Source organism: Pseudomonas sp. HMWF032 (assembly GCF_003060885.1).
Taxonomy (GTDB): domain Bacteria; phylum Pseudomonadota; class Gammaproteobacteria; order Pseudomonadales; family Pseudomonadaceae; genus Aquipseudomonas.
The window spans coordinates 1,352,079-1,408,094 of record NZ_QAIG01000005.1 but is presented as its reverse complement, the minus strand read 5'-3'; the positions used below and the strand labels follow the sequence as shown (position 1 = coordinate 1,408,094).

Annotated in this window: 53 protein-coding genes (2 of these 53 running past the window's edge); 25 read left to right on the top strand and 28 right to left on the bottom strand. The window is 61.8% G+C overall.

Translation table 11 applies throughout. The features are described from left to right. On the bottom strand, window positions 1–413 hold the 5' portion of the coding sequence (gene ppa, locus DBR00_RS09265) for an inorganic diphosphatase (RefSeq protein WP_108487967.1). Its footprint begins 115 nt before the window's first position; 413 of the gene's 528 nt are visible here — the first part of the coding sequence; it begins with the start codon at window positions 411–413; its stop codon lies beyond the left edge, outside the window. 78 nt (window positions 414–491) lie between these two features. Beyond that, the gene (locus DBR00_RS09260; RefSeq protein ID WP_108487966.1) at window positions 492–1,331 is read right to left on the bottom strand and encodes a zinc-dependent peptidase; all 840 of its coding nucleotides are present in this window, start codon (window positions 1,329–1,331) and stop codon (window positions 492–494) included. A gap of 111 nt (window positions 1,332–1,442) precedes the next feature. On the opposite strand from DBR00_RS09260, the gene DBR00_RS09255 reads away from it, so the two are divergent. Then, the gene (locus DBR00_RS09255; protein WP_108538043.1) at window positions 1,443–3,041 is read left to right on the top strand and encodes a protein kinase; all 1,599 of its coding nucleotides are present in this window, start codon (window positions 1,443–1,445) and stop codon (window positions 3,039–3,041) included. A 36-nt stretch (window positions 3,042–3,077) separates the two neighbouring features. Here the strand turns inward: DBR00_RS09255 and DBR00_RS09250 are convergent, their stop codons facing one another. The 5 genes from DBR00_RS09250 to DBR00_RS09230 form a co-directional block, all read right to left on the bottom strand. After that, entirely contained in the window at window positions 3,078–3,545 is a 468-nt protein-coding gene (locus tag DBR00_RS09250; protein WP_108489431.1) for a GNAT family N-acetyltransferase, read from the bottom strand. Between the two features lie 137 nt (window positions 3,546–3,682). Beyond that, window positions 3,683–4,495, bottom strand: a complete 813-nt coding sequence (gene eutC, locus DBR00_RS09245; RefSeq protein WP_108489432.1) for an ethanolamine ammonia-lyase subunit EutC — start codon at window positions 4,493–4,495, stop codon at window positions 3,683–3,685. Window positions 4,496–4,509: 14 nt separating this feature from the next. After that, window positions 4,510–5,904, bottom strand: coding sequence for an ethanolamine ammonia-lyase subunit EutB (locus tag DBR00_RS09240; RefSeq protein WP_108489433.1), 1,395 nt, complete (start codon window positions 5,902–5,904; stop codon window positions 4,510–4,512). 108 nt (window positions 5,905–6,012) lie between these two features. Beyond that, the gene (eat, locus tag DBR00_RS09235; RefSeq protein ID WP_108489434.1) at window positions 6,013–7,383 is read right to left on the bottom strand and encodes an ethanolamine permease; all 1,371 of its coding nucleotides are present in this window, start codon (window positions 7,381–7,383) and stop codon (window positions 6,013–6,015) included. A 148-nt stretch (window positions 7,384–7,531) separates the two neighbouring features. Then, window positions 7,532–9,052, bottom strand: a complete 1,521-nt coding sequence (locus DBR00_RS09230) for an aldehyde dehydrogenase family protein (protein WP_108489435.1) — start codon at window positions 9,050–9,052, stop codon at window positions 7,532–7,534. Between the two features lie 303 nt (window positions 9,053–9,355). Here DBR00_RS09230 and DBR00_RS09225 point away from each other — a divergent pair, with 303 nt between their 5' ends. The 4 genes from DBR00_RS09225 to DBR00_RS09210 all read left to right on the top strand — a co-directional run bounded on the left by DBR00_RS09225 (window position 9,356) and on the right by DBR00_RS09210 (window position 13,720). Continuing rightward, a complete protein-coding gene (locus tag DBR00_RS09225; protein WP_108489436.1) occupies window positions 9,356–11,254 on the top strand; it encodes a sigma-54-dependent Fis family transcriptional regulator in 1,899 nt (632 codons plus the stop codon). A gap of 188 nt (window positions 11,255–11,442) precedes the next feature. Further along, entirely contained in the window at window positions 11,443–12,795 is a 1,353-nt protein-coding gene (mpl, locus tag DBR00_RS09220; protein WP_108489437.1) for a UDP-N-acetylmuramate:L-alanyl-gamma-D-glutamyl-meso-diaminopimelate ligase, read from the top strand. Beyond that, a complete protein-coding gene (gene ubiX, locus DBR00_RS09215) occupies window positions 12,796–13,428 on the top strand; it encodes a flavin prenyltransferase UbiX (RefSeq protein ID WP_108489438.1) in 633 nt (210 codons plus the stop codon). Beyond that, window positions 13,421–13,720 (top strand): YceK/YidQ family lipoprotein, encoded by a 300-nt coding sequence (locus tag DBR00_RS09210; protein ID WP_108489439.1) that lies wholly within the window; start codon window positions 13,421–13,423, stop codon window positions 13,718–13,720. Before ubiX ends, DBR00_RS09210 begins: the two co-directional genes overlap by 8 nt. 3 nt (window positions 13,721–13,723) lie before the next feature. Here the strand turns inward: DBR00_RS09210 and DBR00_RS09205 are convergent, their stop codons facing one another. The 5 genes from DBR00_RS09205 to DBR00_RS09185 form a co-directional block, all read right to left on the bottom strand. Further along, complete coding sequence (locus DBR00_RS09205; RefSeq protein ID WP_108489440.1) at window positions 13,724–14,590, bottom strand: MBL fold metallo-hydrolase; 867 nt, start codon at window positions 14,588–14,590, stop codon at window positions 13,724–13,726. A 93-nt stretch (window positions 14,591–14,683) separates the two neighbouring features. Next, window positions 14,684–15,145, bottom strand: a complete 462-nt coding sequence (locus tag DBR00_RS09200; RefSeq protein ID WP_108489441.1) for a hypothetical protein — start codon at window positions 15,143–15,145, stop codon at window positions 14,684–14,686. A gap of 93 nt (window positions 15,146–15,238) precedes the next feature. Next, complete coding sequence (locus DBR00_RS09195; protein ID WP_108489442.1) at window positions 15,239–16,603, bottom strand: NAD(P)/FAD-dependent oxidoreductase; 1,365 nt, start codon at window positions 16,601–16,603, stop codon at window positions 15,239–15,241. Between the two features lie 34 nt (window positions 16,604–16,637). Next, window positions 16,638–18,146 carry an aldehyde dehydrogenase gene (locus DBR00_RS09190; protein ID WP_108489443.1) on the bottom strand — a complete coding sequence of 503 codons (1,509 nt, stop codon included), beginning with the start codon at window positions 18,144–18,146 and terminating at the stop codon, window positions 16,638–16,640. 23 nt (window positions 18,147–18,169) lie between these two features. Further along, entirely contained in the window at window positions 18,170–19,516 is a 1,347-nt protein-coding gene (locus DBR00_RS09185; protein WP_158271557.1) for an FAD-binding oxidoreductase, read from the bottom strand. A 117-nt stretch (window positions 19,517–19,633) separates the two neighbouring features. On the opposite strand from DBR00_RS09185, the gene DBR00_RS09180 reads away from it, so the two are divergent. The 3 genes from DBR00_RS09180 to DBR00_RS09170 all read left to right on the top strand — a co-directional run bounded on the left by DBR00_RS09180 (window position 19,634) and on the right by DBR00_RS09170 (window position 23,593). Continuing rightward, window positions 19,634–20,521, top strand: coding sequence for a LysR substrate-binding domain-containing protein (locus tag DBR00_RS09180; protein ID WP_108538042.1), 888 nt, complete (start codon window positions 19,634–19,636; stop codon window positions 20,519–20,521). 109 nt (window positions 20,522–20,630) lie between these two features. Beyond that, the gene (locus tag DBR00_RS09175; RefSeq protein ID WP_108489347.1) at window positions 20,631–21,725 is read left to right on the top strand and encodes an extracellular solute-binding protein; all 1,095 of its coding nucleotides are present in this window, start codon (window positions 20,631–20,633) and stop codon (window positions 21,723–21,725) included. A 68-nt stretch (window positions 21,726–21,793) separates the two neighbouring features. Next, window positions 21,794–23,593, top strand: a complete 1,800-nt coding sequence (locus tag DBR00_RS09170; RefSeq protein ID WP_108489348.1) for an NAD(P)/FAD-dependent oxidoreductase — start codon at window positions 21,794–21,796, stop codon at window positions 23,591–23,593. Window positions 23,594–23,648: 55 nt separating this feature from the next. Here DBR00_RS09170 and DBR00_RS09165 read toward each other — a convergent pair whose 3' ends face one another. From DBR00_RS09165 to DBR00_RS09140, 6 genes are all read right to left on the bottom strand, one after another. Continuing rightward, window positions 23,649–26,204 (bottom strand): EAL domain-containing protein, encoded by a 2,556-nt coding sequence (locus DBR00_RS09165; RefSeq protein ID WP_108489349.1) that lies wholly within the window; start codon window positions 26,202–26,204, stop codon window positions 23,649–23,651. A gap of 76 nt (window positions 26,205–26,280) precedes the next feature. Beyond that, window positions 26,281–26,892, bottom strand: a complete 612-nt coding sequence (locus DBR00_RS09160; RefSeq protein WP_108489350.1) for a class I SAM-dependent methyltransferase — start codon at window positions 26,890–26,892, stop codon at window positions 26,281–26,283. 18 nt (window positions 26,893–26,910) lie between these two features. Continuing rightward, complete coding sequence (locus DBR00_RS09155; RefSeq protein WP_108489351.1) at window positions 26,911–27,249, bottom strand: DUF5629 family protein; 339 nt, start codon at window positions 27,247–27,249, stop codon at window positions 26,911–26,913. Window positions 27,250–27,281: 32 nt separating this feature from the next. Beyond that, entirely contained in the window at window positions 27,282–27,923 is a 642-nt protein-coding gene (locus DBR00_RS09150) for an oxidoreductase (protein ID WP_108489399.1), read from the bottom strand. A gap of 61 nt (window positions 27,924–27,984) precedes the next feature. Then, entirely contained in the window at window positions 27,985–29,712 is a 1,728-nt protein-coding gene (locus DBR00_RS09145; RefSeq protein WP_371920629.1) for a C13 family peptidase, read from the bottom strand. Between the two features lie 134 nt (window positions 29,713–29,846). Further along, window positions 29,847–30,302 (bottom strand): MaoC family dehydratase, encoded by a 456-nt coding sequence (locus DBR00_RS09140; RefSeq protein ID WP_108489352.1) that lies wholly within the window; start codon window positions 30,300–30,302, stop codon window positions 29,847–29,849. Between the two features lie 217 nt (window positions 30,303–30,519). On the opposite strand from DBR00_RS09140, the gene DBR00_RS09135 reads away from it, so the two are divergent. From DBR00_RS09135 to DBR00_RS09125, 3 genes are read left to right on the top strand one after another with little or no spacing between them, the layout of a single operon-like run. Beyond that, window positions 30,520–30,879 carry a CidA/LrgA family protein gene (locus tag DBR00_RS09135; RefSeq protein WP_108489353.1) on the top strand — a complete coding sequence of 120 codons (360 nt, stop codon included), beginning with the start codon at window positions 30,520–30,522 and terminating at the stop codon, window positions 30,877–30,879. A 2-nt stretch (window positions 30,880–30,881) separates the two neighbouring features. Continuing rightward, window positions 30,882–31,592, top strand: coding sequence for an LrgB family protein (locus tag DBR00_RS09130; RefSeq protein ID WP_108489401.1), 711 nt, complete (start codon window positions 30,882–30,884; stop codon window positions 31,590–31,592). Window positions 31,593–31,602: 10 nt separating this feature from the next. Then, window positions 31,603–32,190 carry an LON peptidase substrate-binding domain-containing protein gene (locus tag DBR00_RS09125; RefSeq protein WP_108489354.1) on the top strand — a complete coding sequence of 196 codons (588 nt, stop codon included), beginning with the start codon at window positions 31,603–31,605 and terminating at the stop codon, window positions 32,188–32,190. Here the strand turns inward: DBR00_RS09125 and DBR00_RS09120 are convergent. Both DBR00_RS09120 and DBR00_RS09115 read right to left on the bottom strand, forming a co-directional pair. After that, window positions 32,184–33,500, bottom strand: coding sequence for a bifunctional DedA family/phosphatase PAP2 family protein (locus tag DBR00_RS09120; RefSeq protein ID WP_108489355.1), 1,317 nt, complete (start codon window positions 33,498–33,500; stop codon window positions 32,184–32,186). The genes DBR00_RS09125 and DBR00_RS09120 overlap by 7 nt on opposite strands. After that, a complete protein-coding gene (locus tag DBR00_RS09115; protein WP_108489356.1) occupies window positions 33,497–34,213 on the bottom strand; it encodes a DNA-3-methyladenine glycosylase in 717 nt (238 codons plus the stop codon). The genes DBR00_RS09120 and DBR00_RS09115 overlap by 4 nt, the downstream gene beginning before the upstream one ends. 107 nt (window positions 34,214–34,320) lie before the next feature. On the opposite strand from DBR00_RS09115, the gene DBR00_RS09110 reads away from it, so the two are divergent. Beyond that, the gene (locus tag DBR00_RS09110; RefSeq protein WP_108489357.1) at window positions 34,321–35,175 is read left to right on the top strand and encodes a class I SAM-dependent methyltransferase; all 855 of its coding nucleotides are present in this window, start codon (window positions 34,321–34,323) and stop codon (window positions 35,173–35,175) included. A gap of 77 nt (window positions 35,176–35,252) precedes the next feature. On the opposite strand, the gene DBR00_RS09105 is transcribed toward DBR00_RS09110, so the two are convergent. After that, complete coding sequence (locus tag DBR00_RS09105; RefSeq protein ID WP_108489358.1) at window positions 35,253–36,485, bottom strand: alpha/beta fold hydrolase; 1,233 nt, start codon at window positions 36,483–36,485, stop codon at window positions 35,253–35,255. Between the two features lie 264 nt (window positions 36,486–36,749). Between DBR00_RS09105 and DBR00_RS09100 the strand changes: the two genes are divergently transcribed. The 11 genes from DBR00_RS09100 to lipB all read left to right on the top strand — a co-directional run bounded on the left by DBR00_RS09100 (window position 36,750) and on the right by lipB (window position 46,950). Continuing rightward, entirely contained in the window at window positions 36,750–38,015 is a 1,266-nt protein-coding gene (locus tag DBR00_RS09100) for a glutamate-5-semialdehyde dehydrogenase (protein ID WP_108489402.1), read from the top strand. Next, the gene (gene nadD, locus DBR00_RS09095; RefSeq protein WP_108489359.1) at window positions 38,015–38,689 is read left to right on the top strand and encodes a nicotinate-nucleotide adenylyltransferase; all 675 of its coding nucleotides are present in this window, start codon (window positions 38,015–38,017) and stop codon (window positions 38,687–38,689) included. Before DBR00_RS09100 ends, nadD begins: the two co-directional genes overlap by 1 nt. A gap of 37 nt (window positions 38,690–38,726) precedes the next feature. Next, window positions 38,727–39,098, top strand: a complete 372-nt coding sequence (gene rsfS / locus DBR00_RS09090; protein ID WP_108489360.1) for a ribosome silencing factor — start codon at window positions 38,727–38,729, stop codon at window positions 39,096–39,098. Between the two features lie 12 nt (window positions 39,099–39,110). Further along, window positions 39,111–39,578 (top strand): 23S rRNA (pseudouridine(1915)-N(3))-methyltransferase RlmH, encoded by a 468-nt coding sequence (gene rlmH, locus DBR00_RS09085; protein WP_108489361.1) that lies wholly within the window; start codon window positions 39,111–39,113, stop codon window positions 39,576–39,578. 13 nt (window positions 39,579–39,591) lie between these two features. After that, window positions 39,592–41,481: a penicillin-binding protein 2 gene (gene mrdA, locus DBR00_RS09080; RefSeq protein WP_108489362.1), complete on the top strand. Its 1,890-nt coding sequence runs from the start codon at window positions 39,592–39,594 to the stop codon at window positions 41,479–41,481. Window positions 41,482–41,519: 38 nt separating this feature from the next. Next, entirely contained in the window at window positions 41,520–42,623 is a 1,104-nt protein-coding gene (rodA, locus tag DBR00_RS09075; RefSeq protein WP_177479964.1) for a rod shape-determining protein RodA, read from the top strand. Window positions 42,624–42,640: 17 nt separating this feature from the next. Next, window positions 42,641–43,651, top strand: coding sequence for a lytic murein transglycosylase B (gene mltB / locus DBR00_RS09070; protein WP_108489364.1), 1,011 nt, complete (start codon window positions 42,641–42,643; stop codon window positions 43,649–43,651). After that, a complete protein-coding gene (locus tag DBR00_RS09065; RefSeq protein WP_108489365.1) occupies window positions 43,651–44,655 on the top strand; it encodes a septal ring lytic transglycosylase RlpA family protein in 1,005 nt (334 codons plus the stop codon). The genes mltB and DBR00_RS09065 overlap by 1 nt, the downstream gene beginning before the upstream one ends. 118 nt (window positions 44,656–44,773) lie before the next feature. Next, window positions 44,774–45,949, top strand: a complete 1,176-nt coding sequence (locus tag DBR00_RS09060; protein ID WP_108489366.1) for a D-alanyl-D-alanine carboxypeptidase family protein — start codon at window positions 44,774–44,776, stop codon at window positions 45,947–45,949. Window positions 45,950–46,021: 72 nt separating this feature from the next. Further along, on the top strand, window positions 46,022–46,297 hold the full coding sequence (locus DBR00_RS09055) for a DUF493 domain-containing protein (RefSeq protein WP_108489367.1): 276 nt from the start codon (window positions 46,022–46,024) through the stop codon (window positions 46,295–46,297). Then, window positions 46,297–46,950 carry a lipoyl(octanoyl) transferase LipB gene (gene lipB, locus DBR00_RS09050; protein WP_108489368.1) on the top strand — a complete coding sequence of 218 codons (654 nt, stop codon included), beginning with the start codon at window positions 46,297–46,299 and terminating at the stop codon, window positions 46,948–46,950. The genes DBR00_RS09055 and lipB overlap by 1 nt, the downstream gene beginning before the upstream one ends. A gap of 70 nt (window positions 46,951–47,020) precedes the next feature. Here the strand turns inward: lipB and lipA are convergent, their stop codons facing one another. The 6 genes from lipA to leuS form a co-directional block, all read right to left on the bottom strand. Beyond that, complete coding sequence (gene lipA, locus DBR00_RS09045; protein WP_108489369.1) at window positions 47,021–48,073, bottom strand: lipoyl synthase; 1,053 nt, start codon at window positions 48,071–48,073, stop codon at window positions 47,021–47,023. 142 nt (window positions 48,074–48,215) lie between these two features. Further along, the gene (locus tag DBR00_RS09040; RefSeq protein WP_108489370.1) at window positions 48,216–49,499 is read right to left on the bottom strand and encodes a lytic murein transglycosylase; all 1,284 of its coding nucleotides are present in this window, start codon (window positions 49,497–49,499) and stop codon (window positions 48,216–48,218) included. A gap of 71 nt (window positions 49,500–49,570) precedes the next feature. Then, on the bottom strand, window positions 49,571–49,729 hold the full coding sequence (arfA, locus tag DBR00_RS09035) for an alternative ribosome rescue factor ArfA (protein ID WP_108489371.1): 159 nt from the start codon (window positions 49,727–49,729) through the stop codon (window positions 49,571–49,573). Window positions 49,730–49,811: 82 nt separating this feature from the next. Next, a complete protein-coding gene (gene holA, locus DBR00_RS09030; RefSeq protein WP_108489372.1) occupies window positions 49,812–50,846 on the bottom strand; it encodes a DNA polymerase III subunit delta in 1,035 nt (344 codons plus the stop codon). Window positions 50,847–50,885: 39 nt separating this feature from the next. Continuing rightward, window positions 50,886–51,497, bottom strand: a complete 612-nt coding sequence (gene lptE, locus DBR00_RS09025; protein WP_108489373.1) for an LPS assembly lipoprotein LptE — start codon at window positions 51,495–51,497, stop codon at window positions 50,886–50,888. Between the two features lie 72 nt (window positions 51,498–51,569). Beyond that, window positions 51,570–54,182, bottom strand: a complete 2,613-nt coding sequence (leuS, locus tag DBR00_RS09020) for a leucine--tRNA ligase (protein ID WP_108489374.1) — start codon at window positions 54,180–54,182, stop codon at window positions 51,570–51,572. 227 nt (window positions 54,183–54,409) lie between these two features. Here leuS and DBR00_RS09015 point away from each other — a divergent pair, with 227 nt between their 5' ends. Both DBR00_RS09015 and DBR00_RS09010 read left to right on the top strand, forming a co-directional pair. Beyond that, a complete protein-coding gene (locus DBR00_RS09015; RefSeq protein WP_108489375.1) occupies window positions 54,410–54,853 on the top strand; it encodes a hypothetical protein in 444 nt (147 codons plus the stop codon). Between the two features lie 26 nt (window positions 54,854–54,879). Then, the gene (locus DBR00_RS09010) at window positions 54,880–55,653 is read left to right on the top strand and encodes a YdcF family protein (protein WP_108489376.1); all 774 of its coding nucleotides are present in this window, start codon (window positions 54,880–54,882) and stop codon (window positions 55,651–55,653) included. Window positions 55,654–55,680: 27 nt separating this feature from the next. Here DBR00_RS09010 and DBR00_RS09005 read toward each other — a convergent pair whose 3' ends face one another. Then, window positions 55,681–56,016 carry the 3' portion of a peptide ABC transporter ATP-binding protein gene (locus DBR00_RS09005; protein WP_108489377.1) on the bottom strand. It continues 636 nt past the right edge of the window, so the window shows 336 of its 972 coding nt (coding positions 637–972); its start codon lies beyond the right edge, outside the window; the stop codon is at window positions 55,681–55,683.

The following is a 56,016-nucleotide window of genomic DNA, read 5'->3' as shown; positions in this document are numbered from 1 at the left end:
AAGTGCTTGATCTGCTCGATCAGCAGAGCGGGCAGGTCGGTGTATTCCTGTACATCTTTGTACAGCACGGTGAGTTTGTCATGCGGTACGGCAACCAGCTTGGCATCGCCGCCGGCTTCGTCGCTCATCAGCAGTACGCCAACTGGACGGGCGCGGATGACTGAGCCAGGAGCCACTGGGTACGGCGTCACGACCAGCACGTCGAGGGGGTCACCGTCGTCCGCCAGGGTGTGCGGGATAAAACCGTAGTTGGCCGGGTAGAACATCGGGGTGGCCATGAAACGGTCGACCATCAGGCAATCGCTGTCGTGGTCGATTTCGTATTTGATCGGCGCGTGATTGGCTGGGATCTCGATGGCGACGTAGATGTCGTTCGGCAGGTCTTTACCAGCCGGGATCTTGCTGTAGCTCATGGGGCGACTCCCGAGGGGTGGGCCAAAAAAGTGGCGCGATTATAGGCATATTCCCCAAGCGTTGCTACGCCGGGATGCCTAGCCATTGGTCGCGAACTCATGGTCTTCGGTTCTGACCTGATAGTCCGGGTTGCTGGCCTGCAACTGTTCCAGGCGCGCCAGTGGGTCCTGTCGATAGAACAGCGCCAGCTGCGCGTACACCGCCGGGAAGGCACCGGCGAGCAGGTCGGGGGCGCTGAAGAAGTATTCGCTGGTGACGGCAAAAAACTCGGCCGGGTCTTCGGCGGCGTAAGGGTCGATGGCGGTTTCGGTGTCGGGGTTAGCATCCAGCTCGGCGTTCATCTGGTCAAAGGCGCTCTGCATGGCCTTGGCCCAGTCCTGAATGGCCATATTGCTGTGCAGCGGCGGCAGACCATTGGCGTCGCCATTGAGCATGTCCAGCTTGTGCGCCAGTTCGTGGATCACCAGGTTGTAGCCGTCCCACTGGCCGCTGGCCAACACACCCGGCCAGGCGAGGATCACTGGGCCTTGCAGCCAGGCCTCACCGCTGTGTTCGCCATCCCATTCATGGACCACGCCGCTGGCGTCGCGGTGGCGCTGCGGGCTGACGAAATCATCCGGATACAGGACGATTTCATGGAAGCCCTGATACCAGTTGAGGTCGGCCAGGTGCAGCAGTGGCAGTTCGGCCTGTACTGCCAACAGCAGGCGTGTATGGCCGTCCAGTTCGACGCCGGGCAGGGCACTGAGGTGTTTGTGATGCAGAAACAGTACGGCGCGCTCGCGCAGGCGCTGCTGTTCGTGTTCATTCAGGCCGTCGAGGATGGGTAAGCGCTGCAACACGGCCTGCCATCGCGCGGGGCTGATAGGGTGACGGGCAAGGATGCGCTGGCGACGCCAGGCACGGAACGACCACATGGACTCGGCTCGAACGCTAGGGTGTCCCCACCTTAAGCCGGGCTGCGGCGCTGGGCAAGTCGGCACAAAGGCTGCAGTGACCTCAGGGTATACGACCCGGGAGGGCTGCCAATGTCGATCGAGCGTCTGCATCATCCCGCCATCAAGCTGCTCTGCGGCAACGGTCTTGACCTGCCCGGCCAGGCTGCACGTGCTCGCGCGACCTGGCTGCCAGGGCGTGAAGGGCGTGCGCCGCTGCTGGTGATCGCGCTGCTCTGGGCGCGTGACTGCACTGATGTGGTGCGTACGCTGGAGGCCTGTCTTGATGGGCTGCTGGCGGACTTTTACAGCACTCCCGCAGGCTGGAGCGAAGCTCAGGCGGCACGCCAGGTGCTGGCGGCGCTCAATCAGCAGCTGTTTCGTCAGCGTCAGGCCGGGCGTAGCACGGCTCAACTGCATGCTGGGCTGCTACTGGTCCAGGGTGCAGAGGCGCAGTTCTTCCAGGCGGGGTCTATTGGCCTGCAGCGTTTTCAGCACACGGCGTTGACCCGCCTGATGGGACGTGAGGGGTTGCAGTTGGGGACTCAGGCCGAGCTGGCACTGGTGCAGCATCACCTGCTTCTGAGTGCAGGCGAGCGAGTGCTGATGGCCCCGCAGCCGTTGCTGGATGTGGCCGATTTGCAAGGCTGGCGCGGACTTGATGCAGAACTCGATACGCCGGCCCTGCAAACGCTGCTCACGCCCTTGCTACAGGCGCCTGGGGCGGCGGTTTTGCTGCAGCCGGGCGCCGCTGAGCAGGCGGCGGTAAAGACTGCACGCGCGCACTGGCCTGCCGTGCAGCATGCGCAACCCGGTGTGCAACTGGATGGCTGGGTGCTGCTCTCAGCATGCCCGTTTGGCCCACCGGGACGGTTGTTCCGCGTCACCGACCCCTGTGGCCGGGAGGCACTGCTTTGGCTGGCCGAGCAGGCGGCCGATGAGGTCTTCTGGCAGCGCGAATGGGTGCTGCGGCGCAGCCTGGTGAGCAGCCTGCCGCACGTACTGTCATCGCATCAGCCGCGTGAGCATGCCTTTGTGCTGCTGGAGCCGCCTGCCAGTGGCATGCGCAGCCTGGTCGACTGGATGGCCGCGCATGGTCCGGTCGATGGCTTGACGCTGTTGGCCTTGCTTGAGCAGTTGATCGCGGCGGTGCGCGGGTTGCAGCGGCGTGGCATGCAGGGGCTGTGGCTGGATCCGCGCAATATTCTGGTGAATGACGGCGGTCGGGTGCTGCTGTTGCCCGAACATGCCGCGCTGATTCCAGGTGTTCCACGGCAGGCGCTGCCGGTTGAGGCCGTGCCGCTGGCACCTGAGGTCCGTAGCGGGCAAGCCCTGGATGGGCGTGCTGACCAGTTCGCCCTGGCTGCGCTGGCGTACTGGTTGTTCTGTGGACGTTGGCCGGACGTGGCGCGGGCGGATGTCGACGGCAATAGCCGCTATGTAGCGCTGGCGTCGTTCAGTGTGCAGCTACCGGTGGGCTGGGATGGTGTGCTGGCGCGGGCATTGGCGCCCAGGCCGGAGGCGCGTTTTGAAGCCTTGTCGGAGTTCGAGCTGGCGCTGCGTCAGCCGTTGCTGACGCAGCGCGAACCGAGGCTGCACACAGGGCGTGACCGCTCGCCCTGGCGCCTGATTGTGCTTGGTCTGTTACTGGCACACCTGGGCATTGGTCTATGGCTGAGCCTGAACGGCTGATCAGCGCTGCATGCTGCAGCGCTGGCTGGGGGCGGCTTAGGGCGCGGTGAAGTCTTCGGTGATCGGCAGGACAAAACTTTTGAACTCGGTGTCTTCTTTGAAACCGATGGATTCATAGAGTTTGTGCGCAACGCTGTTGTCGATGCTGGAGGCCACGCGCAGACGCACGGCATGGGTCTCTTTGGCCATCTGCTTGGCCGTTTGAATCAGGCGGTCTGCCACCAGCTGACGGCGCGCGTCCTGGCAGACATAGATGTCGTTGAGGATCCATACGCGCTTGAGCGACAGCGACGAAAAGCTTGAATAAAGCTGGCAAAAGCCAAGGATTTTGTCGTCATCGTCTGGCATGGCCAGGTAGATCACGGACTCCTTGCGGCTGATGCGTTTTTCCAGAAATTTGCGCGAGGATTCAGGGTAAGGCAACTGGCCGAAGTGTTCGCGGTAATTGACGAACAGTGGCGTGAGTTGATCCAGATGCTCCAGGGTCGCTTGGACAATGCGCATGGTGAGCCTCGACTTCAGTCATGTGGATGGCTTTGGCAACACGGCCGCGCTGCCTGTAAACGCCCACGATGCTGCCTAAAGCAGTTTGAAAGTGCAATCCAAACAGGTGTTTGCCTGCTACGCCCGATAAAACCGGGCTAACCGAGTAGGAAGTTGTCGCGTGCGGCGCCGCCATTCAGCACGGGAACTTCGGCTTCATCCTTCAAGTTGACTCCTGATAGTTGGCGGCGGCAGGCTTCGCGCATCAGGTAGAACAGGCGGTGACTGGCCATGGCATAGCTCAGCCCCTCCAGGCGGACGTTGGAAATGCAGTTGCGGTATGCATCGGTCAGGCCTACCCGTGGCGCATACGTGAAGTACAAACCCAGGCTGTCCGGTGAACTCAGACCGGGACGCTCGCCGATCAGAATCACCACCATACGAGCACCAAGCCGTTCGGCCACTTCATCGGCTATTGCGACGCGCCCCTGGTTGACCAGCGCGATAGGAGATACGCGCCAGCCTTCAGTTGCGGCGTTTTCTTCGATGCGCTCAATCATCGGCAGGGCATTGCGATGCACGGCCAGCGCGGAGAGGCCGTCGGCGACGACGATGGCCAGGTCATAACCATCCGGGTTGTTCTCCCGGTGCTGGTCCAGCAGTTCTGCGGACTCGTGACTCAGGCGTCGACCCAGGTCCGGGCGTTGCAGGTAGGTGTCGCGGTCCTTGGCGGCGCTGTGCAGCAGCAAGCTCTGCCGATGCTGGTGAGCCAGGTTGGCAGCCAGCGTGGCGTGATCAAACGGTAGGTGCACGGCATCGCGGGCCTGGGCGTGGGCGTACTGAAAATCCAGCTGTGCATGGGTCGGCATGCTGGTGCCGGCACGGCCGAGCGCGATGCGCGCAGGGGTTAGGTTGCGCAGTTGCTGCCAGGGATTTTCGCTGGCGCCGCTGAGGGGGCTGTCATCGTACATAAGCGGCTCCTTGATTAACCAAGCTGCGCCAGGGCCTGGCGAAACGCCGGCGGCAGGCTGTTACCCATACGCGGACGGCCATCGGCCTGGGTGAAAATGCCCATGCGCTGCAACCAGCCTTCGAACTCGGGCGCCGGCTTTAATCCCAGGCTCTGCCGGGCATACAGCGCGTCATGGAAGGAGGTGGTCTGGTAGTTGAGCATCACGTCGTCTGAGCCGGGGATGCCCATGATGAAGTTGATTCCGGCCACGCCGAGCAGCGTGAGCAGCACGTCCATGTCGTCCTGGTCGGCTTCTGCGTGATTGGTGTAGCAGATGTCGCAGCCCATCGGCAGGCCCAGCAACTTGCCGCAGAAGTGGTCTTCCAGGCCGGCGCGGATGATCTGCTTGCCGTTATAAAGGTACTCCGGGCCGATAAAACCGACCACGGTGTTCACCAGAAACGGTTTGAAGTGGCGGGCCACCGCGTAGGCACGGGTCTCGCAGGTCTGTTGGTCGAGGCCATGGTGGGCACCGGCGGACAGTGCGCTGCCTTGGCCGGTTTCAAAGTACATGAGGTTGTTGCCGAGGGTGCCACGGTTGAGGCTCAGGCCGGCGTCATAGCCTTCCTGCAGGATCTTCAGGCTGACGCCAAAGCTGGCGTTGGCCGCCTCGGTGCCGGCAATTGACTGAAACACCAGGTCCAGTGGCACGCCCCGGTTGATCGCCTCGATTGAGGTGGTGACGTGGGTCAGCACGCAGGCCTGGGTGGGGATTTCATAACGCTGGATGATGCCGTCGAGCATCTTCAGCATGTCGCAGATCGAACTGATGCTGTCGGTGGCCGGGTTGATGCCGATCATGGCGTCGCCGTTGCCGTACAGCAGGCCGTCGAGAATGCTCGCGGCAATGCCGGCCGGCTCATCGGTCGGGTGATTCGGTTGCAGGCGGGTGGACATACGCCCGCGCAGGCCGACAGTGTTGCGAAAACGGCTGACCACACGGATTTTCTGCGCCACTAGCACCAAGTCCTGCACGCGCATGATCTTCGATACCGCTGCCGCCATTTCTGGCGTCAGTCCGGGGGCGAGGGCGCGCAGGCTGGCTTCATCGGCGCTGTCGTCGAGCAGCCAGTCGCGGAAGCCACCGACCGTCAGGTGGCTGACCGGGGCGAAGGCCGCCAGGTCATGGCTGTCGATGATCAGCCGGGTGAGCTCATCAGCCTCGTAGGGAATCAGTGCCTCATTGAGGAAGTGTTTGAGTGGAATATCAGCCAGGGCCATTTGCGCCGCGACCCGCTCACCGGCATTGCTGGCAGCAACACCCGCGAGATAGTCGCCGGAGCGCGCCGGACTGGCCTTGGCCATGACCTCGGCGAGGCTGTCAAAACGGTACGTCTGAGTGCCGACGCTATGAGAGAAACCGGTCATCTGTCGATAGGCTCCTGATCCGGCTGGTTACTGCTGAGGTGCACATGCCGTTCAGCATGTGCACCTGAATGGGGCCGCTGTCGAGCTTTAGCACGACAGCGGTGCATCTTAAACGCCGGTTAGCATGGCGTCAGCCGGTGCTTCGGAGCGCTGCTTGTGGGTCAGTTGGAAGTAGATAAAACCGACAGCCATAAAGCCTACGAAGACCAGGCCAATAACCGGGTTGAACCAGGCCATAGCCACCAGGCAGACCAGGGCCAATGCAAGGGCGATGCCTGGAACAATCGGATAGCCCGGCGCGCGGAAGCTGCGCTCCAAGTTTGGCTCGGTTTTGCGCAATTTGAACAGGCTGAGCATGCTCATGATGTACATGACGATGGCGCCGAATACGGCCATGGTGATCATTGCCGCCGTCAGGCTCATGCCCTGCAGGTTGATCAGGCCATCGCTGTAGATTGCGGCGATACCGATTGCGCCACCCGCCAGGATGGCCCGGTGCGGTGTCTGGAAACGGTTCAGCTTGGCCAGCCCGGCAGGCAGGTAACCGGCGCGCGCCAGGGCGAAGAACTGTCGCGAGTAGCCGAGAATGATGCCGTGGAAGCTCGCCACCAGGCCGAACAGGCCGATCCACACCAGCATGTGTAGCCAGCCGGAGTTGTCACCGACCACCGCCTTCATCGCTTGCGGCAGCGGGTCATTGATGTTCGACAGTTGACGCCAGTCGCCGACGCCGCCAGCCATGATCATCACGCCGATGGCCAGGAATACCAGGGTCAGGATGCCGCTGACATACGCGCGCGGAATGGTGCGTTTCGGGTCTTTGGCTTCTTCGGCGGCCATGGCCGCGCCTTCGATGGCGAGGAAAAACCAGATGGCAAACGGAATCGCCGCGAACATTCCGGCAATCGAGGCTGTGCTGAAGGTGTCGGAGCCAGACCAGCCGTTCAGCGCGAAGTTGCTGAAGCTGAAGCCCGGTGCAACCACGCCCATAAACACAAGGAGCTCACCCACCGCGAGCACGGTGACGATCAGCTCGAAGGTCGCGGCAATGCTCACGCCGAGGATGTTCAGGGTCATAAAGACGGCGTAAGCCCCGACTGCGGCGAGTTTGGGGTCGAGCCCCGGAAACTGCACGTTGAGGTACGCACCGATGGCCATGGCAATCGCCGGTGGCGCAAAGACGAACTCGATCAGGGTAGCCAGCCCGGCAATCAGCCCGCCTTTTTCACCAAAGGCCCTGCGGCTGTAAGCGAACGGGCCGCCCGCGTGAGGAATGGCCGTGGTCAGTTCGGTAAAGCTGAAGATAAAACAGGTGTACATCGCCGCCACCATCAGCGTGGTGACGAGAAAGCCCAGTGTGCCAGCGCTGCCCCAGCCGTAACTCCAGCCGAAATATTCACCGGAAATCACCAGGCCGACGGCAATACCCCATAGATGCAGGGTGCCGAGTGTAGGTTTGAGTGTCGTTGTTGTAGTCATGAGTACCCGCCCTAAGTAGTGGAATAGACCAAGAGTCTTGCGGATCTACGCAACGCCTATGCCAGCTGCAACAGGATGTTACGGCTGGCACGGCGAATGACGCTTTTAGCTAAGCAGGAGGCGTTTTCGCTGCCAATGCCTGCGTGCGTCAGAAGAACCCCAGCGGATTGATGTCGTAGCTGACCAGCAGGTTTTTCGTCTGCTGATAGTGGTCGAGCATCATCTTGTGGGTTTCGCGGCCGACGCCGGACTTCTTGTAGCCGCCGAAGGCAGCATGGGCGGGGTAGAGGTGGTAGCAGTTGGTCCACACGCGACCGGCTTTGATCGCCCGGCCCATGCGGTAGGCGCGGTTGATGTCGCGGGTCCACAGGCCGGCGCCGAGGCCGAACTCGGTGTCGTTGGCAATTGCCAGGGCTTCGGCTTCGTCCTTGAAGGTGGTGACGCTGACCACCGGGCCGAAGATTTCTTCCTGGAACACGCGCATCTTGTTGTGGCCCTTGAGCAGGGTCGGCTGGATGTAATAGCCGCCGTCCAGGGTGCCGCTGAGTTTTTCCACCGCGCCGCCGGTGAGCAACTCAGCCCCTTCCTGCTTGGCGATTTCCAGGTAGCTCAAGATCTTGTCGAACTGTTGCTCGGAGGCTTGCGCGCCGACCATGGTGTCGGTGTCCAGCGGGTCGCCGCGTTTGATCTGCTCGACCTTCTTCATCACCTCTTTCATAAAGGCCGGGTAGATCGATTCCTGCACCAGCGCGCGCGATGGGCAGGTGCACACCTCGCCCTGGTTGAAGAAGGCCAGCACCAGGCCTTCGGCGGCTTTTTCGATAAAGCTCGGCTCGGCCTGCATGATGTCTTCGAAGAAGATGTTTGGCGATTTGCCGCCCAGCTCCACGGTGCTCGGTATGATGTTTTCAGCGGCACATTTCATGATGTGCGCACCCACCGGGGTAGAACCGGTGAAGGCAATCTTGGCGATGCGCTTGCTGGTGGCCAAGGCTTCGCCGGCCTCTTTACCAAAGCCCTGCACCACGTTGAGCACGCCCGGCGGCAGCAGGTCGCCGATCAGCTCCATCAGTACGCTGATGCCCAGCGGCGTTTGCTCGGCTGGCTTTAATACCACGCAGTTGCCGGCGGCCAGGGCCGGGGCGAGCTTCCAGGCGGCCATCAGCAGTGGGAAGTTCCACGGAATGATCTGCCCGACCACGCCCAGCGGCTCGTGGATGTGATAGGCCACGGTGTTGCCGTCGATCTCGGCAGCAGAACCTTCCTGGGCGCGCAGGCAGCCAGCGAAGTAGCGGAAGTGGTCGGCGGCCAGGGGAATATCGGCATTCAGGGTTTCGCGTACGGCTTTACCGTTGTCCCAGGTTTCGGTGATGGCCAGCACTTCCAGATTGGCTTCGATGCGGTCGGCGATCTTCAGCAGGGTCAGTGAGCGTTCCTGCGCTGAGGTGCGGCCCCAGGCGTCGGCGGCGGCATGGGCGGCGTCCAGCGCCTTGTCGATATCCTCGGAGGTGGAGCGCGGGAACTCGGCAATCGGCAGGCCATTCACCGGTGAGGTGTTGGTGAAGTACTGGCCTTTGACCGGTGCGACAAACTCGCCGCCGATGTAGTTGCCGTAACGGGATTTGAACGAAACGAGGGCACCTTCGGTGCCGGGATGGGCGTAACGCATGCTGAATATCTCCTGGTTCTTATGCTTGTTCTGGTGATGCAGCGAGAGGCGCGCAGTGGCGCTTGAATAGACACAGAGCAAGGGCTGGGCCAGGCGTGCGTGATGTCCGGTTTAGAGCGGTTGCGTTGTATGTGCCGGGCGGTTGCGCCAGGCGCGGTGTATCGGCCTTGGTACAACCTGCGTGACAGGCTGTACCAGGGGTGATACAGCGGGGTGACTTACTGGTCAGTGCATCTTGCATTGCCCAGGAAGCTGGTAGATGCTCGGTCATCACGTGCAACTCCACCGCGGAGAACAATAACAATGCACAACCCTGCAAGCCGCCACGCCCAGCAGGTGCTGACCGTGGCCCAAGGGCGTGGGCAACACGCCGGCCCGGCTGCTGATTCTTCGGTGGCGCGCTCCTGGCTGCGCTGCCTGCAGCAGCACCACCTCGACCCGGCGCAGAACATGCCGCCCGCTGTCATCGAACACGCGCGCATGCTCGAGCGGCGCGAACAGCTGCAACAGGTGCTGGAGATTTCCAGCAACGAGATGAACAGCCTGCACCGCCAGTTAGCCTGCTCCGGTCATGCCGTGTTGCTGACCGATGCCCGTGGTGTGATCCTCAATTGCGTCACCGAGCAGGCGGAAAAGCGCACCTTCGAGCAAGCCGGCCTGTGGCTTGGAGCCGACTGGAGCGAGGCCTGTGAAGGCACCAACGGCATCGGCACCTGCTTGGTTGAGCGCCAGCCGCTGACCATTCACCAGAATGAACATTTCCGCAGCCGGCATACCGGCCTGACCTGCTCGGCCAGCCCGGTGTTTGATCCGCATGGCGAGTTGCTGGCGGTGCTGGATGTGTCCTCGGCGCGGCATGACGTATCGCGGCAGAGCCAGTTCCACACCATGGCGCTGGTCAACCTGTCGGCCAAGGCCATCGAGGGTTGTCATTTTCTGCGCAGCTATGAAGGCGAGTGGCTGCTGCGTTTTCATGCTCAGGCCGAATACATCGGTCAGTTCAGCGAAGGGTTGCTGGCTTTCGATGGCGATGGCCGGGTGAGCGCGGTGAACCAGAGCGCGATCAACCTGCTCGGCCTGTCGCGGCAGCAACTGCTCGGGCGCACCTTGGTCGAGGTGTTCGACTGCCGTCTGGATGATCTGCTCGGTCGCGCCTCGGCGCAGCCCAATGCCAGTTGGCCGTTGTACACCCAGCGTGGTCAGTTGTTGTTTGCCATGTTGCGCGGCCAGCCCCGGAGCAGTGCTCAGGCCCTGGCAGCCACGGCGCTGGCAGCACCGGGTTTGTGCCTGGCCGATGTGGGCCTGCAGAGTGATTTTCGCCGGGCGCTGCGGGTGTATGAGCGTGACGTGCCGCTGCTGATCGGTGGCGAAACCGGCACCGGCAAAGAGGCCTTCGCCAAGGCCCTGCATCAGGTCAGCTCGCGTGGCGGCAAGCCCTTTGTCGCGCTGAATTGCGCGGCGATTCCCGAGAGCCTGATCGAGAGCGAGCTGTTCGGTTATCGCGGCGGCAGCTTCACTGGTGCGCGCAAGGAAGGCATGCGCGGCAAGTTGCAGCAGGCCGATGGCGGCACGTTGTTTCTTGATGAAATCGGTGACATGCCGCTGGCGCTGCAAACCCGTTTGCTGCGGGTGCTGGAAGAGCGTCGTGTCGAGCCGATTGGCGGTGAGGCGCAGGCCATCGATGTGCGGGTGATCAGCGCCAGTCACCGCGACCTCAACGAGCGGGTGGTGAGCGGCGAGTTTCGCCAGGACCTGTTCTATCGCCTCAATGGTCTGGTGATCGAGTTGCCGCCTTTGCGTGAGCGCAGCGACCAGTTGGCGCTGCTGGATTTCCTCCTCGCCGAAGAAACACGCGGACAAGCCGTGCGGCTCGATGATGCCGCCCGCGAGGCGCTGCTCGGCTATTCCTGGCCGGGTAATGTGCGCCAGCTGCGCAATGTGTTGCGCACCCTGTGCGCCTTGTGTGAAAACGGCCTCATCAGCCACGCTGATCTGCCCGCCGAGATCCGCCATGCCCGTCCTGCGCAGGTGTTGTTGCCTACGGCCAAACCCGATCAGCTGGGCGATGCCGAACGCCAGGCGCTGCTCGCGGTCCTAGAGGCGCAGCACTGGCAGATGAGCCGCAGCGCCGAACAGCTCGGCATCAGCCGCAACACCCTGTACCGCAAACTGCGCAAACACGGGATTGCCCGACGAGGCTAGAAGCGTAGGTTGGTGTTGAGCGCAGCGAAGCCCAACAAGGTCGGGTACGCGCTTGGGCGCTGCAACTGCGCACCGCAACGGATCACCGCCCGATCCAACCTGCGCAAATGGGCGGGGAGGCTGTGATAATCTGCGGCGAGTTTTTATCCGGCCTGTTTCCAGGTTCTGACCCGCCTTCAAGGTACATCATGCATATCCATATTCTCGGCATCTGCGGCACGTTTATGGGCTCGCTGGCCGTCTTGGCCAAGGAACTCGGCCACCGCGTAACCGGTTCCGACGCCAACGTCTACCCGCCCATGAGCACCCAGCTGGAAGCGCAGGGCATCGAACTGACTCAAGGCTATGACGCCGCACAACTCGACCCCGCGCCGGATCTGGTGGTGGTCGGTAACGCGCTGTCGCGCGGTAACCCGGCGGTGGAATATGTGCTGAACAAAGGTCTGCCCTACGTGAGTGGCCCGCAGTGGCTGGCCGACCATGTGTTGCAGGGCCGTTGGGTGATGGCGGTGGCCGGCACCCACGGCAAAACCAGCAGTTCGAGCATGCTCGCCTGGGTGCTGGAACATGCGGGCATGAGCCCGGGCTTTTTGATTGGCGGCGTGCCGCAGAACTTCGGCATCTCCGCGCGCCTGGGCGGCACGCCGTTCTTTGTGGTGGAAGCCGACGAGTACGACAGCGCCTTCTTCGACAAACGCAGCAAGTTCGTCCATTACCGCCCGCGCACCGCCATCCTGAATAACCTGGAGTTCGATCATGCGGACATCTTCCCGGATCTGGCAGCAATCGAGCGGCAGTTCCACCATCTGGTGCGCACCATTCCAGGCGACGGCCTGATCATTCATCCGACCACCGAACCGGCACTCAAGCGGGTGATCGAGATGGGTTGCTGGACCCCGGTGCAAACCACCGGCGAAGGTGGCCAATGGCAGGCGCGTCTGCTCAGCGCCGACGGCTCGCGCTTCGAGGTGAGTTTCGCGGGCAAGGTTGCCGGCACCGTGGACTGGCAGCTGACCGGCCAGCACAACGTCGCCAATGCCTTGGCCGTGCTGGCGGCGGCGCGGCATGTCGGCGTGGTGCCGGAGCTGGGCATCGCCGCGCTGTGCGGCTTTATCAACGCCAAGCGGCGCATGGAGAAGGTGGCCGAGGTCAACGGCGTGACCATTTTCGATGACTTCGCGCATCACCCGACGGCAATTGCCACCACCCTGGATGGCCTGCGCAAACGCATCGGCGACGCCAAACTGATTGCCATCGTCGAGCCGCGCTCCAACTCGATGAAACTCGGCGCGCACCGTGATGGCCTGCCGGAATCCGTGGTGCAGGCGGACTCGGTGTACTGGTACGCGCCGCCAAACCTGGGCTGGGACTTGGCCGGCACGGTCGCCGCCTCGACGGTGCCGACGCAGGTGTGCGATTCCCTGGAGGCGATCATCGCCGGGGTCAAGGCTGAAGCCGCGCCGGGTACTCAGGTGGTGGTGATGAGCAACGGCGGTTTTGGCGGTTTGCATGGCAAGCTGGCTGCGGCCCTGGAGGCATAAATGTCTGGACCTGAGAGAATCACCCTGGCCATGACCGGCGCTTCTGGCGCTCAGTACGGCCTGCGCCTGCTCGACTGCCTGGTGCAGGAAGAGCGCGAGGTGCACTTTCTGATTTCCAAGGCCGCGCAGCTGGTGATGGCCACTGAAACCGATGTCAGCCTGCCGAGCAAACCGCAGGCCATGCAGGCATTCTTGAGCGAGTACACCGGCGCCGCGCCGGGGCAGATTCGCGTCTTTGGTAAAGAAGACTGGATGGCCCCGGCGGCCTCTGGCTCTGGGGCTCCGACCGCGATGGTGGTGGTGCCGTGCAGCACCGGCTCGCTCTCGGCGATTGCTCATGGTGCGTGCAACAACCTGATTGAACGTGCCGCCGACGTGGCCCTCAAAGAGCGGCGTCAGTTGATTCTGGTGCCGCGCGAGGCACCGTTCTCCAGCATCCATCTGGATAACATGCTCAAACTGTCGAACATGGGTGCGACCATTCTGCCGGCGGCGCCGGGCTTTTATCATCAGCCGCAAACCATCGATGACCTGATCGATTTTGTCGTGGCGCGGATTCTCAACTGCCTGAACATTCCCCAAGACATGCTGCCGCGTTGGGGTGAGCACCATCAGATCAGCCCCGATGACTAAATGGTTGCGACTTGCGCTTGTGGGGCTGTGCGTGAGCCTGGCGCTGAGCGGTTGTGCCACCGTGCGCACCCTGGATGCGGCCAAGCCCGATGCGCCCGTGGTGTACGCCGGCACACGGCTGAACCTGTATGCGCTGCAAGGCGGCTGTTGTGCCACGGACCGTTTCGGCGCCGAGGCCCCGGCATATCCGGCGGCCGATCTGCCGGTCAGCGCCTTACTCGACACCTTGCTATTACCGTTGTCCCTGGCCACTGCAATGGGCATTAGCCTGGGTGTCAGCGGCGGCCTTTAGGCATCAATCACTCAGCTGGCAAACCTGCTCAGTGACCTGCTGCACCGCATAGCGTCCGTTGTCATCACGGCTGATGCGGCCCATGGCCGTATCAGGGTCGTGGGTGAATACCAGTCGGCCGTTGCGGGCGAACAGGTCGGCGAGCAGGGCTTCTTTCTCTTCGATCAGCCCCTCTGGAAAACGGTCGTAGCCCATGGTGATGGGCAGGTGCACCCACGGCGCGCCTGGGATCAGGTCGCCGGGGAACACCACCGGCCCCTCAGGCATGGCCACTTCCGGCAGCAGTTGCCCGGGTGTATGGCCATCGCTCCAGTGCAAGCGCCAGTCCGCGCCAAGCAGTTCACAGTGCTCGGTTTCGTCGATCAGCTGCAGGCGGCCGCTGTCCTCCAGCAAGGCCAACAACTCCGGAATGTAGGAAGCGCGGTCGCGGGCGTGCGGCTGGCAGGCCCGCTGCCACTGACGGCGGCCCGTGATGAACTGCGCATTGGGGAACAGCAGGCGTGCCGGTTGGCCTTCTTCCCAGGCGGCGAGCAAACCGCCGGCATGGTCAAAGTGCAGGTGGGTGAGCACTACGATATCGATATCGGCATCACTCAGGCCAGCAGCGGCCAGGCTGTCGAGCAGTACGTGACGCGTTTCCTGTACGCCGAAACGCTGCTTCAATTCCGGGCTGAAAAACGCACCGATACCGGTTTCGATGAGGATGTTGCGCGCCTCTTCTTGTACCAGTAGGGCGCGGCAGCCGAGGTCGATCCGGTTCAGTTCGTCCGCTTTCATCCAGCGCTGCCATAGCGCTTTCGGCGCATTGCCAAACATGGCGCCGCCATCGAGTTTCTGGCTGTTGCCGGTGAGGGTGGTGAGGGTTCGCATGGTGGCTCTTGCTGTGTGGATATCCATGCAGATTGCCGTGTTAGGTGGGTTCACGCTATTGAAGTTTTGTTGCAGGTGCAGTGGTGAACCCCATTAGTTTTTATCGATTGCTACCTTTGGGCAGTTCTCAAGGGTTTCCTGGGCAAACTGCGCAAAGTCAGGTTCATGTTGATGCCATTGCCAGTCGGCGAAGCGATCATTGAGATCGTGATGAAACCCGCACAGGTCTGTTTGCAGGCTGCGCTGCCAGCCTAAGTCGGTGTTGAATGTTTCGTAGATTTGTTCGGCGCTGAATAAGTAAAAGCTGAAGAAGTTTTCTTGGGCCACTTTCCGCGCCGCTGGGTCCATGGCGCTGGACAGTTGCAGGTCGGTCAGTTCAGGTTTTTCGATGGCCAGCTTGAGGTATTCCTTGTAGGCATCGCGGGCTGAGGCTTCGCGCTGGCTTGATTCAGCTGCACGAATTTGCCAGACCGCAATCACCAGACCAAAAGCCGCCAGGGCGGCCGTGAGAACAGTGCTGAGGTGGGCAATGTGACGCAGTGACGGCCTTGGCATGAGCCTCTCCCAATAAGGTGTGCTGCAAGTCTAGGCGAGTCTTTACGTCGTTAACGGCCTGTCATCACGTTGAGATGACAGGCCGGTCTTTGTTCAGGCTTGCGCCTGCGTGGCGGCTCGGCGGCCGGAGAGTAAGGCACCGTGCACGGTGGCAAACATGTTCTTGTGCGTGGCCTCGCCGGCAAAAAACAGTCGGTTCCCGACGGGGGCTGCCAGGTCATCTCGCATCGCCGGGTTGGCCCCCAGTTTGTTAAACGAGTAGGCGCCATAGCTGAACGGGTCCTGACTCCAGCGGGTGATCTGGAAACCGAGCGGATCTGGAATCTGCTGACCAAAGATCAGCCTGAGGCGTGCCATGGCGCTGGCAACGATCTGGGCATCGCTCCAGGCTTCGATCTGCCGGCCAAAGTCGCCCGCGTTAAATCCCAGCAGCACCGGTTGGCCGGTCAGGCGGCCGAGGTTCAACCATTGGCTCCACTGGCCGTGCTGAGACAGCGGCGGGATGTATTCCAGCCAGTCTTGCTGCGGCCAGAACTGGGTGGGGAAGCGCAGGTAGCACTTGTTGAAATGGCCCATACCCAGTTTGTTAATGGCGGTGGTCTTTTTGCTGGGCAGGGCGGGCGTGAAGCGGATCGTGCCTTTCTTCAACACGCCCAACGGAACGCTGACGATGACCCGGTCGGCACTGAAGGTGCCGCTGTTGGTTTTGACCTTGACCGTCGCGGTGCTGGAGTCAATGGCGCTGACCGTCTGCCCGAGTTGGATTTTCAGCCCGCGTGCCAGGAAGTTGATCAGTGTCTGGTAGCCCTCGGCGAACACGGCATCGTCGCCATCGTAGCCGCCCAGGCTGTCAAACCAGTAGGTCGACAAGTCGTTGCGACTGCCGGCGTATTCCTGCTCGGCCGCACTGTTGGTGATAAATGCCAGCAACTCCTGGTCGGCGTTGCTGAGGGAGGCCCAGTCCAGTTCGCTCTCAATCGTGTTGCGCAGCGAGCGGTCGATGCTGTGACGTTGACCCTGGTCGACGGCCCATTGGTATTCATCCTTGAGGGTGGCCAGGCGCGCGGCCCGTGCGGCGCTCAGCGGGCGACCGTTAACGTCGTAGTCGATGACACTGTCATAGGAGGTGGTGATCAAGCGCGCATCGGCCTCGTCGGCGAGCGCAGTCAGGGGATTGCCGTCCATTTGGTGAATCCACGAGGCGCCCAGATCCACGGGCGCATCAGCCCAGGCCTGGCTGGTCCACAAGCGGCCGCCCAGGCGCGTACGGGCTTCCAGTACCGTGACCTGATGCCCGCGCCCCGCCAATTGACTGGCCGCTGCCAGGCCGGCGATGCCCGCGCCGATAACGAGGATGGTCTTTGGGCTGCGCGTCGCGCCCAGGCTCGTTTGGCTGGTGCTGACAGCGGCCATGGCGGCCGCCAGGGTGGCGCTTTTTAACAGGGTGCGACGATTCATCGGCTTGGGCTCCTGTGTGAACCTGCGAGGGCGGTTATTGCTGGGTGGCCGGGAAGGCCTCGTCATCGGGGTAGGGGAACCATTCCGGGTCGTCGATGGCCTGCGGGGCGATCATCACCATCTTCGAGCGGCGGAATTGCTCCAGCCCCTCGATGCCCAGTTCACGGCCCTGGCCGGTCATCTTGCGGCCGCCGAAGGGCACGCAATCGTTGTCGTTGAGCGGGGTGTTGACCCAGACGATGCCGGACTCGATCTCGTTCACCGCGCGCATGGCTTCGGCAAGGCGCTCGGTGTAGATATTGGCACCCAAGCCGAATTCGGAGTCGTTGGCCAGGGCGATGGCCTCGTCCAGGCTGCGCACCTTGCACACCGGTGCCAGTGGGCCGAAGCACTCGCCGTGCATGATGTCCATGCTGTGGCTCACTTCCAGTACGGTGGGCTCGAAGAACCAGCCCTGCTCGCGGTCTGCCGGACGCTTGCCGCCGCAGACGATGCGCGCGCCCTGTTCCACGGCGCGGGCGACGATGTTCTCTACCCGCGCGCGCTCACGGGCCGACGCCATGGGGCCGATGTCCACGCACTCCAGGCCATTGCCGATGCGCAGCATGCGGGCCTCGGTCGCCAGGGCGCTGACGAAGCGGTCGTAAACATCTTCATGCACATAGAAACGCTCGGCCGAGGTGCACACCTGGCCGCAGTTGAGGAAGGCGGCGAAGGCGGCGCCACGGGCGACGATCTCCACCGGCGACGAGGGCATGACGATGAACGGGTCGTTGCCGGAGGCTTCGATCAGCACCGGTTTGAAGCGCAGCGCGGCGCTCTGCGCCACCGCCTGACCGGCCGGCACGCTGCCGGTGAAGGCCACGGCATGGGTGTGCGGGTGCGCCACCAAATGGCGGCCAACGTTGGCCCCACCGGTCAGGCATTGCACCAGCCCGGCCGGCAGATGATCGAAGGCCTGCATGACCAGCAGCAGGGTCAGCGAGGTCAGCTCCGAGGGTTTGACGATGATGGCGTTGCCGGCGGCCAATGCGGCGGCGGCCTGCCAGCCGAACAGCAGCACCGGGAAGTTGTAGGGCACGATGGAAACCACCGTACCCAGCGGCTCCTTGAGGGTCATGTGCAGTTGGCCGGCGATGGCCGGGCCGGCCACGCGGCCGTGTTCCTGGCGGGCCAGTTCGGCGTAGTAGCGAAAGGCCGAGGCGGACGCGCCGGCTTCCCATTCCGCTTCGCGGTAGGGTTTGCCCATCTCGCGGGTCAGGCATTCGCCCACCTGGGCGCTGAGTTCACCGAGGCGGTCGGCGACCCGGTGCAAGGCGTCGGCACGTTCCAATGCGCTGAGCGCCCACCAGCCTTTTTGGGCCTGATTGGCCAAGGCGATGGCCTGATCCATTTCAGCCTCGGTGGCTTCGGCATAGCAGCCGATTTCGGCCTCGGTGGCCGGATCGATGATGGCCACGCGGGCGCCGTGGCCGGGTAGGTACTGACCATCGACAAAGTGCTGGGCGGAGCGTTCAAGCATGAGGGTGGCGGTTGCGGTCATGGGACTCTCTCGAATGTGATGGGTCAGGCCAGGCGGTCTTGCAGGCCATAGTGCAGATAAGCCAGTTGCAGGCCGCTGCGTTGCAGCCAGGGGCTGCGCGGCAGTCGGTCGGGTAATTCACGGTAGACCGCACAGGCTTCGCGCGCACTCAACGGGTAACCGGCCAGCGCGCGGGCCAGCGTGCGCCCCAGCCAGGGCATGCTATTGACCCCCGAGCCGAAGCAGCCCAGGTTGAACAGCACGCTGGGGTCATCCGGCACCCGGCCCCAACTCGGCACCCGCTTACGGGTCAGTGACACCAAGCCGCGCCAGAAGTAGTCAATCGGTATGGCACCGGCCTCGGGGAACTTCTTCGCCAGTAGATGCAGCAGCAATTGCTGCAGGCGCGCGTCGTGCCGTGGATCGCCCCAGGTGTCGCTGCGTGCACCCAGCAGTAAGCGGTTGTCCGGCAGGCGGCGGTAATAGGTCACCAGCATGCGGGTGTCGGACATGGGGCTGAGGCTGCTCAGGCCTATGGCCTGCCACTGCGCCTCACTCAGCGGTGCGCTGACGAGGATGTTGGAGATGGCCGGCAGTACGCGTTGTTCCAGTGAGGGCGGTTCCTGGCTGTCGCGGTAACCATTGGTGGCGAGTACCACCTGCCGTGCGCGCACGCGGCCATGCGGGGTGTGCAGCACATGCCAGCCGGCCTGCTTGTGCCAGTGTTGCATGGGGCTGTGGCTGTACAACTGGGCACCATGGCGGCGGGCTGCTTGGGCGAGTCCCGCTGTCAGCGCCAGCGGGTTGATCCCACCCCCTTCGTGCATGTACAGCGCGCCGAACTGATCCGGGCCTGCGTGCCCGACCTCTGCAAAGGCTTCGCGGCTCAACCGTTCGCAGGGGATGCCCGCCTTGCGCAGCCAATGGCCTTCCTCCTCCAGGTCAGCCAGTGCGCCGCGCGAATGCGCCACCTGATAGATGCCTGCACCGCAGGCGTGCAGGTCAAATCCCTCTTGTTCCGCCAATTCATAGACCAGTGCCTGGCCTTCCCGTTGCGAGGCAAAAAACGCCCGTGCTTCGGCCTCTGGCCAGCGCTGGAAAACCTCAAGCGCAGACAGCTTGCAGGCCGGCAGGGTATTGAACCCGGCATTGCGTCCGCTGGCCCCCCAGCCAATGGCACCGGCTTCCAGCACCAGGCTGGCGATGCCGTGATCACGCTGCAGGTGCAGGGCGCAGGACAGCCCGGTATAGCCACCGCCGATGATGGCCACTTCCACTTCGGTGTCCCCGGGCAGTGGGCCGACTGACGGCAAATCGGTGTGTGCCGCCCAGTAGCTGGGATGATAGGTGTTGCGGTCGTACAAACTGGGATGAAAGAGGGCTTGGCTCATGGCGTTCTTCGCTGCTGCGCGGTTGCATGGGGCCAGCATGCGTAAGCCCGGCGGGGCGAACAACCTGCGTTTTCTGTGCTAGGTTGTTAAAAAAACTAATAGCAAGTTGAGGGTTTGATGAACGCCAATCGATTGCCGCCACTCAACGCGGTTCGGGCCTTTGAAGCAGCCGCCCGGTTGGGCAGCTATGTGGCCGCGGCCAAAGAGCTGCACGTCACCCAGCCGGCCATCGGGCGGCATGTGAAGACCTTGGAGGATCGCCTGCAAACGGCGTTGTTTCAGCGCACGCCGCGCGGTGTGCTGCTGACCGAAGACGGCTGGCGTTACTTTGAACAAATCAGCGCTGCCCTGACGCAAATTGCCGATGCCACCTATGAGCTGACCAGCCGCGCACAGCAGCGTTGGCTGCGGCTGCTGGTGGTGCCGGGGTTTGCCGGGCGCTGGTTACGCCATCATCTGGGTGAGTTTCGTGCGTTGCATCCCGGCATCTGTATCGCGCTGGAGCCTAATCCGTCCTTTCGCGAGGTCAGCAGCGAGCGCGCGGATTTAGGCATCGCTTTTGGCGAGGGTGAGGAGTTCAGCGGCCCACGCGAGGTGTTGCTGCAACCGCCGATCTTTCCGGTGTGTTCGCCGGATTTTCTGGCCGCACACGGGCCACTGAATACGCCCGGCGACCTCCTGCGCATGCCCTTGTTGCACGAGGACGATGGTTACTGGTGGGGGCTGTGGTTGCAGCGGCAGGGCGTCAAGGTGCGCCTGAATAGTGAGATGTCCTATGTCAGTGCTGATCAGGTGATTGACCTGGCATTGGCCGGCGCCGGTGTGGCGCTGACCAACCCTTTGCTGGTCAGCGAGGAACTGGCCAGTGGGCGCCTGATTCGGCCGTTGCCCCATGAAGTACCGCTGGAGGGGTATCTGCTGCTCAGTCCTGCCGGTGGTCTTAAACCCGAGGCCAAGGCATTCCGGCTCTGGCTGCTGAGCAAACTCAATCCGACTCCGGTATAAGTTTTATTAATAGCCAGGTGCCCTAATCGCATGTTGTTGCGTGCGGGCTCGCGCTCTATGGTCGGGGTGCCACTGACGTGGTGCCTAACGACCGTTTGCGAGAGCGCCCATGAAAACAACAATTCGCCGTTTAAAAGGCCTTGCCCTCATCGCGATCTGTGGCCTGCACGCGGTGTCAGCCCAGGCCGGTGAGCAAACGCTGAATGTGCTCAACTGGTCCGAGTTGATCCCCAGCGAGCTGCAGCGCAACTTTACCCAGCAGTTCAACACCCGCCTGACGTACGACACTCTCGACAGTGATGACGCTCTGGAGGGCAAATTACTCACCGGCAATTCGGGTTATGACGTGGTCTACCCGTCATCGTCGTACATGACTAAGCAGATCAAGGCCGGGGCCTACCTGCCGCTGGATTGGTCGAAGATTCCCAACCGCGTGCACCTTGACCCGCAGTTGCTGGAAAAACTGAACATGCACGATCCCGATAATCGCCACGGCGTGCCGTTTATCTGGGGCACCAACGGCATCTTGATCAATGTGGAGAAGGTGCAGGCCATTCTGGGCAAAGACGCCGACCTCAGCAGCCACGCCTTGTTGTTCGACCCGCAGGTGGTGAGCCAACTCGCCAAGTGCGGGGTGTCGTTTCTCGATTCGCCGCAAGACGTCTTCACCATGGTGCTGGCCTACCTGGGGCGCGATCCGAACAGCAACAAGGTTGAGGATTACCAGGCCGCTTTTGCTCAGCTGCAACAGGTCTGGCCGCATATCAAGCAAATCAACTCGACCTACCGCGATCAGATCACCCGTGGTGATATCTGCGTGGCCATGGCCTGGAGTGGCGATGCCGGGGTGATCAATCGCATCGTCCGGGAAAACCAGTTGGACATGCAGATCCGCTACATCACGCCGCGGGGGCAAACACCGATCTGGTTCACCATGATGGGCATTCCGGCAGATGCCAAAAATACCGAAGCCGCCTACCAGTGGATCAACTACCTGCTTGAGCCCACGGTGGCCACGCAGGTGTCTGAATACAACAGCTACCCCAGTGCGGTGAGCGAGGCGCAGGCCGTTGGGCGTGCGATAAAAGATGGCCGCTATGCGCCTGAGGATGAGGAAATCGCGAGCTTCTACATATCCGGCACCATTGAGCCGAAAACGGTACGCGTCATGACCCAATACTGGCGTCGCCTCTACAGCGACTAAGCTGATGTTCCAAGCGTGATGAAAGGCAGTTTGCCCCGTCGTGTACGGGGCTTTTTTGTGAGGCGCAGATGAGCATTAAACGACGCGACTTTCTCAACGGGGCGGCGCTGACGATTGCCGCCGGTCTGGTGCCGTGGCGGTTTCTGCGCGCTGAGTCGCGCGTGTATCCGCCGGCGTTGACGGGCTTGCGCGGCAGCCATGTGGGCAGCTTTGAGGTGGCGCATCAGCTGGGCTGGGAGCGCAAGGTGTTCGCCACCGATCACCTGCCCCAGCATGAAGACTATGACCTGGTCGTGGTGGGTGCCGGCATCAGCGGCTTGGCGGCCGCCTGGTTTTACCGTGAACGTCACCCGCAGGCGCGCATTCTGCTGCTGGATAATCATGACGACTTTGGCGGCCATGCCAAACGCAACGAGTTTCGTGTGGACGGTCGTTTACTGCTGGGCTATGGCGGCAGCGAATCGTTGGACTCGCCCAAGGCCAATTTCAGCGCCGAGGTGCAGCGCTTGCTGGCGGCGCTGGGCATCAAGCTGGAGCGCTTTCATCAGGCTTTTCAGCATCGCCTGTATGACGAGTTGGACAGCGCGGTGTTTTTCGATCAGCAGACTTTTGGCGAAGACCGTTTGGTCGTCGGCGAGCCGGATGCGGACGCCGGCTGGGCCGGTTTTATTGGCCAGTTCCCGCTGCCGGAAAGCGACCGCGCCGCCCTGCTGGCGCTGTATGCGGGTGAGCAGAATTACCTGCAGGCGCTGCCGCTCGATGAGCGCGAGGCCTACCTCGACAGCTTGAGTTACCACGCCTATCTCAAACGCCATGTCGGCCTTTCGGACAAGGCCATCGCTTACTTTCAGCAGCGTTCCTGCGACGAATACGGCTACCGCATCGACTTTCTACCGGCCAGTTACGCGCGTTATGCCGGCTATCCGGGCTTTGCCGGCCTGGACCTGGAGGAGGATGACAGCGAAGAAGAGCCGTATATCTACCATTTCCCCGATGGCAATGCCGGTGTCGCCCGCCTGCTGGTGCGTGACCTGATTCCGGCGGTGGCCGCCGGGCAAGGCATGGACGATGTGGTGCTGGCCGCCTTTGATTACAGCCGTTTGGACCGCCCCGAGCAGGCCGTGCGCCTGCGCCTGTCGAGCACCGCCGTCAGTGTGCGCAACCGTGAGGGCGGCGTGGACATCGGCTACAGCCAGGCGGGGCAGCTTTACCGGGTGCGCGCCAGGCATTCGGTGCTGGCCTGCTACAACATGCTCATTCCTTACATTCTGCGCGACCTGCCGGCCCCTCAGGCGCAAGCGTTGGCGCAGAACGTCAAACTGCCCATGGTCTACGCCAATGTGGTGATTCGTAATTGGCAGAGTTGGGCCGAGTTGGGCATGCAGGAGGTGTACGCACCGGGCATGCCCTTCAGCCTGATGAAGCTGGATTACCCGGTGGATCTGGGTGGGTATCAGGCGCCGAATGATCCTGAGCAGCCCATGTGCCTGCATCTGGTGCATGTGCCGTATGCGTCAGGTGTTGGCCCGGACCTGCGCACGCAGGCGCGGGCCGCGCGCATGCAGATCTACACCAGCACCTTTGCCCACTACGAAGCGCAAATCCGTGATCAGTTGCAGCGCGTGCTTGGTGGCGGTGGTTTTGATCATCAGCGCGATGTGCTGGCCATCACGGTCAACCGCTGGCCGCATGGCTATTCCTACTACAGCAACGCCTTGTTCGATGGTCCAGACGGTGGTGCGGCGGTGATGCAGCGGGCGCGTCAGCCCTTGGGCGCGGTGGCCATCGCCAATTCCGATGCCGGTTGGGACGCTTACCTGCACGCGGCCGTGGATCAGGCCTGGCGGGCGGTCAATGAACTGAGCTAGTGCGTTTTGGCGGAGGCTTGGAGTTGGCAAGCGGGCAATCTTGGCTGAAATAGAACTACGAGCGTGCAATTTCACTGGCAGGCCCCGGCTTGGCAAACAGGTAACCCTGGAATTGCCGGCAACCCATTTGCAGCAGCGCTTCGTATTGCGCCTGGGTTTCCACACCTTCGGCGGTGACCGCTAAATTAAGGTTGGCGCCGAGCGCCAGAATGGTGCGCACGATGGCGGCGTCGCTGGGCTCGGTCAGGAGGTCTTGGACAAAACTGCGATCAATTTTCAGCTGATCGAGAGGCAGGCGTTTGAGGTAATTGAGTGATGAGTAGCCGGCACCAAAGTCATCCAATGCCAGGCGGATACCTTGGGCTTTGAGCTGGCTCATTTTGCTGATCAGCGGTTCGATATCCTCGACCAGCTGGCTTTCTGTCAGCTCCAGTATCAGGCGTAGCGGATCCGCACCGCTCTTTTCGAGGGCCGCCCGGATATAGGTGACAAATTCAGGGTGATGAAATTGTTTGGCGCTGATGTTGATGGCCAGGCACAGCTCACTTAACAGCGGGTCAGCGGCCCAAACCACCAGCTGCTCGCACGCCTGGCGCAGGATTAAACGGCCCAGTGGCAGGATCAGTCCGGTGCTTTCGGCCAGGGGGATAAAGTCACCTGGCATCACCAGGCCGCGTTGGGGATGCTGCCAGCGCACCAACGCTTCGGCGCCGATTAATTGGCCGTGCTCGTTGAAGAAGGGTTGGTAGTGCAGGATGAACCGCTGCTCCTCCAGGCTTTGTCGCAGGTCGCGCTCCAGGCTGGCGCGGGCATTTACGGCGGCCTGCATCTGCGGGTCAAAGAAGCGTACGGCATTGCGCCCGGCGCTCTTGGCCTGGTACATGGCCAGGTCGGCACGTTTGAGCACCTCATCCACCGTGCTGTGGTCGCCGGGAAACAGCGTAACGCCCACGCTGGCGGTACTGACATGGTTGTGGCCTGACAGGTTATAGGGTTGCGCCAGGGCGGTTATGATCTTGTTACTGACATATTCCACCTGCGTGACCGCCTGCGCCGGTATCAGGTTCAATCCCTCCAGCATCAGCACGAACTCATCACCGCCCAGGCGTGCCAGGGTGTCCTGAGCGCGTACATGGTTGCTCAAGCGTAGAGCGACCTGTTGCAACAATTGATCACCCACGTCGTGTCCCAGGGTGTCATTGAGGTATTTGAAGTTATCCAGGTCGATGAACAGCAGCGCGCCCTGCTGAAGCCCGCGGGCATGCTTGGCCAGTGCCTGCTGCAAGCGATCCAGCAACAGGCGCCGGTTGGGCAGGCCGGTCAGCGGGTCATAGAAGGCCAGTTGATTGATCTTCTCCAGATTTTTCTTGTGGGCGGTGATGTCCGTGGAGATGCCGCACAAGGCGTAGATGTCGCCATGGTTATCGCGCAGCGGCAATTTGATGGAGAGAAAAGTATGTTCGTTTCCACCGTCCAGGCTGCGATTGACTTCTTCGGTGTGTACCCGTTCGCCCAACTCCAGCACGCGGCGATCGTTTTCGTGAAGGTTGGATGCAGTATCGAGGTCAAAGAACTCGTCGTCGGTTTTACCAATCACCTGTTTTAAGGTCAGGCCAAACAGTTCGCAGACTTTGCGATTGACGTACTGGTAGCGCAGCTGGACATCCTTGATATAGATGTAGGCTTCGACGCTGTCGAGGATGGTGTTCAGGCGCTGTTCGCTGTCCAGCAGGTGCTGGGTCTTCTCGCGGACCTGGCGGCGCAGCAGCAGCGCTCCACCCAGAGCCGCAGTCAGTAGTGCCAGCAGAATCGCCAGCCCCCACCATGCGGCTGCTGGGATCAGGTGGGCGCTGTGTTCGCCTCCCCAGCGTTGCAGTGTCTGGCAGCAGATTGAGGTGGGCGATTTTTGCCAGTTGGACAGGTGCTGATCAATGGCTGCGAGCAGTTCGCCGTTCTGTCCTTTGCGCGTGGCATAAAACAGTTGGGTGGGCTGGAACATGATTGGAGCGCTGTGCAGTTGGTAACTCGGTGCAAGGACGTCGCCAAAGCGCTGGTTGGCGGCCACCGTATCGGCTTGCCCCTTGGCGACCAGTTCGAACCCTTGAGTAAGGCTTTGTACCCCGATCAGGTCGGCTTTCAGGCCGAAACTGTGGAGCAACTCACGCAGATATTGCGCCTGCACTGAGCTTCTGAGTACGGCAATGCGCCTCTCATGCAGGTCGAGTATCGACCTGAGGTTGAGATTCTTGCTGCTGTAGAGTTGCGACCAGCTGAGCAGCGCGGGGTGCGTGTGAAAGTCGAATACCTTATTGCGGCTTTCGTCATACGCCACGTCCGGCAACAGATCGATCTTGCCACTGCTCAACTGGTCCAGGCACTGCTGCCAATCACAGGGCTGCGGCAGTAATTGCCAGCCTTCCTGTTGGGCGATCTCATTGAGCAAGTCGCCAAAGATCCCAGACAGTTTGCCGTCCTGTTCCAGAAGATAGTTGGGTTCGTTGTCGTAGACGCCCACTTTGACCGAGCGTGGCTGGGCCTCAACTGCCGACACGAGCGCCAGGTCGATAATCAACAGCAGGCTGGCGAGAAGGCGGATTGATGGGGGCTTCATGCGGGGCCGGCTTCTGTGCGGGAATTTATGACCTAACGATAGTCAGAATCGGCACAGATGCAGTACGCATTGCTGCTCAGTCGGCCCAGCCCTGATAAACATAGGTCATCGGCCGGGGGCCTTTGAGGTAGCGGTTATGCAGTTCGCCAATATGAAAGCCGCCGGCTTCGATCAGGGCGCGAATGTCGCGGTTGAGGTGACAGCCGCCGGCCAGTGGCTTCCACAGCGGCGTCAGGCGGTTCTGCCAGCGCAGCACGGGCAGCTCCGGAGCCAGACCGTGCTCGCAGAACAATAGGCGACCACCGGGCTTGAGCACGCGGCGCATTTCTTTAAGTGCCGCTACGGCATCAGGAATGGTGCACAGGGTAAAGGTGCAGACGATGCTGTCGAAGCTGGCGTCCTCAGCCTGGATCTGTCCCAGTTCGAGGGCAATCATCTGCACGGGAATGCTGATCGTGGCGGCCCGTTGCCTGGCCAGCTTCTGCATGTCAGCGCTGGGGTCGACGCCGATGATCACGCTGACCTTGCTGGCGTCGTAGAAGCCCAGGTTGAGGCCGCTGCCAATGCCGATTTCCAGCACTCGGCCATGGGCCAGGGGCACCAGTTGCGAGCGGGCTTTCATCACCGCGCCCATGCCGCAAGCGAAGTCGATCAGGTGTGGCAGCAGGTAGCGGTCATACAGGCCCACAGGTTGCCCTCGGCAGGGTTATTCGGCGTCGTCTGGCCGATCACTGTTGTCGCCGCTGACCGCAGCAAAACACTTGATCAGGTGCACGCCGGCCGTGCCGCTGATGCGCCAGGCGTCGGCCTCACCATCAAAACGTGCGGCGATTACCTGGGGTAGGCTGAAGTGCCATTTGCGCAGGGCGCGGCCGTCCATGCATTCAATGCTCAGCAGCGGCGCATCGTCAGTGGGCGTGGTGCCGGCCTGGTGCTGGGCCAGTTGTTCGGCGTCCAGGTGGAATTGCCAGGCATGCAGGCCGTCGATTTCCAGCATGTCAGCACCGCTAAGGGCGCTGATCAGATCGTGCGGGGTGGTGCTCATGGATAATGGCTTCTTCTGGGGTTTAACGACAGTTAGCGGCCGAGGCGGCGCAGTTGGTCTGATTCGATGATCCGGGTGCCGGCGTCTTCTTCCAGGGCAAGACGCCACAGGGCGCGAGCCAGAACGGTGGCTTCGATGCTGCGGTACTTGCCCGGCAGCCAGCGCATAAAAGGTGCCGCCAGGCGCTCGCCAAGGCGGAATTCCTGGCGTGTGCCAAGCAGTAACGAAGGGCGGACGATGGTCAGCTGCGGCCAGTCCTGCGCGCGCAGGGCCTGCTCCATTTGGCCTTTGACCTTGTTGTAGAACACGGTGGAGTTGGCATCCGCGCCGAGGGCACTGATCACCAGCAGGTGCCGTGCACCGAGGGCGCGGGCGCGTTCGGCGAAGGCGAGCACCAGGTCATGATCGACCGCGCGGAAGGCGTCCTGCGAGCCGGCCTGTTTAATTGTGCTACCCAGGCAGCAGAAGGCGGTATCGACCTTGCCGCTCAGTTGCGGCAGCAGGGCCAGCAGTTCGCCTTGTGGGTTTTCCAGGTGGGCGTGTGCTGCTAGCGGGCGGCGGCTGGGTGCCAGCACGCGAGCGACCGTGGGCTCGTTCAGCAGGCGGTCCAGCAGGTGCTCGCCGGTCAGTCCGGTGGCACCTGCAAGAAGGATGTGCTGGGGCGTCAAATACATGGTTTGAAGTTCTCCGCTGATATCCATCAGCTTATCAGGCCGTAGGTGGCGCGCATGCTTGTTAGGGGTTGACCGCTGATTGCGCCTCAAGTGCATTGTTCAGGGCGCGCTCAGCCTGCTGTTCGCGCAGCTTGCGCCACTGGGCGAGCACCGCCTTGGCTGGCCAGATCTGCGGTTCGGAGGCTTCGAAACCGTCGGCCTTTTCGCGTTCGGCAACGCTGGCCTGGGCCAGCTTGAAGGCGCGCTGCAGGTCGTCGGTTTGCTGCAGCGCTTCGGCAAACAGCGCGCGGCCGAAGTAGGTGAAGTCGTTTTCCTCCGAGCAACCGAAGGACACGCGGTCGGCCCGTGCAGCGGTGATCACCAGGGTCTTGTCATCCTGCAATTTGGGGATAAAACCGCCGGAGTAGCAGGCAGAGATCACCAGCACCTTGTGCCGATCTTTCAGCGGTTCGAGCAGGGTGGCCAGTTCGCTGGCGGGCAGGTCGTTGAGCTGCAGGCGCGGCTGGTCAAGGTTCAGCTCATGCTGGGCTGAGCCGTGGCTGGTCAGGTAGATAAAGATCAGGTCTTCCTTGCCGCTGCGTTCGGCCAGGGCCTGAACGCTGCGACCCAGGCTGGCACTGGTGGCCAGCGGGCGATCCGCCAGGTGGTCACGGTGGTTGACGAGGGTGATCAGGCCATGGGCGGCGAAGCGTTCCTGCAGCAGGTTACCGACATAGTCGGCCTCGCGCATGAACACGCTCTGCTTGCCGTCGCCGGCCAGGGTCAGGGCGTAGAGTTCGATGGCTGGGGTCGAGGCTGGCAGGTTGGCAATGGCGGCATCGAGCAACCGTCCTTGCTCCAGCAAGCCGACGGCCAGGCTGTCGGGGATGGCTTGGCCATCGGCATCGCGAGTCAGTCGGCCACGCTGCCAGGTACCACGTTGCTGGCTGCCATCGGCCAGGGTCAGGCTGCCGTTACCGTGGTATTGGCCGTAGGCAAAGTGGCCTTCATAGAGGCTGCCATCGGCGAGGTTCAGTCGACCTTCGCCGTGGTAGCGCCAGTCGCTGAACTGGCCACGGTAATGGCTGCCGTCGCTGCCCTTGAACTCGCCTTTGCCGGTCAGGCTGCCGTCCTCGAAGCGTCCGCTCCAGACTTCGCCGTCGGCACTTTGATAGCGGCCCTTGCCGTGGAATTGGTTGTCGCGGAACTGGCCGCTGTAGAGGTCGCCGTCGGCACTCTTGAAACTGCCCTGGCCGTTGAGCTGGCTGTTATTGAAAGTGCCGACGAACTCGTTGCCTTCAGCGTCGATCATCACGCCTTGGCCGTGCGGTTCGCCCTTGCGGAACTGACCCTGAAAGCTGCTGCCGTTGCTCCATTGCAGCTTGCCCAGGCCTTGGTAATGGCCCTTGCTGAACTCGCCCCGGTATTCCAGATCCTGGCTCTGCAGGTGGCCTTCACCGCTGGGGGTGCCGCTGGCAAAGCCGCCTTCGTAGCGGCTGCCGTCGCTGTAACTCAGGCTGCCTTGACCGTGGAAGTCGCCGTTCTGGAACTCGCCGGTATAGGTTTCACCGTGTTTGCTGTGCCATTCGCCGGGGCCATTGAACTGTCCATCTTTGAACAGCCCTGCATAGTAGCTGCCGTCACTGTAATCCAGGCGTCCCTGGCCTTGCAGCAAGCCATTGACCACTTCGCCACGGTAGCGCCCGCCATCCGGCAGCACGGCATTTGCTGGTAACAAGGGTTCGCCATCGCCGCAGGCGACCAACAACAGGGCGAGGCTCAGTGGAGCCAGACGGGTCAGAGGATGCATGCAGAAAATCCACACCGGAAGGACGTTGCCGAGTATGCCTTAAACCGCCTGGCATGCCGTGATCGAGCGCGCTGAAAATGCCATAAAAAAGGCGCACAGGCTTGTGCCTGTACGCCTCTGGCGGCTGGCTGCGCTTAGACGAAGCAGAGCGTCAGTGGTTCAGCGATATAGGCCGGTTTTTCCGAACCTTCGATTTCCAGTACAACCTTGGCCTTGAGTAGCCATTGTCCGGGGTTCTTCTCGGTGGCGTCGGTCAACGTGACCACCAGGCGGACTTTTGAGTTGACCTTGACCGGCTGGATAAAACGCACGCTGTCCAGGCCATAGTTGACGGCCATTTTCAGCCCTTTGGGCATGATCATGATGCCTTCCATCAACTTGGGCACCAGCGACAGCGAGAGGAAACCATGGGCGATGGTGGTGCCAAACGGGGTGAGCTTGGCTTTTTCCGGGTCGACGTGGATGAACTGGTGATCGCCGGTGCACTCGGCGAACTGGTTGATGCGCTCTTGATCGATGGTCAGCCATTCGGAACGGCCGAGTTCCTTACCAATGTAGCTGGGCAATTCGGTGGCGGGTACTGATGTCATGGGTTCTCCTTGAAGACGCAGTGTTGTTTTTTTTCGGGCGTAAATCCTTCTGCCCTAAGATCAACATGGGTTTGCCGCAGGGTCAAGTGTCGGGTGCATGCGCGTCGAGGCTGCTGGTCAATTCGCAGCAACCGCTGTAAGCCGGCTGTTTGCGGGTGCTTCTGCTTATAATGCGCAGCACTGTGCCTGGGATCATACGATTCGGAGATTATCCATCATGCTGTTACGCGGTCTTTCCTGGCTGGTGCTGTGCCAGTTGCTCGGCACCGCGTTGAATGTCCTGCTGATTCCAATCCTGCCGGGGCCGATCATCGGCATGTTGCTGCTGTTCAGCTTTCTGCTGCTGCGCGGCGAGGTGGGTGAGTCGTTGCATCTGGCCTCCACCAGCCTGCTGAAATACCTGCCGCTGCTGCTGGTGCCGCCAGCGGTGGGCGTCATGGCCTATGCCGAGGATATTTTTGCCGACTTCTGGGCGATTGCCGGTGCGCTGTTGCTGTCGCTGTTGATCTCGATCGTCTTCGCTGGCTGGTTGATGCAAAAGCTGATCGACCGTCAGCAGCGCCGGGAGGATGTATGACTCTGGAATGGCACGCCGCCTGGCAAGCGCTGATCCATCATCCCTTATTTGGTGTGGGCATTACTCTGGGGGCTTATCAACTGGCGATTGCCGCTTATGAGAAAACCCGTTGGGTGTTCCTGCAACCCGTGCTGCTGTCGATGCTCACGGTGATTGGCATCCTCTTGGCCTGCGGCCTGACCTTCGCCGAATACAAGGACAGTGCGACGGCGCTGACGCTGTTCCTCGGGCCGACCACGGTGGCGCTGGCGGTGCCGCTGTTCCTCAACCTGCGGCGCATCCGTCAATTATTCTGGCCCACCCTGATCACCTTGCTGGTGGCCGGCGTGGTGGCCACGGTATTGGGCATCTCCCTGGCCTGGGCCTTCGGTGCCGAGCAGATCATGCTGATGAGCATGGCGCCCAAATCGGTGACCTCACCGATTGCCATGCTGGTGGCCAATCAGATTGGCGGGATTGCCGCGCTGGCGGCGGTGTTTGTGATGATCACCGGGATCATCGGCGCCATCTGCGGCCCGGCGCTGCTCAAACGGTTTGGTGTGCATCATCCCGCCGCACTGGGCATGGCCTTGGGCCTGACCGCGCACGCGGTCGGCACCGCGCGGGCGCTGCAGGAGGGCGAGGAGTGCGGCGCGTTCTCTGCCCTGGCGATGAGCCTGATGGGGGTATTTACCGCCGTGCTGTTGCCATTGGCCATCCTGCTCTGGCTCTGAGGAATTGACCGTGACCCTGCCATTGTTTCCGCTCAATACCGTGCTGTTTCCTGGCTGCATGCTCGATTTACAGATATTCGAGGCGCGCTACCTGGATATGATCAGTCGCAGCATGAAGCAGGGCCAGGGTTTTGGAGTGGTCAGCCTGATTGACGGTGCAGAGGTTGGCAAAGCCGCCGGGCTGTTTGCGGCGATAGGCTGTGAGGCACTGATTCGTGATTTTGAACAGCGGCCCAATGGCTTGTTGGGCATTCGTGTGGAAGGTGGGCGGCGCTTTCGGGTGCAGCGCGCGCAGGTGTTGCCTGATCAGTTGACCCTGGGCGAGGTTGAGTGGCTGGAAGATGGCGTCGAGCAGCCCTTGCGCGCCGAACATGCTGACCTTGCTGCGCTGCTGGGCGCACTGAGTGCCCATCCGATGGTCGCTGCGTTGGGTATGCCGAGTGAACCGGCAGGCCAGGAGGCGCTGGCCAATCAGTTGGCTTACCTGTTGCCACTGGACAATCAGCAAAAGCTGCAACTGCTCGACATGCCCGGTGCCGAGCAGCGCCTGGAGCGGTTGCAGCAGTTGCTGGAGTTGCTGCAGGGCGGTTCTCAGTAGCGGTACAGCAGCAGCCCCGCTGACAGCTGCCAGGTGGTGATGCCGCCGAGCAGGGCGATAATCGTCGGCAGCAACAACCACCAGATTTTCGCCGGTAGGGCTGGCAGCGACGTACGCCATTGCACCAATGCCAGGCTCAGGGCGCAGAAACAGCCCGCCAGCATGGCGCCGGCGATGATGTCGCTGGGCCAGTGCACACCCAGGTATATCCGGGAAACGGCAATTGCGGCTGCCGGCAAGCTGGCCAGCAGCAGCCACGTCAGGCGCATGCGCGGCGGTTGACCGCGACCGGCGAGCATGCCGAGTAGCAGGAAGAACGCAAACGCCGCCGAACTGTGTCCGCTAGGGAAACTGAAGCTGCCCAGTGGCTCCAGCAGCACATCGGGTCGGCTGCGGGCGAACAGGGCTTTCAGTGCACCATTGGCCAGGGCCGTACCGAGTGTGGCGCCGACGGCCAGGCACAGGCTGCGCCACTGCCGGGTAACCAGCAGAATCAGGCACAGCAGAGCGGCGGCGGCCACCTGGGTGTGCATGTCGCCGAGGCGGGTGATCAGCACCATCAGCCGGTCCAGCTCGCTGCTGCGCTGTTCCTGCACCAGGGCCAGCAGGCCCTGATCAAAGTGGCTGAGCAGCGGCCAGCTGAGCATCATGCTGACCAGCAGCACCAGGCAGGCGCCGGCCGCCAGCAGGCTGGCGTGGCGTTGCCCGCGCATGCTGCCTTGAATACTCAGGCCGACCACGATGGCCACGCCTGCCGCTACGGCGCCGGCCTGCGGCCAGAATCCCTCCGGCAGCGGCAGGCGCAAGGCGGCACCGGTGGCCCAGCCCGGCAGCATATAGGCAATGGCCCAGCCGGCAGCGGCCAGCAGGCTGACGGCGATAAAACGCGGGAGCGGCATGTTCAGCATGCCGGCGACCATCGGCAGCATTGGCCGCAGAGGGCCGATATAACGGCCGACCAGCAGGCTGGCGACGCCATAGCGTTGGAAGTAGCTCTCTGCCGCGCTCAGCCACTGCGGGTGGCTGCGCAGCAGCGGCAGGCGGCGAATGTCCTGATGAAAGTAGCGGCCGATGCCATAAGACAAGGCATCGCCGAACAGGCCGCCCAGGTAGGCCAGCAGCAGTGTTTCCCACAGCGACAAGGCACCGTTACCGGCCAGAACCGCCACGGCAAACATGATAATGGTGCCTGGCACAATGATGCCGGCGATTGCCAGGCACTCGACGCAGGCAATCAAGAAGATCGCCAGGCCTAGCCATTCAGGGTTGGCGCTCAGCCACAGGGTCAAGCTGTCGAGCCACTGACTCATCGGTGATCATCCTCAGGGTTAATTAAATGGAAGTCGCGGCCGGCCAACTGGCCGCGGCGCAATGGGTTGCGGGTGCAGTAGCGGGCAAAGGCAGCGTCGGCAAAACGGTACGGCAGTTGCTCGTCACGCCCGTGGGGGATGCCCAGGCGGGTGCATTGCACGATCTGCTGCGGGCGTTCACCGAGGTCTTCGACAAACAGGTGCTGCTCATCGAAGGGCCGTGCATCCCAGTCCGGTACTTTCAGGCCCAGGGCCTTGCACAGCAGGGTTTGGCCATTGCACAGACTGCCTGGGGCACGGGGGCGGCCTTGTGCGTCCGGGTTATTACGCAGCATCTGCGTCAGAGCGTCGGCGCCGCTGCGCACATCCTGCCAGGGATAGGCTGATTTGATCAGCACTGCATTGCCCGGGCCCTGGGCGCTGAAGTTCAGCGAGTCGCCGCCGCGGGCGTAATACATATAGATGTGTCCGCCATCCATAAACAGCGCGCGGCGTTTGTGGGTACAGCCAAGCGAGGCATGGCTGCCTTTCTCGCTCAGGTAATAGGCTTCGGTTTCGATGATGCGTGCGCTCAGCCAGTGTTCGCCATGCCGATGGCGAATAACCTTGCCCAGCAGGTCGCGGGCCAGTCGGCATGCGTCACGGTCGAAGAAATCGGCCGGCAGAGCGCGTCCCTGGGGCCAGGGCAAACTAAGGTTGGGATCGGCAGGCATACAGTGTTGTGCTTACTCGGCAGGGCATAGGCTGGGCTGTGGCCGGTTCAGGCGTTCAGTCGAGCGCCGTTGAAGGTCCCGTGATCATAACAATAAGAGTCTGAATCATGCCTGAACGTGCCCGAGCCAGCAGTGCCCATATCAGCCCCAGTGCCCACTACACCGGTTATGTCTGGTATCGCCATCAGTTGGCGGATGTAGCCTTTGTTACCGGTTTCGGGCGTTTCGTGCATGGTCTGCTCAGCCCGATCACCTGGGGGGCACGGGTCGGATTCGGTCTGGATATCGAGCAGTTCCTGTTGCAGCGCCATCTGCAGATTGATGCTCAGCTGACTGCGGCCATTGAGCAGGGCGGCGTATGCCAGGTGGTGGAAATTGCCTGCGGTCTGTCACCGCGTGGTCGTCGCTTTACCTCGCGATACTCGCACCTGCGATATGTCGAGGCTGATCTGCCGGTGATGGCCGCGCGTAAGCGTCTGTTGCTGAATGCCGAGGGTTGGCTGGGTAACCAGCATCAGGTGCGTGCAGTGGATATCCTTGCCGAGGACGGCAGTAAAAGCCTGGCGGCACTGTTCGCCGAGTTGGATCACAGCAAGCCAGTGGTGGTGATTACCGAGGGGTTGGTGAATTATTTCGAGTTGGCACTGATCGAATCGTTCTGGACGCGTTTGGCTGACCTGTTGCGCGAGTTTCCTCAGGCCACCTATCTCACCGAGCTTTATCCTGATCTGCGCGAGCACCCGCGTTACCGTCAGCTGCGCTGGGGTGTTGGTCTGATTGGGCGGCTGACCCGTGGTAACTACCCGCTGCATTACCGCAATGACCAGGCGATTGTGCAGGGCTTCCAGCGCTGCGGCTTCAGTCAGGTCGAGGTCTTTGATCCGAGCCGCACAGCCCAGGCGCTCGGCCTGGCTGTCTCGCGTAATGCCGGTCTGGTCCGGGTGATCGAGGCGCGTGTCTAGCGGTACGTGGGTATCTCATGAGACGGCGCGCGCCTGCTTTACCCGTCTCGCCGGCACTCAGTTGGTTCGGCGTGGTGTTAAGCGCAGGCCGCAGTGGGGAGTGGCTGCTGTAGCTGGAATTGGCTTTCCAGTGCCTGGCTGGCGTGCTGATCGCTATGCGGGAAGACGAAGGCCAAGCCGTTTGCATCTTGACGCAGGGGAAGCAGGGGTTGTGCTGGCAGGTCCTTGCACAGCAGTTGCCAGCCGCGCGTGCCACGAATGGTGGGCAGGTCGGCTTGCAACAGTCCACCGAAGAAACCCAGTTCGCTGACTTCCACTGTCCATTCCCCACCATCACGATGTTGCAGGCGAGCGTGGCGGTGGTTGGGTGGTTGGCGCGGCTCAAAGCGTTTTTCCAGCTGCAGCAGATGCGGGTGGGGCAGCAAGCTGCTGCCCAGGCTGCGCTGCGGCAGGGTTTCGCCGCGCAGGAAGGGGTTGTACAGGCTGGCGCAGGCTTCGCGTTGCTCGAACTGGGCGAGATGGTCAGCGTTGTGGATCAGTGCGCAACTGGCTTGGGCGCAGGCGGCGGCGAAGTGGGCATGCTCCCAGGGCTGGGTGAAATGGTCGTGTTCGCCGGCCAGCACCAGGGTGGGGCAGCAGGGGTGCTGATTAAAGCCCTGAAAGTCCAGCAGGCGCTGACTGTTCTGCCGGTAGCGCTCGACATCGGCGGCGGACAGGCGCTGAATTTGCCGCAGCAGGGCTTTGCGGAATACCGGAGCAACGCCGGTCTGCTCCAGGCGCAAAGGGTTGAGCAGGCCGGTCAGGGCGCCGTAAGCAAAGGCGTCGTTGCGGCCATCGGCCAGCAATGCCAGGCCTTCCTGCAGCAGCAGGCGCGCACCGGGGCGGCCAAAGGCAGTGATTCCGGCCAGTAGCACGCGGGCGCAGCGGGTTGGGTGTCGGGCAGCAAACAGAGCGGCCAGAGCGGATCCGTAGGAGAGGCCGATGGGCATTAGCGGTGGCAGATTGAGCTCTTCGGCAAAGTCGGCGATCAGGTCGGCCAGTTGCTCCAGCGTGAGTTGCGGCACCAATTGCAGGTTGCCGCCCTGGCTGGGCAGGTCAAGCAGGATCACCGGATGCTGTTCGAGCAGTTCGCTGACTTCGGCGGCAAACGAGCGAAAACTCTGGAATGCGCCGCCCAGCATCAGCACCGGTGGGCGTAGGTCTTGGCTGTGCTGGGCGTAGGCCTGGTAGTGCAGGCGCAGCTCGCCCAGGTCCAGCGTCTGCGGGGGTTCGTTGAGTTGTGCAGCGCAATAGTCGGTACGGTAATGCATGCTGATCCCACCCCGGCGGTCAACCGCCTGTTTTCCTTTCAATTGCACGGTAAACATTTGGGCGGTTTTTGTTTACCTAACCTTCGGGCGGCAAAGCGGGGGAGGTGTCACTGTTTCTCGGGGTGGCCGGCCGCTCGGGGCCTGGCGGCGTTACCGCCAGTGGTGGCGAACGCGGTGTTTACCGTCCGCCGCACAGTGCTGGGCGTGAAGCGGCGCGCCCGTTATACTCAGCGACTTTTTTCAACCGCCAGACCTGCCAAGATCATGACTGAGTCCGTGCTTGATTATATGACCCGCCTGGGACAGGCCGCCCGCAGTGCTTCGCGTGTGCTCGCGCGGGCCAGCACCGCGCAGAAGAACCGTGCCCTGCAGGCCGCCGCTGCAGCGTTGGATGCAGGCCGCGACGAACTGATTGTCGCCAATGAACTGGACCTGGCCGCTGCCCGCGCCAATGGTCTTGAACCGGCTATGGTTGACCGTCTGGCGCTGACGCCTGCGGTGATCGATTCGATGATTGAAGGCCTGCGTCAGGTCGCCACGCTGCCGGACCCGATTGGCGAGATCCGTGACATGCGTTACCTGCCGTCGGGTATCCAGGTCGGCAAGATGCGCGTGCCGCTCGGTGTGATTGGCATTATTTATGAGTCACGGCCGAACGTGACCATCGACGCCGCCAGCCTGTGCCTGAAATCCGGTAACGCGACCATTTTGCGGGGTGGCTCCGAGGCGATTCATTCCAACCAGGCCATTGCCCGCTGCATTCAGCAGGGGCTGGCAGAGGCCGGCCTGCCGGCCAGCGCCGTGCAGGTGGTGGAAACCACTGATCGCGCCGCTGTTGGTGCGCTGATCAGCATGCCGGAATTTGTCGATGTAATCGTGCCGCGTGGCGGCAAGGGTTTGATCGAGCGCATCAGCCGTGACGCCAAGGTGCCGGTGATCAAACACCTGGACGGTGTGTGTCACGTGTACATCGACATGGCGGCCGATTTGGACAAGGCCATTCGCGTCGCCGATAACGCCAAAACCCAGCGCTACTCGCCGTGCAACGCCATGGAAACCTTGCTGGTGCATGCCGCCGTGGCGGACAAGGTGCTGCCGCCGCTGGCGGCGATCTACCGCGACAAAGGTGTTGAGCTGCGTGGCGATGCCGCGACCCGTGCGCTGCTCGGCAGCGACGTATTGGAAGCCAGTGAAGATGACTGGTACGCCGAGTACAACGCGCCGATCCTGGCTATCCGTATCGTTGAGTCGCTGGATGCCGCCATCGAGCACATCAACCATTACGGTTCCAAGCACACAGACGCGATTCTCACTGAGAACTTCACGGATGCGCGGCGTTTCCTGACCGAGGTGGATTCCGCCTCGGTGATGGTCAATGCCTCGACCCGTTTCGCCGATGGCTTCGAGTACGGCCTGGGCGCGGAGATCGGTATTTCCACTGACAAGCTGCATGCCCGTGGTCCGGTGGGTCTGGAAGGCCTGACCAGTGAGAAGTATGTGGTGTTCGGCGACGGACACATCCGCACCTGATGGCCCAGAATCCTGGCGCCCGACGTACCGACGCCCGACGCATCGGCCTGCTTGGTGGCACCTTTAATCCGGTGCACATCGGCCATCTGCGCAGTGCCGTGGAAGTCGCCGAGGCGCTGCAGCTTGATGAGTTGCGTCTGATCCCCAGTGCACGGCCGCCGCATCGCAGTGCGCCAGAGGTCAGTGCCGAGGATCGCCTGGCCATGGTGCGGCTGGCGGTGACGGATGCTGATGTGCTGCGGGTGGATGATCGCGAGCTGCAACGCGACAAACCGTCCTACAGTATCGACACGCTGGAGTCGTTGCGCTGCGAGTTGGCGGTACATGACCAGCTGTTTCTGCTGTTGGGCTGGGATGCCTTTTGCGGCTTGCCCAGCTGGCAGCGTTGGGATGAGTTATTGCGGCACTGTCATATTCTGGTGCTGCAGCGCCCGGATGCCGACAGCGAAGCGCCCGAGGCGCTGCGCGATTTGCTGGCGGCACGCAGTGTGAGTGACCCTTCTGCCCTGAATGGGCCGAGTGGGCAAATTGCTTTTATCTGGCAGACACCCCTGGCGGTGTCGGCTACCCAGATCCGCGCGCTACTGGCGAGCGGGAAGTCGGCACGCTTTCTGGTGCCTGACACGGTACTGGCCTATATCCATGCCCACGGACTGTACCGTGGTGCGAATTGAACACGAGGCAAACGGGTTACTTATGACAAACGCAAAAATGCAGAGCGAAGCGCTGGTTAAACTGGCCACCGCCGCTCTGGAAGAAATCAAGGCGCAAGACATCACCGTAATCGATGTGCGTGGCAAAACCAGCATCACTGACTTCATGCTGATCGCCAGCGGCACCTCCAGCCGTCACGTTAAATCGCTGGTCGATAACGTGCTGGAAAAGGCCAAAGAGCAGGGCGTGCGCCCGCTGGGCAGCGAAGGTCTGGACAGTGGCGAGTGGGCACTGCTCGACCTCGGCGACATCGTGGTGCACGTGATGCTGCCAACGGCCCGTCAGTTCTACGACCTTGAGCGTCTGTGGCAGGGGGCTGAGCAAAGCCGTGCGCAGTTCAGCGCAGAGCCAGGTTCTGAGCAGCAATAAGGACGTTTCGCTGTGCGCATCAAGCTGATTGCCGTGGGTTCACGCATGCCGCGCTGGGTTGAGGACGGTTGGCAGGAATATGCCAAGCGAATGCCCAGCGAGCTGTCGCTGGAATTGGTGGAGATTCCGCTGACCACCCGCGGCAAGAATGCCGACGTGGCGCGCATGATCCGCCAGGAAGGTGAGGCCATGCTGAGCAAGGTGCAGCCGGGGGAACGCATCGTCACCCTGGAAGTCGAAGGGCGACCTTGGAGCACCGAGCAGTTGGCTGTTGAACTGGACAAATGGCGTTTGGATGCCCGCACCGTCAACCTCATGGTCGGCGGCCCGGAAGGACTGGCGCCTGAGGTGCAGGCACGCAGTGAACAGCGCTGGTCGTTGTCGCCACTGACCCTGCCGCATCCCTTGGTGCGGATTCTGATCGGCGAACAGATGTATCGTGCCTGGACGGTGTTGTCCGGCCACCCTTACCACAAATAATCAGCAGCCACCGATGCCGCAACCAATTCGCCTCAAAGACCACGAAAAAGACAGTCGTCTGATCCGCAAACGCGCGGTGGTGGGGGGCGTGGTGGTGTTGCTGCTGACCTTGGTGTTGCTCGTGCGCCTGTACTACCTGCAGGTGGTTCAGTACGAATACCACACCACCCTGGCGGAAAATAATCGCATCCATGTACAGCCGATTCCGCCCAGTCGTGGGCTGATCTTCGATCGCAATGGCGTGATCATTGCGGATAACCGACCAAGTTTCAGCTTGACCCTGACCCGCGAACGCGCTGGCGATTGGCCGCAGGTACTCGACGTGATTGTCGAAGTGCTAAAGCTTGGGCCGGATGAGCGGGCGCTGTTTGAGCGCCGGGTGCGTCAGGGGCGAAGGCCATTCGAGCCGGTGCCGGTGTTGTTCGAGTTGAGCGAGGAGCAGATCGCTCTCATCGCCATCAACCAGTTCCGCCTCCCGGGGGTTGAGGTCTCTGCGCAGCTGGTTCGGCATTATCCGTTGGGCAAGCACTTCGCACACTCGGTGGGCTATGTCGGGCGGATCAACGAGAAAGAGCTTAAAGAGCTGGACCCGGTGGCCTACAGCGGTACGCACCACATCGGCAAAACCGGCATTGAGCGCTTCTATGAAGACGAGTTGCACGGTGATGTGGGTTATGAAGAGGTCGAGACTAACGCCCGTGGCCGCGTATTACGGGTGCTTAAACGGACTGACCCGACGCCAGGCAAGGATATTGTGCTGAGCCTTGATGTGCGTCTGCAGGAAGCGGCGGAAGCGGCCCTGGCCGGTCGCCGTGGTGCGATAGTGGCAATACAGCCGCAAACCGGCGAAGTGCTGGCGATGGTCAGTCAGCCGAGTTTCGACCCCAATCCGTTTGTTACCGGTATCGGCTTCAAGGCCTATGCCGAGTTGCGCGACTCGATCGACCGCCCGCTCTACAACCGGGTGTTGCGTGGTCTTTATCCGCCGGGCTCAACGATCAAACCAATGGTTGCAGTGGCGGGTTTGGACGCCGGTGTGGTGACACCGCAGACCCGAGTCTTAGATCCTGGGTTCTATCAGTTGCAGGGCCATAGTCACAAATACCGCAACTGGAACCGCACCGGCGATGGTTGGGTGGACATGGATCTGGCCATCGCCCGCTCCAATGACACCTATTTCTACTCACTGGCACACAAGATGGGCATTGATCGCATGTACGACTACATGACCCGTTTCGGTCTGGGTCAGCGTGTGTCGCTGGATATGTTCGAAGAAACTCCGGGGTTGATGCCGTCGCGAGACTGGAAGCGGGCGCGCTATCGTCAGGCCTGGTATCCCGGGGAAACGCTGATCCTCGGTATCGGTCAGGGCTATATGCAGACCACCCCCCTGCAGCTGGCTCAGGCCGTTTCGCTGATGGCCACTCGGGGTAAGTGGATTCGCCCACATCTGGCCAAGACTATCCAGGGACAGCCGCCGGTTGACCCCGATCCCGTGCCTGACATTGTGTTGCGTGACCTCAAGTTCTGGGACAACGGTCGTCATGGCATGGAGCAGGTGATGCACGGCCCGCGCGGTACCGCGCGCAAGGTGGGCGATACGTCGCTGTACCGGATTGCCGGCAAGAGCGGTACTGCTCAGGTGGTGGCCATCAAGCAGGGTGAGAAATACGACCGCAGCAAAGTGGCTGAACGCCATCGCGATCATGCCTTGTTCGTCGCCTTCGCGCCGGCAGACAACCCTCAGATTGCGGTGTCCGTGATGGTGGAGAATGGCGAGTCTGGCTCAGGGGTTGCTGCACCGGTGGTCAAACAAGTGATGGATGCCTGGTTGCTCGATGAGAAAGGCCAGCTGAAGGCCGAATTTGCTCCGCCAGTGGCGGCTGAGGTCGTGGCACCATGAGCAATAATTTTGACCGTAACCTGTCCACCGAAGATCTGCTGCGTCGCCGTGCAACCTTGCTGCAGCGCCTGCATATCGATGGGATATTGCTGCTGCTGTTGTTGATCCTGGCAACCGGCAGCCTGTTCATTCTGTACTCGGCCAGTGGCAAGAACGTTGATCTGCTGATGAAGCAGGCCAGCTCCTTTGGCATCGGCCTGGTCGGCATGCTGATCATCGCCCAGTTCGAACCGCGCTTCATGGAGCGTTGGGTGCCGCTGGCCTATGTGGGGGGCGTGGCGCTGCTGGTTGTAGTGGATGTTATGGGGCATAACGCCATGGGTGCCACACGCTGGATCAATATCCCCGGGGTGATCCGTTTTCAGCCCTCGGAGTTCATGAAAATCATCATGCCGGCGACGATTGCCTGGTACCTGTCAAACCGCAGTCTGCCGCCGCGGTTTAAGCATATCTGCATCAGTCTGGCGATGATCATCATGCCTTTCGTGCTGATCCTGATACAGCCTGATTTGGGCACTTCGCTGCTAATTCTCGCCTCTGGCGGCTTCGTGTTGTTTATCGCCGGTCTGCAATGGCGCTGGGTGATTGGTGCCGTGGCCGCCGTGGTGCCGATCGCTATCGGCATGTGGTTCTTTGTCATGCACCAGTACCAGAAGCAGCGCGTGTTGACCTTCCTCAACCCTGAAAGCGATCCGCTGGGCAGCGGCTGGAACATCATCCAATCCAAGGCCGCCATTGGCTCCGGCGGTGTGCTGGGCAAGGGCTGGTTGCAGGGTACTCAGTCGCACCTGGACTTTCTCCCGGAGAGCCACACCGACTTCATCATTGCGGTACTGGCCGAGGAGTTCGGCCTGGTTGGCGTGTGTTTGTTACTGCTGGTGTACTTGCTGTTGATCGCGCGCGGTCTGGTGATTACCGTGCAAGCGCAGACGCTGTTCGGTAAGCTGCTCGCCGGCGCGCTGACCATGACTTTCTTTGTTTATGTTTTCGTCAATATCGGGATGGTCAGCGGCTTGTTGCCGGTGGTGGGGGTGCCGTTGCCCTTCATCAGCTATGGCGGTACCTCGCTTATTACCTTGCTCTCCGGCTTCGGAATTTTGATGTCGATCCACACCCATCGGAAGTGGATGACTCAGGCTTGATTGGGATTATGAGTGCAATGCAGAACGTGTTTGGCATGATGAAATGGGTAACACCCTGGTTGGCGCTGGCTGGCGCCTGTGCACTGGTACCGGTGGCTGTGGCCGATGACTACCGGCAATCACCGCAGGTGGCTGAGTTCGTCGCAGAGATGACACGTGACTATGGTTTTGCTGGTGAACAACTGATCGAACTGTTTGCCCAGGTTGAGCGCAAACAGGCCATTCTTGATGCCATTTCGCGTCCGGCAGAAAAGGCCAAGCCGTGGAAGGACTATCGGCCAATTTTCATCACGGACAAGCGCATCAGTCAGGGCGTCGCATTCTGGAAGCAGCACGAAGCGACGCTGGCTCGCGCCGAAGCTGAATATGGCGTGCCGCCACAGGTGATCGTGGCGATTATTGGCGTGGAAACCTTTTATGGCGGTAATACCGGCAGCTGGCGCGTGATGGATGCCCTGTCGACCCTGGCTTTTGACTACCCGCCGCGTGCACCGTTCTTTCGCAAGGAGCTGCGCGAATTTCTGCTATTGACCCGCGAAGAACAGGTCGAGCCGCTGAGCATGACCGGCTCCTATGCCGGTGCCATGGGATTGCCGCAGTTCATGCCGAGCAGTTTTCGTGCATATGCCGTGGATTTCGATGGTGATGGCCATATCAACATCTGGAATAACCCGGTCGATGCCATTGGCAGTGTGGCCAGCTACTTCAAGCGGCACGGCTGGCAGCCAGGGCAACTTGTGGCCAGCGCCGCCAACCTCAAGGGGGCGCAAGCTGAGCAAGGCCTGACTGTGGGCCTGGACCCGGTGAAGAATGTCGGTGAGCTGCGTAAGTTGGGCTGGACCAGTGCCGAGCCGCTGGCTGACGATTTGCCGGTAACTGCCTTCCGTCTGGAAGGTACTGATGGCGCCGAGTACTGGATCGGCCTGCCTAACTTCTTTGTCATCACCCGCTACAATCGCAGTGTGATGTATGCCATGGCAGTCAATCAGCTGGCCGAGGCGCTGGTCGATACACGGGGTGTGAAGTGATGTTGCGTTTGCCTTTCAAGTTGGCCCTGTGTGGCGGTCTGGCGTTGGCGCTGGCCAGTTGTTCGTCCAGTCGTGCGCCTCAGCCGGTTGCGCCCATTCAACCGGGTGGCGCGATTTCCGGACCGGGTGATTTCAATCGTCCACACAAGGATGGCGCCCCTTGGTGGGATGTCGATGTGTCGCGGATTCCTGATGCGGTGCCCATGCCGCACTACGGCCCGGTCAAGGCCAGCCCCTACACCGTATTCGGCAAGCAGTACTACCCGATCCCCGATGCGCGTCGTTATCAGGCGGTGGGGCCGGCATCCTGGTATGGCACCAAGTTCCACGGTCAGGCCACTGCCAATGGTGAAACCTACGACCTGTATGGCATGACCGCCGCACACAAAACCCTGCCGCTGCCGAGTTATGTGCGTGTAACCAATCTGGAAAACGGCAAGACCGCCATCCTGCGCGTCAACGACCGCGGCCCGTTCTATTCCGACCGAATTATCGACCTGTCCTTCGCCGCCGCGAAGAAGCTCGGCTATGCCGAAAGCGGAACTGCGCGGGTCAAGGTCGAAGGTATTGATCCGCATGAGTGGTGGGCTCAGCAGGGCCGTCCGGTACCGATGGTGTTGGCTGCTCCGCAACAGGTGGCCCAGGCCCAGCCGGTTGCACAGCCTGTCGCGCAGCCGCTTGAGCAGTATTCACCCCCCCCGCAGCAACATGCCGCCGCGGTGCTCCCCGTGCAGATTGACGCAAAAAAAAACGCTTCAGTCGGAGCCTCTGGCCTGTTTCTCCAAGTGGCCGCCTTCGCCAATCCGGACGCTGCGGAGCTACTCAGAGCCAAGTTGAGCGAGACAGTGGCTGCGCCAGTGTTCGTCAGCTCAGTGGTGCGCAACCAGCAGATTTTGCACCGCGTGCGTCTGGGCCCCGTGAGCAGCCAGAGCGAAGCTGAACAGTTGCAGGACAGTGTGCGCCTGGCCAATCTTGGCGAGCCAACCCTGGTCAAGGCTGAGTGACGCGGCACTTATTGTCTCTTCATGGGACTAAGCAAGATCCCCGGTGCACGAGCGCCTAGCCGGGGCAGCAATGATTAGGCCTTCGGGCAGTTTTACCATCAGCAATCTAGAGAGACGGATGAATATCACCAGCTTTGCGCAACGCGTTTTCCTGTCACTTTTTCTGCTCAGCGCATCGACTGCCTGGGCCAATCAGCAAGTGATTCCAACGGCACCCCAGCTTGCCGCCAAGTCCTATGTGCTGCTGGATGCTGCCAGTGGCAAGGTTCTGGTCGAGAACAACGGCGACCAGCGCTTGCCGCCGGCCAGCCTGACCAAGTTGATGACGGCTTACATCGCGACGCTGGAAATCCGCAAGGGCAAGATCGGCGAGCAGGACCTGGTGCCAATCAGCGAGCACGCCTGGCGTACCGGTGGTGCCGCCTCCGGTGGTTCGACCATGTTCCTGCCGCTGAACAGCCAGGTGACCGTTGATGATCTGCTGCACGGCGTGATCATCCAGTCTGGCAACGACGCCAGTATTGCCCTGGCCGAGTACATCGCTGGCAGCGAAGATGCTTTCGCCGACATGATGAATGAAGCCGCTGCGCGTCTGGGCATGAGTAACAGCCACTTCATGAATGCCACGGGTCTGCCGCATCCTGAGCATTACTCCAGTGCTCATGACATGGCTATTCTGGCTCGCGCGATCATCAATGAAGATCAGGAACACTACGCAATTTATGCGCAGAAGGAGTTCCTCTGGAACAACATCAAACAGGGCAATCGCAACCTGCTCTTGTGGCGTGACAAGACCGTTGATGGCCTGAAAACCGGCCACACCGAAGAAGCCGGTTATTGCCTGGTGGCCTCTGCTGTGCGGGATGGCGCAAGGATGATCACTTCGGTGTTTGGCACCGTCAGCGAGTCGGCGCGTGCGGCGGAAACCCAGAAGCTGCTGACCTATGGTTTCCGCTTCTTCGAAACCCGCACCTTCTACAAGAAAGGCCAGGAGCTGGCCCAGGCCCAGGTCTGGAAAGGCACTGTGCGTCAGGTCAAGGCTGGTCTGGCGACTGATCTGAGCCTCACGCTGCCGAAAGGCCAGCTGGATAAGCTGCAGGCCGGCATGACGCTCAATCCGAAGCTTACGGCGCCCATTGCTCAGGGTGATGTGATCGGTAAGGTTGAAGTTAAGCTGGGTGAGGAGGTGGTACACAGCGCCGACCTGATCGCCCTTGAGGCCGTTGAGGAAGGTAGTTTCTTCCGCCGCCTGTGGGATAGCATCAGCCTGTTCTTCTTCGGATTGTTCAACTGATAGCGTGACCAGCACGCCCTTGCCGACCCGCAGGGGCGTTGTTGCTGCCACGGCTTACGAGGCCGTTACTCCATGAATCAACCAGACGTCAAATCGCACAAAATCGAATTCCCCTGCGCGGACTATCCGATCAAGGTGGTCGGTGACAGTGGTGCCGATTACAAAAGCACGGTGATCGAGATCCTTAGCCAGCACGCCAAAGTCGATCTCAGCACCCTGGCCGAGCGCCAGAGCAGCAACGGCAAGTACACCACCGTACAGCTGCATATCGAAGCCACCAGCGAAGATCAGTTACGCGATATCAACAGCGCCCTACGCGCGACCGGTATCGTGCACATGGTTCTGTGATGGACCTACCGCTCGGCTTTCGTGAGCTGGGCCAGGTCGACTATCAGCCTACCTGGCATGCGATGCAGCGCTTTACCGACACCCGCGGCGCCGATACGCCGGACGAAATCTGGCTGCTCGAACACGCCCCGGTATTTACTCAGGGCCAGGCCGGCAAGGCCGAGCATGTGTTATTTCCGGGGGATATTCCGGTGGTGCAGGTTGATCGTGGTGGTCAGGTGACTTACCACGGTCCGGGCCAGCTGGTGGCTTACCTGCTGCTGGATGTGCGCCGGAGCGGCATTGGTGTGCGTGAGCTGGTGAGTCGCATCGAGCGCAGCCTCATTGACCTGCTCGCCAGCTATGGCGTCAGTGCCAATGCCAAGCCGGACGCGCCTGGCGTGTATGTGGATGGCGCGAAGATTGCCTCGCTCGGCCTGCGCATCCGTAACGGACGTTCCTTCCATGGTCTGGCGCTCAATGTGGATATGGATCTGCAGCCGTTCCAGCGCATCAACCCCTGTGGCTATGCCGGTATGGCCATGACGCAGTTGGTTGATCAGGTGCTGGGGGCGATCGATATTTCCGAGGTCAGCGCGCGGCTGCGTGAGCAACTGGTCAAGCACCTCGACTATGCGCAGCAGCAGAGCCTGGCGAACACAATCGACTGGTAAGCGGAGTAGGGTCGGCACACGAACGCCTGACCTCAGGCAAAGCCCCAGGTCAGGCGTTCGTGTGGCTCAATCAGTTCAGATTGAGGGCGGGAATCAGACTGTTATCGAGCTGTTGGCCCGGCACCGGGACCGGGGCAGCCAGGCCCAGGTTATTCTTCTCGAACACCTTGTCGGCGCGGTAGCTGGAGCGTACCAGCGGGCCGGCGGCGACCTCCATAAAACCCTTCTGCAGACCGATTTCGCGGAAACGGTTGAACTCTTCCGGGCTGACCCAGCGCTGCACCTTCAGGTGATTGCGCGTCGGTTGCAGGTACTGGCCGAGGGTGAGGATGTCGACGTTGATGGCGCGCAGGTCATCCATGGTCTGGATGATCTCTTCATCCGTCTCGCCCAGGCCGAGCATCAGGCTGGTCTTGGTCAGCACGTCCGGCCTGTGGCGCTTGGCGTGGGCCAGCACGTTCAGGGTCTTTTCATAGCCTGCACGTGGGTCGCGTACTACGTGGGTGAGGCGCTTGACCGTCTCAACGTTCTGCGCGAACACCTCAAGACCGGAATCCACCACACGTTCGATGGCCAACAGGTCGCCGTCGAAGTCCGGGGTCAGGGCTTCCACCACCACGTGCGGGGTGTTGTCCTTGATCGCCCGCACGCAGGCCGCGTAGTGGCTGGCGCCGCCGTCATCCAGGTCGTCGCGATCCACCGAAGTCAGCACGATATAACGCAGGGCCATCAGCTCCACCGACTTGGCGGTGTTCTGCGGCTCTTCCAAGTCCAGCCAGCCGTTGGGATTGCCGGTATCCACCGCGCAGAAGCGGCAGGCGCGGGTACACACCGAGCCCATCAGCATGATGGTGGCAGTGCCGTTGGACCAGCATTCGCCCATGTTCGGGCAGTGGGACTCTTGGCACACGGTGCTCAGGCGGTGTTCGCTGACATTGCGTTTGACCGCCTCAAAGCGGCTGCCGCCAGGCGCCTTGACTCGTAGCCACTTGGGTTTGGGCTCGAATACCTGAGGCTCGCTGGAGGCGCGGCGCTTTTGCCCGTCCTTGATCGCGGTGATGCCTTGGGTGGTACGGAATTTTTCGCCACTGGCGACGGTTTTGGGCGAGGGAGTATCGGACATCGGCTATTGGGCTCCGTGGACGAGGCGGCTTGTGGCCGCCGCGCAGTCTATCACAGAGCCTGACTGTTCAGTCCGTTGTGCGCCGCGTGGTTCTACCCGTTCGTGCTTGGCGATGTTGCCCAATCGTTCGAGTAAAGCTCGTTTAACGCAGTTTTTGCAGCAACTCATGGCTGGGGTAACCGTCAGCGGGCAGGCCCAGACTCTGCTGAAATGCCCTAACAGCCTTGCGTGTGTTGGCGCCGATGATGCCGTCTGCCGGGCCCGGTTCGTACCCCTTGCTGGTCAGCAACGCCTGCAACTCGATGCGCTCACTGCGTCCCAGTTGACGGTCGTTGCGCGGCCAGGCGGCCTGTACGCCCGGATTGCCGTCCAGGGCGTCGCTGAGCAGGCCGATGGCCAAGGCGTAGGCGGTGGAGTTGTTGTACTTGAGAATGCTGCGGAAGTTGTTCAGCACCAGAAAGGCCGGGCCGCGGTGTCCGGCTGGAAGAAACAGTGAGGCCAGGTTCTGCTCGTTGGCATCCACCGCGCGCAGCGGGTTGACCCCCTGGGCGCGCCACTGCGCCAGGCTGTGGCGCACTTCCGGATCGGCCTGGGCGTAATCGAAACCCTGCGGCAGGCTGACTTCAAACCCCCAGGGTTGGCCATTCTGCCAACCGGAGGCTTGCAGGTAGTGAGCCGCCGAGGCCAGTGCATCAGGCGCTGAGCGCCACAGGTCGCGGTGGCCGTCGCCGTCAAAATCCACGGCATGCTGATTGAAGGTGGTCGGCATGAATTGGGTTTGCCCCATGGCGCCCGCCCATGAGCCGATCAGTCCCTGCGCTGGGCCGTCGCCGGCTTGCAGGATCTGCAATGCAGCCAGCAGCTGGCTGCGCCAGAACACTTGGCGACGGCCGTCGTAAGCCAGGGTGGCGAGGGAGCGAATGACGTTATGGCTGCCGATATTACTGCCGTAATTGCTTTCCATGCCCCAGATGGCGATCAGCACTTCGTGGTCTACGGCGTAGGTGCTGCGGATGGCTTTCAGGGTTGGGCGGTGTTGGGCCTTGAGCAGGCGCCCCTGGGCGATGCGCGATACGGAGACTGCGCCGTCGATGTACTCCCACACCGGGCGGGTGAATTCAGGTTGGCTGTTGTCTGCGGCGATGACCTTGGGGTCCAGGGTGATGCCGGCAAAGGTGCGATCAAACAGCTCGGCGTCGATGCCGGCCGCGATCGCATCGCTGCGCAGGAGCATGCGCCATTCGTCAAAACTGAGCAGGGTGGGCTGGGCGAGGGCAGCAGGCAAAGGTTGGCTGACGGTTGTCGGAGGTGGCGTAATCGCCGCGGCGGCGAGTGGCTGTGCAGGTGCTTCTGCGCAGGCGGTCAGGAGCAGCAGGATGCAGGCGGTGGCGCTATGGGACAGGCCACGAAGAAACAGGTAAGGCATGGTGGTCTCGGCACGTTTTGCAGGCCGTAACCTTAGCATGAATGCGGTGTATGCGGGCTGTGACGGGCTTTTCAGGCTGCCAGAAGGTATGAAGCCTCCCAGTTTTGCTGGGAGGCTTCACGGCGGTAGCTGCCTTTGCCTTTGCTGGGCGTTTCCTGGCGGGAGCGAAACAATGGTTGGGCGATCAGGGATTTGGCCTTGTTCGGGCCGCGTTTGGCTTTCTTCGCCATGGCGTTTCCTCGGCAAATGACCCGCACGTCGCAGGCGGGCGGAGCATGATCCGCATGCGACTGAATGTCCAGCGTCTGAGCGCTAGCGGGAGATGCCCAGGCGCTGGCCGCAGATGGTTAGCGTCAACAGGCTCAGGCCGCTCCAGGGGGCGCCGGCCGCCTGACCTTTGATTTGCGCATCGATCAACTGGGCATCCTGCAGCAGCGCGGCCCAGCGGGTGGCGGACAGACGTTGCAGGGCTTTACTGACCAGCGGGCGACGCTTGTCCCAGACGGGCGGGCGCGCGGAACTGAAGGCCTTTTCCAGCGGCATGCCCTGGCTGTACTGCTGGGCGATGGTGGCCAGTAGGCGGATTTCCCGGGCCAGGGCCCAGAGAATGACCGGCGGCTCGACGCCTTCACCGCGCAGCCCTTCGAGTATGCGCAGGGCATGCGCGGCTTCGCCATTGAGGGCCGCATCGATCAGGCCGAATACATCAAAGCGTGCACTGTCAGCGACCGAAGCGTGCACGGTATCGACGTCAATCTGCGTGCCTTCTGCCAGCAGTTTGAGTTTTTCGATTTCCTGGGCGGCGGCGAGCAGATTGCCTTCGACGCGCACGGCAATCATGTCCACGGCTTCGGCGCTGGCGCTTAGGCCCGATTGCGCCAGGCGCTGGCGAATCCATTGGGGTAGCTGGTTGGCATCGACCGGCCAGATCTGCACGAACTGCGTCTGCGCGCCCTCGATCAGCGCCTTACCCCACTTGGTCTTCTGCGCGCTGCCATCGAGTTTCGGCAGGCTGATCAGCAATACGGTGTCTTCGGCGGGGCGGGCGAGGTATTCCAGAAGCGCCGCTGCGCCCTTGTCGCCGGGCTTGCCATTGGGCAGGCGCAGCTCAAGCAGGCGTTTATCGGCAAACAGCGACAGGCTGGCGCCGGCTTGTAGCAGGTTGCCCCAGTCGAAGTTGTTGTCGGCGTTGAACACCTGGCGCTCGCTGAAACCCTGCTGGCGGGTCGCGGTGCGAATGGCGTCAGTGGCTTCCTGGCAGAGCAGCGGTTCGTCGCCACTGACCACATACACCGGGCTCAGGTTGCCCTGCAGGTGTTTGGCGAGTTGTGCGGAATTAAGCTTCATGCGGGCGCAGAGCAGGGCCGCTTGCGCGGCCCGGCGAGCTTACTGGGCGGGAATCGGCAGTTGGATTGGCGATTGCTGCGGTTGTGCAGCTTGCTGCTGGCGAGCGGCTTCCAGGGCATCGGCTTCTGCTTTTGCCTTGGCTTCTGCGGTTTGCTGCAGTACGTCTAATTGCGCTGGACTGATCTGTTGCAGGCGCTGAACCAGTTGCTGGATCAGTTCACGGTTCATTTCCTTGCGTAGCTGCGCGGCCTCTTGGTCACCGCCAATCAGGTTGTTACCGTCCTGGGTGTAGAAACTTTGGGCTTCCAGCTTGTCACTCATCAGCAGCAGGTCTTTGCTGCCACGGATTTCGTATTCCAGGGTTTTGCTCAGTTCGTACTCGGCGGTGCGGGCCGAGCTGGTAAAGCTGGCGGCACGGCGATTTTCCTGCTCGTTGCTCAGTACCAGGCGGTACGGCGCACCAGCGTAGACCTTGACGCCGTTGTTCTGCAGCACGTCGCGCACTTGGGTGACGGTTTCGCCGTAGGCGTTGCGCGCGCTGACATCCAGCTCCTTGAGCGCGAACTGCACGTCACCGGTGCCACGCAGCTGGAAGCCGCAAGCGCTGAGCAGGGTGGCCAGGCCAATTACCAACAGATTCCGTTTGATCATCTTTTATCCCCTTGGCGTGTCTTGCGGCGCGCCGTTGTGCGGTCGCGCCGAGCTTAATCAGTTGGCGACTAGTCAGTTGGCAACAATGTTGACCAGTTTGCCTGGCACCACGATGACCTTGCGAATGCTCAGGCCTTCGGTAAAGCGCAGCACGTTTTCGTTGCTGCGGGCGCTGGCTTCAACCTCTTCGCGGCTGGCGCTGGCCGGCACTTCAATCTGCCCGCGCAGCTTGCCGTTGACCTGGATCACCAGGGTCAGGCTGTCCTGTACCAGGGCAGACTCATCCACCTGTGGCCAGGCGGCGTCGATGATGGCTTCGTCGTGGCCCAGTTCCTGCCACAGCTGATGGCTGATATGCGGTGTGATGGGTGCCAGCAGCAGTGCCACCGCTTCCAGACCTTCCTGCAGCAGGGCGCGGTCTTGTGCTGTGGTTTGTGCAGCTTTCTCCAGCACGTTCATCAGCGTCATCACCTGGGCGATGGCGGTGTTGAATTTGTGGTGCTGGCCAATATCGAAGCTCGACTGCTTGATCGCCAGGTGAATCGCGCGGCGCACGGCCTTCTGTTCGTCATCCAGGCTGGCCAGGTCGAGTGCGCCGGCGATGCCCTGGTTGACGTGATTTTGTGCCAGGCGCCAGACGCGGCGCAGGAAACGGTTAGCGCCCTCAACGCCGGCATCCGACCATTCGCAGCTCATGTCCGGCGGCGAGGCGAACATCATGAACAGGCGGCAGGTGTCGGCGCCGAACTGATCAATCATCGACTGGGGGTCGACGCCGTTGTTCTTCGACTTGGACATCTTCTCGGTGCCGCCGATTTCCACCGGCAGGCCGTCGCTTTTCAGCTTCGCGCTGATGACCTTGGCTTTGCTGTCGCGCTCCAGCTCGACGTCGGCTGGGTTGAACCAGTCCTTGCCGCCGTTTTCCAGGGTGCGGTAGTAGGTGTCTGCCACCACCATGCCCTGGGTCAGCAGATTCTTGAACGGCTCGTTGGATGACACCAGGCCTTCGTCGCGCATCAGCTTGTGGAAGAAGCGCGCATACAGCAGGTGCAGGATCGCGTGTTCGATACCGCCAATGTACTGATCCACCGGCAGCCAGTGGTTGGCCGCCTCAGGGTCGACCATGCCGCCTGTGTAATGTGGCGAGGCGTAGCGCGCGTAGTACCAGGACGACTCAACGAAGGTGTCCATGGTGTCGGTTTCGCGTTTGGCCGGCTTGCCGCATTTCGGGCAGGTGCATTCATAGAATTCAGGCATGCGCGCCAGCGGGCTGCCTGCACCATCCGGCACTACGTCTTCGGGCAGTACGACGGGCAGCTGGTCTTCCGGTACCGGCACGTCGCCACAGGTATCGCAGTGGATGATCGGGATCGGGCAGCCCCAGTAACGCTGGCGGCTGATGCCCCAGTCGCGCAGGCGGAACTGGGTTTTGCGTGCGCCGTGGGTGTTGGCTTCCAGGTCGGCGACGATGGCGTCGAAGGCGGCGCTGAAGTCTAGATTGTCGTACTTGCCGGAGTTGATGCTGGTCAGGCCGGTTTTGTCGCCGTACCAGTCCTGCCATTGGGTGGCGTCGTATTCTTTGCCTTCGCCGGTGTAGACCTGCTTGATCGGCAGGTCGTACTTGTTGGCGAATTCGAAATCGCGCTCATCGTGCGCGGGCACGGCCATCACCGCGCCTTCGCCGTAACCCCACAGTACGTAGTTGGCGACGAACACCGGCAGCTTGTCGCCGGAGAGCGGATGAATAACGAATTGCCCGGTGGCAACGCCCTTCTTCTCCATGGTGGCCATGTCGGCTTCGGCCACGGAACCGGCTTTGCATTCGGCGATAAACGCGGCGATGGCCGGGTTGCTCTCGGCGGCGCGCTGGGCCAGCGGGTGCTCGGCGGCGACGGCGACGTAGGTCGCGCCCATCAAGGTGTCGGGGCGGGTGGTGTAGACCTTGAGCTGGCCGCCGATGCCGACGCTGGCCTGGTCATAGTCGAACACCACATCAGCGCCGAAGCTCTTGCCGATCCAGTTACGCTGCATGGTCTTGACCTGTTCCGGCCAGCCATCCAGTTCGTCCAGGCTACTCAGCAACTCTTCCGCGTAAGCGGTGATCTTGAAGTAGTACATCGGGATTTCACGCTTTTCGATCAGCGCGCCTGAACGCCAGCCACGGCCGTCAATGACCTGCTCGTTGGCCAGCACGGTCTGGTCGACCGGGTCCCAGTTGACGGTGCCGTTCTTGCGGTAGATCACGCCTTTTTCGAACAGGCGGGTGAACAGCCACTGCTCCCAGCGGTAGTAATCGGGTTTGCAGGTGGTGACTTCACGCGTCCAGTCGATGGCCAGACCCAGCGATTTCAGCTGGGTTTTCATGTAGGCGATGTTTTCGTAAGTCCACTTGGCCGGTGCAACCTGATTCTTCATTGCCGCGTTTTCCGCCGGCATGCCGAAGGCGTCCCAGCCCATGGGTTGCAGCACGTTCTTGCCGAGCATGCGCTGGTAGCGGGCGATCACGTCGCCGATGGTGTAGTTACGCACATGGCCCATGTGCAGCTTGCCGCTCGGGTAGGGGAACATCGACAGGCAGTAGAAGGTCTCCTTGCCCGACTGTTCGCTCACTACAAAGGATTTCTGCGCGTCCCAATGGGACTGCGCGGCGGCTTCGATTTCACGGGGCGAGTACTGTTCTTGCATGGCTACCGGCGCTGGGAATAAGGGCTTGCGGGAAACGCCGTAGCATACATGAGCCCCGCTTATTCAGGGAAACCCTGATTGCGCCGCGCGCCAGCTACTGCGGCCCGGCCGCACGTAGCCAGCCACGCCTAGCCGGCCGCGCCGTTTGTCGCGATGCACTGCCGGTTAAAGCGTGGCCGCTAAGCTTGTTATATGGAGCGGCAGCCTGCTCCGGGGCGAGGTGAAGGATGGCGGAGTTTCGGCGTGGTGCAGCGGGGGGCGGGCTCTATGAGCGGCTGCTGCAACGCCTTGCCATGGCGTTGGATGAGGCGGATAGCCTGAGTGCACTGTCTGCACAACCGCCGCTAGAGCTTGAACTACGCGGGCTTACGGCTGCGGAAATGGAGCTGATTCGCGCTTATCTGAATCGTGACCTGGACTGGCTGCGCGGCTGGCATGCCGCAGCGCAGGAAATGGCGCAGATTGAGCAACTACCAAGCTCGCGCAAGGTCGGGCGTTGCGGCCACAAACCCACCGCCGCGCTGCCCGGCAAGATCAAACCGCTGCTTAAACGTCGTTTACAGCTGTGCTGCGCCCTGTGCGGGACTCTGGCGGGCTGGCAGTCCGGCAATGGCGTACAGGCCTGCAAGGCCTGCGGCTCGCAGTTGTTTCGGGCGAGTAATCATCGGTAGGCTGCGCGCACCCATGGAGGTGCTCAATGCCGATTCGCTACATCCTCAAACAGTTCTTCCTGCCGCCAGGCCTGTTCCTGCTTTTGCTGCTGGCCGCCTGGTGGCTGCATCGGCGTTTTCCACGCTTGGCGGCGTGCTGCCTGGTTGTTGGCTTGGGCGGGATGTGGCTGTTTAGCCTGCCGGTGATGGTTGAATATTCGGCGCGGATGCTGGAAACCGAGTCGGCATTGAATGAGCGACAATGGGCTGATTTGGCACAGCAGGCCGACGTGATTGTGGTGTTGGGCGGTGGGCGTGAACTGGCTGACCCCGGCTGGGGTGCGGATCAGCCCAGTCTGTTGGCGTTGGAACGGGTGCGTTTTGCGGCGCGGCTGGCCAAAGCCTCGGGGTTGCCGCTGCTCACCAGTGGCGGGTTGCACTATGGCGTACCACCGAGTGAGGCGGCGTTGATGGCCGAGGTGCTGGCCCGTGATTACGGCGTGCCGGTGCGTTGGCAGGAAGGTGTGAGCCGCACCACCTGGGAGAATGCGAGCCATAGCGCTGAACTGCTGAAGCAGGCAGGCATTACCCGTGTGGTGCTGGTGACCCAGGCCTGGCATATGCCCAGGTCACGCTGGAGTTTCGAACAGGCGGGCTTGCAGGTGATCAGTGCGCCGATGGGGTTTCTTGGTACGCCCAATGGCCGGCCTGCCGATGGTTGGTTACCGGAAAGCAAGGCGGTCTGGCAGAACGGCTTGTTGCTTAACGAGGCCATTGGCTTGCTGGCTTATCGGTTGTTCTACCGGGCCGTGCAGGAATAAGCCCCGGCTGGCCGGGGCTCGCATCCTTTAGCTATTGATCTGCTCGGCATGGTGACACGCCACTTGCCGGGCATCGAGCAGGCGCAGCGCCGGCTGTTCAACCTGGCAGCGCTCACTGGCATGTGGGCAGCGTTGATGGAAGGCGCAACCGCTGGGGGGCGATAGCGGGTTGGGCAGCTCGCCACTGATCTTGATCTTCGGTTTGCTCGGGTCAGGGTGGATGGTCGGCGTCGCGGACAGCAGCGCTTGGGTATACGGGTGCAGCGGGCGGTTGTAGATCTGCTCGCTGGGACCCATTTCCACCGGACGGCCGAGGTACATCACCAGCACATCATCGGCCACATGGCGCACCACCGAGAGGTT

Excerpts from the sequence above, each read along its gene's own strand:
- eutC (WP_108489432.1), bottom strand. The coding sequence starts at position 4,495 with ATGTACGATGACAGCCCCCTCAGCGGCGCCAGCGAAAATCCCTGGCAG.
- DBR00_RS09040 (WP_108489370.1), bottom strand. The coding sequence starts at position 49,499 with ATGCCTTACCTGTTTCTTCGTGGCCTGTCCCATAGCGCCACCGCCTGC.
- DBR00_RS09170 (WP_108489348.1), top strand. The coding sequence starts at position 21,794 with ATGAGCATTAAACGACGCGACTTTCTCAACGGGGCGGCGCTGACGATT.
- lipB (WP_108489368.1), top strand. The coding sequence starts at position 46,297 with ATGGACCTACCGCTCGGCTTTCGTGAGCTGGGCCAGGTCGACTATCAG.
- DBR00_RS09175 (WP_108489347.1), top strand. The coding sequence starts at position 20,631 with ATGAAAACAACAATTCGCCGTTTAAAAGGCCTTGCCCTCATCGCGATC.
- DBR00_RS09200 (WP_108489441.1), bottom strand. The coding sequence starts at position 15,145 with ATGCCAAGGCCGTCACTGCGTCACATTGCCCACCTCAGCACTGTTCTC.
- ubiX (WP_108489438.1), top strand. The coding sequence starts at position 12,796 with ATGTCTGGACCTGAGAGAATCACCCTGGCCATGACCGGCGCTTCTGGC.
- DBR00_RS09100 (WP_108489402.1), top strand. The coding sequence starts at position 36,750 with ATGACTGAGTCCGTGCTTGATTATATGACCCGCCTGGGACAGGCCGCC.
- DBR00_RS09225 (WP_108489436.1), top strand. The coding sequence starts at position 9,356 with ATGCACAACCCTGCAAGCCGCCACGCCCAGCAGGTGCTGACCGTGGCC.
- holA (WP_108489372.1), bottom strand. The coding sequence starts at position 50,846 with ATGAAGCTTAATTCCGCACAACTCGCCAAACACCTGCAGGGCAACCTG.
- mrdA (WP_108489362.1), top strand. The coding sequence starts at position 39,592 with ATGCCGCAACCAATTCGCCTCAAAGACCACGAAAAAGACAGTCGTCTG.
- DBR00_RS09105 (WP_108489358.1), bottom strand. The coding sequence starts at position 36,485 with ATGCATTACCGTACCGACTATTGCGCTGCACAACTCAACGAACCCCCG.
- DBR00_RS09010 (WP_108489376.1), top strand. The coding sequence starts at position 54,880 with ATGCCGATTCGCTACATCCTCAAACAGTTCTTCCTGCCGCCAGGCCTG.
- DBR00_RS09135 (WP_108489353.1), top strand. The coding sequence starts at position 30,520 with ATGCTGTTACGCGGTCTTTCCTGGCTGGTGCTGTGCCAGTTGCTCGGC.
- eat (WP_108489434.1), bottom strand. The coding sequence starts at position 7,383 with ATGACTACAACAACGACACTCAAACCTACACTCGGCACCCTGCATCTA.
- DBR00_RS09065 (WP_108489365.1), top strand. The coding sequence starts at position 43,651 with ATGTTGCGTTTGCCTTTCAAGTTGGCCCTGTGTGGCGGTCTGGCGTTG.
- DBR00_RS09155 (WP_108489351.1), bottom strand. The coding sequence starts at position 27,249 with ATGAGCACCACCCCGCACGATCTGATCAGCGCCCTTAGCGGTGCTGAC.
- DBR00_RS09185 (WP_158271557.1), bottom strand. The coding sequence starts at position 19,516 with ATGAGCCAAGCCCTCTTTCATCCCAGTTTGTACGACCGCAACACCTAT.
- DBR00_RS09120 (WP_108489355.1), bottom strand. The coding sequence starts at position 33,500 with ATGAGTCAGTGGCTCGACAGCTTGACCCTGTGGCTGAGCGCCAACCCT.
- DBR00_RS09250 (WP_108489431.1), bottom strand. The coding sequence starts at position 3,545 with ATGCGCATTGTCCAAGCGACCCTGGAGCATCTGGATCAACTCACGCCA.
- DBR00_RS09060 (WP_108489366.1), top strand. The coding sequence starts at position 44,774 with ATGAATATCACCAGCTTTGCGCAACGCGTTTTCCTGTCACTTTTTCTG.
- arfA (WP_108489371.1), bottom strand. The coding sequence starts at position 49,729 with ATGGCGAAGAAAGCCAAACGCGGCCCGAACAAGGCCAAATCCCTGATC.
- DBR00_RS09210 (WP_108489439.1), top strand. The coding sequence starts at position 13,421 with ATGACTAAATGGTTGCGACTTGCGCTTGTGGGGCTGTGCGTGAGCCTG.
- DBR00_RS09115 (WP_108489356.1), bottom strand. The coding sequence starts at position 34,213 with ATGCCTGCCGATCCCAACCTTAGTTTGCCCTGGCCCCAGGGACGCGCT.
- DBR00_RS09195 (WP_108489442.1), bottom strand. The coding sequence starts at position 16,603 with ATGAATCGTCGCACCCTGTTAAAAAGCGCCACCCTGGCGGCCGCCATG.
- DBR00_RS09240 (WP_108489433.1), bottom strand. The coding sequence starts at position 5,904 with ATGACCGGTTTCTCTCATAGCGTCGGCACTCAGACGTACCGTTTTGAC.
- mltB (WP_108489364.1), top strand. The coding sequence starts at position 42,641 with ATGCAGAACGTGTTTGGCATGATGAAATGGGTAACACCCTGGTTGGCG.
- rsfS (WP_108489360.1), top strand. The coding sequence starts at position 38,727 with ATGCAGAGCGAAGCGCTGGTTAAACTGGCCACCGCCGCTCTGGAAGAA.
- DBR00_RS09150 (WP_108489399.1), bottom strand. The coding sequence starts at position 27,923 with ATGTATTTGACGCCCCAGCACATCCTTCTTGCAGGTGCCACCGGACTG.
- lptE (WP_108489373.1), bottom strand. The coding sequence starts at position 51,497 with ATGATCAAACGGAATCTGTTGGTAATTGGCCTGGCCACCCTGCTCAGC.
- DBR00_RS09055 (WP_108489367.1), top strand. The coding sequence starts at position 46,022 with ATGAATCAACCAGACGTCAAATCGCACAAAATCGAATTCCCCTGCGCG.
- DBR00_RS09230 (WP_108489435.1), bottom strand. The coding sequence starts at position 9,052 with ATGCGTTACGCCCATCCCGGCACCGAAGGTGCCCTCGTTTCGTTCAAA.
- DBR00_RS09165 (WP_108489349.1), bottom strand. The coding sequence starts at position 26,204 with ATGAAGCCCCCATCAATCCGCCTTCTCGCCAGCCTGCTGTTGATTATC.
- lipA (WP_108489369.1), bottom strand. The coding sequence starts at position 48,073 with ATGTCCGATACTCCCTCGCCCAAAACCGTCGCCAGTGGCGAAAAATTC.
- DBR00_RS09205 (WP_108489440.1), bottom strand. The coding sequence starts at position 14,590 with ATGCGAACCCTCACCACCCTCACCGGCAACAGCCAGAAACTCGATGGC.
- DBR00_RS09260 (WP_108487966.1), bottom strand. The coding sequence starts at position 1,331 with ATGTGGTCGTTCCGTGCCTGGCGTCGCCAGCGCATCCTTGCCCGTCAC.
- mpl (WP_108489437.1), top strand. The coding sequence starts at position 11,443 with ATGCATATCCATATTCTCGGCATCTGCGGCACGTTTATGGGCTCGCTG.
- DBR00_RS09255 (WP_108538043.1), top strand. The coding sequence starts at position 1,443 with ATGTCGATCGAGCGTCTGCATCATCCCGCCATCAAGCTGCTCTGCGGC.
- DBR00_RS09180 (WP_108538042.1), top strand. The coding sequence starts at position 19,634 with ATGAACGCCAATCGATTGCCGCCACTCAACGCGGTTCGGGCCTTTGAA.
- DBR00_RS09015 (WP_108489375.1), top strand. The coding sequence starts at position 54,410 with ATGGCGGAGTTTCGGCGTGGTGCAGCGGGGGGCGGGCTCTATGAGCGG.
- DBR00_RS09145 (WP_371920629.1), bottom strand. The coding sequence starts at position 29,712 with ATGCATCCTCTGACCCGTCTGGCTCCACTGAGCCTCGCCCTGTTGTTG.
- DBR00_RS09190 (WP_108489443.1), bottom strand. The coding sequence starts at position 18,146 with ATGACCGCAACCGCCACCCTCATGCTTGAACGCTCCGCCCAGCACTTT.
- DBR00_RS09140 (WP_108489352.1), bottom strand. The coding sequence starts at position 30,302 with ATGACATCAGTACCCGCCACCGAATTGCCCAGCTACATTGGTAAGGAA.
- nadD (WP_108489359.1), top strand. The coding sequence starts at position 38,015 with ATGGCCCAGAATCCTGGCGCCCGACGTACCGACGCCCGACGCATCGGC.
- leuS (WP_108489374.1), bottom strand. The coding sequence starts at position 54,182 with ATGCAAGAACAGTACTCGCCCCGTGAAATCGAAGCCGCCGCGCAGTCC.
- DBR00_RS09110 (WP_108489357.1), top strand. The coding sequence starts at position 34,321 with ATGCCTGAACGTGCCCGAGCCAGCAGTGCCCATATCAGCCCCAGTGCC.